Raw genomic sequence first — 40924 nt, 5'->3', positions numbered from 1 at the left:
AGGTTTTTCAAACGCCTATCAAGCCCTACAAGAAATGTTCGAAGAAAGATACTAAAATTTGTAAGTATGTAAGGATATATGAAAGGACGTGCGTTTCCCACTAGGAGACTGAATATTCAGTCTCCTAGTGGGAAACAGATAAATGAATTTATTATCAAATACAGCATAATCTGAGGATACTCTATAGAACCTTACACAAAATTCTTGACGTTACCTATAGTTTTGGCATTTTAATTTAGAATATATTATACTTAATGAGTAAACGTATGGATGTACAAGGATAAAAGGTGGCGAGAAATAATGAAAAAAATACAGTGGGTATTTTTGTTTTATGCAATTTTAGCCGTATTTTCTATGATTGGAATTGCCATTTCCATATCGTATGAAAATATACTACTTATCTTATTATTTACATTGGCTTTGATAGTGATTATGGGATTAGGTTTCCAGCGCAAGAAAAAATTGCAAGCGGAAGGAAAATTGGATTAACTTAAAAAAGGCTGAGTGCGTATGCATTCAGCCTTATTATTATTCTTTCCGTTCAACAAAATTGTTTAAATATTTTTGAATAATCGTCTCATGGATTCCTGGTTTCGCTACTAAAAGTGAACTTTTTTCAAGAATTGAAAGCGGCTTACCATCAAGTCTCGTTACTTTTCCACCTAATTCCTCAACAATGACCCAACCTCCAGCGAAATCCCATGGTGATAGACGTAATGCTATATAGGCGTCAAACCAACCAGCAGCGACACTTGCCATTTCTAAGGCAGCAGAGCCGATCGATCTTGTTCCCCGTGCATCTTTGACTATACGATGTAAGAGCTGATAATCAATTCGCATATTATTCGTTAACCAAAATGGATTGACACCGATAATGGCAGTTTCAATAGAAGTTTCCTGTAATCGATCTAATTTATCTCCATTTAAATAAGCACCTTCACCAATTTGTGCCGAAAATAACTCATCACGAATGACGTCATAAATATATCCAAGTTTACCTTTCCCATTTTCAAAAACTCCGATTGAAATAGCAAAATTACGATTCATATGGACAAAATTCATTGTACCATCTATAGGATCTATAACCCAAATAATTCCATTAGTATCTTCTATTTCATCACCTCCACCTTCTTCACCTAAAATACGATGTGAAGGAAACGTTTGGCGGATTTTTTCGATAAAAAACAACTCGGTTTCTCGATCTACATTTGTTACTAAATCATTAGCATTTGATTTAGAAGATACTTCTAAGGTATTCTTTAACGATTCACGTATCTGTTCACCAGCTTCTTTGATCCATGCTTTTGTCATTTCATCAATATGTTTCCAATCGGTCATTTTTGTTCCTCCATTTATAACGAAATAATATATCCATCTTAAAATAAAAAAATTAACTTCGTCAACATTAGCGTATCCATCGTGATAAAAAATAAAAATGCGTTTGTCAAAATGACATTACTTTGGATTTCAAAACTACTATGCTAAAATGATGAAAAACGAATAAAGAGAGGAAGGAAAAATGAAGTTTGAAGGTTTTACTGAAAAAGATTTTCAAGTGTTTACAATAGAAGGTCTCGATGCAAGAATGAGCGCAATACAGGAACGTATTCAACCAAAGTTTCGTGAAATTGGTGACATTCTGCAAATGGAATTATCAGCTCATGTTGGTAGTGAAATGTTTTTACATATCGCAAAACACGCAAGACGTACGGTAAATCCACCAAATGATACATGGTTAGCAATCGGACCAAATAAACGCGGCTATAAAAAATATCCGCATTTCCAAGTCGGATTATTTGATGATCATGTATTTCTTTGGCTGGCCTATATTTATGAACTCCCAAATAAAACACAAATAGCACAAAACTTCCTTAACCATCTAGATGAAATTGAAAAACTTGTACCGAAAGATTATGTCGTCTCCGTGGATCATACTCAAAAAAATGCAAAACCGATTTCAGAAATCTCTCTAGAGGAAGTACTAACACGTTTTAAAAAAGTTAAAAAAGCCGAATTTTTAATTGGTAGAAACATTGCTAAAGATGATCCACTTCTGACAGACGGCGAAAAATTTATTGATTTTACGGTGGACACGTTTAAAAGATTAGTACCGTTATATAAAATGTCATATACAGGTGAACTTGTATAATGAATGGGGCTGTCAAAACCAGCCCCCAATTAAATTTTTATCAAAATATCCTCTTTGTTTTCTTTCATCCTTTTTACTGCTTTATATGATGAAAATCCACTTACCTCTTCAAATTCTCGAAAAAGTTTCTTTTCTTCCCCAATACTTGGGACAACTTCCTTAAATTTCCGGTATTTTTCCATCAATTCATTCCGTTTCATTCCTATTTGATAAACTTTTTCGATCGCCTCAAAAAATTGGACCACTTTAACAATTTCTTCTGTTGACCAATCTAGTGATATGGGATATGAATAATTCAATGTTTTACACTCCTATCAATGCCATTTTTGGCGAATTTCTTCTGCTTCCTTAATCATACGTTTAAAAAGTTCATCTACTGTCGGTACATCTTTAATTAGCCCCATCACTTGTCCTGCCCAACCAAATCCTTCTTGTTCATTTCCTTCATGAATCCATCTCTTATTTGCTGTACCAGATATGTAATCTTTCAAATCTTCGTATGTTGCATTTTGTGCTTCTAAAGCTAATATTTTTTCAGTCCAATCATTTCGAATCGCTCTTGCCGGAGCACCCAATGTACGTTTGATGACAACCGTACTTCTTTCATCTCCATCAATAAGTGCTTTTTTATAACTTTCATGGGCATGCACACATTCTTTTGTGGCAATGAAACGAGTTCCCATTTCAACACCTTCTGCACCTAAGCTTAAGGCAGCCATGAGTCCCCTTCCATCCCCAATTCCACCGGATGCAATAACTGGAATTGAAACACTATCGACAACTTGCGGAACCAATACAAATGTTGAAACATCATCTCTTCCCAAATGTCCACCACCTTCTTGACCAACAACCATAACAGCATCTGCACCTAATTGTTCTGCTTTTACTGCTTGTCTTCTCGCTGCTACTAATACCAGTTTCTTCACATTTACTCCTTTTAATTCATCAAAAAACGGAGCAGGGTTTCCACCAGTAACAGAAACAACTGGAACTTCTTCTTCCACTGCAACTGTTAAAAATTCTTTAAAAGGGCGACCATGCTGACCAATCGCAAAGTTTACACCGAATGGTTTATTCGTTAACGTTTTTACTTTTCGAATTTCTTCACGTAAGCTTTCTGGATTTGGAAGACTCATGGCTGTAATTTGCCCAAGTCCACCTGCATTACTTACAGCTGCTGCCAGTTCACTATATGCTAAATGGGCTAAACCACCTTGTATGATGGGGTATGTAATATTCAATAATTTTGTCACTCTCGTTTCCCAATTTTTCATTTCCATCCTCCTATTCTACTAATATGTATTTAGTATATCAAACTATAAAAGTGTTGCCATTTTTTAAGCTTAATATTCTAAATGTTATGATAACAAAAAAAAACAGATAGCCTAAACTATCTGTCATATATATGAAACCCCTTTAATTTTTCCGTTCAAACTATTCTTTATTATTGTCTTGATCATGATGATCTTTACCGCAACGTTGACAAACACTGTAAAGAATTGTAACTTTTTCATCTTCAAAGTATTCAACTGTAGAATTGCAAGTAGAACAAACAATTTGACCCATTTATAAATCCCCCTAATCATTTTGTTAGGTCACATTGTTTTAATGTGACATACTATTTACTTTGTAGCTTAATAATATATCACATTTATTGTTTTGTCAACATATTTTTTATCACTTTTTCTATACCGACCAGCTAATATGATACACTATTAATAAATAATGCTATTACAATTGTTTATATTCATTCTTCTTCTCAATTAATTAAAAAACACCTGTAGTCTCTATTTAAGAGGCATACAGGTGTTTTATATTCCTTAGACTTCTATTATTCCATTATTCAAATCAATTACTCTTCATCATCCCCACGATAACGTTTATAAGGTAATGGATTCCATGTGCGGTATTCAAAATCTTCCTTACGTAATGCTTGTGGGATATCTTTTAAAATTTTCTTGGCGACATCCAGTTCGCGTTGCGCTTCTGACTTATCTTGATAGAGAAATTCGTCAGATGCTTTTTCTGGTGCATTTTCCACCTTCTTCATAAGATTTTCGACAACCATCTCTTGTTGTTTCTTAATTGTATCCCGGGCTTCAGCTACCCACTCAGGTTGTACTGTTCTTAATGTATCGGTTACATAACTGAATTCTTCAAAGATTTCTTTATACACTCGATCCGCATTTTCCCGGACATCTTTTATCGCAGATTCCAAATCTTCAATTGTTAACTCACTAACCTCAAGAGGCTTCTCTCGTTTCGATCCCCCGATACCTTTTGAATGTAAGTAGTATGGAAAAATTGACTTAATCGTTTTTCCAACCGGATTGATCGCTTGACCATTTTCATCAACACCTTTTGGTTGAATACCTTGCATAGCAATTCTAGCTGACTCTGGACGAACAATTTCTTTCGGTGGTAATACACCGTAACGTAACAACTCCCGGATACCTGTCCCAGAAATATTAATGCGATAGCGATCATCGTGTGGACAAGTTTGTTCTGTTGCCGGACTATCACAACGTGTACAATAAAACACTTCATGGAACAAACGAATATCAATGCCTAATTCCTCTGTGCTAAAGGAATCGAACACAGAATGGCTAGCATATTTATCATAAAAATCACCGACACCGGCGTGATCCCGGCCAATTAACGCATGGGTACAGCCGTAATTTTTCATAATAAGTGCATGTAGTACCGCTTCACGTGGCCCTGCGAAAATATATGTCACACGTAAAGGAGCAAGAACAGTTCTATCTTTTGGATAATAAGTATTTAAAACCGCACGATACGATAGCATACGGAATTCGTGTCTAGTATATTCCCGTTTTGCCATTTCTACTAACGGTTGAACAAACAAACCATCCATCTCTTCTAAAGCATTTCGATGAATATATTCATGTCCGCGATGTAATGGGTTTGCACCGGTAATAAACCCTGCCACCGTTTTAAATTTCTTTTCCTCATAGAACAACTTCCACGTTTCCTTTGGTTCTAATCGTAATTCTTCAAAAGGTCCCCAATGTACACGATTTAAGAGTTGAATTGGTCCTGCTAAGGCCGTATCTCCCATTCTTCGATAAATGGAATCTACACCTGGATGACTCCGATCTGTCGTACCGAAAAGATGTTGGGCACGAAAATCACGATCGTATTCAAAAATGTCCTCTAATTTTAGTAATGCGATTGGTTTCATCGTTTCATCGATTAAAGCTACTTCATCGCCAACGGATAACGTTCGAATCACTTCTTTATTTCGATCACCAATTGGGGCAAAACTTAATGGAACTGGCCATATAAGACCATTCGTTAATCTTCCTGTTTCTAATACCGATTTATAATCGGCTTCATTCATAAAACCTTCATTTGGTGAAAGAACACCTGTTGCAATCATTTCAAGTGTAATAACCGCTTCTAAATCGACCATAATTTTTGGTAAATGTTTAGCTCTCTCCAAAGCTTCTTCTCGTGCTTTACCTGTAAGAACTCGGTTAACAAGTTTTCCCCCATGTGGCTGTTGAGGATATTTTGTTATTTTTTCCTCAACTTTTAATACTTGATTCTCCATCAACTTCACCTCATCCCCTACACAAATCTTTTTCTATGATTTTTGTCTCAATGGAAAATATTATATTCCCAAAAAATATGACACACCCCTTTGTTATAACCACCCAATTATCACCTATTTAAAGACAAATTATAAGTGTATATTTTTTGGGAATATTATTTTAATTGAATTATATCAGATTAATTTAAATATTTAAAATTATTTGCTTTCCTTATAACCAGTATGCGCTCGTACTGACACTTGAGCATAACGTTTTGTATCATATTCTTTTGATAATATCGTTCCTAAATAACCGGCTAGAAAACCAACGGGCACACTGACAAGTGCTGGATTATCTAATGGAAAAATAGGTTCCCCCACAAAAAGGGCGGCTCCCTCTACCGGTGAAAACACACTAGGGCTAATCGATACTAAAATTAATGCGGAAAATAATCCGGCTAACAATGCACTAACAGCACCTGTTGTGTTAAAGCGCTTCCAATAAACCGTATATAAAATGACCGGCAAATTCGCACTAGCTGCAATACAAAAGGCTAACGAAACTAAAAAGGCAACATTTAAATATTGAGCACCTAATGATAATAAAATCGAAACTACCGAAACACCTAATGCAGCATAACGGGCAGCTAGCATTTGTTGCCTTTCAGAAATTCTCCCTTTTTTAATAATTTGCCCGTATAGATCATGAGCAAAAGCAGAAGCTCCAGATAAAACGAGACCCGCAACAACCGCTAATATTGTTGCAAAGGCAACTGCACAAATGATCGCAAACAAAATATTTCCGCCAATAGCTTCTGCAAGTAACGGTGCGGCCATATTGCCTCCAGGGTTTGCTGCTAAAATTTTACTTTCTCCTACATATATGGCTGCTCCAAACCCTAAGAATAATGTTAAAATATAGAAGATTCCGATTGTCCAGGTTGCTGTAATAACCGATTTTCTTGCCGTTTGCGCATCTTTTACTGTGAAAAAGCGCATTAAAATGTGCGGCAATCCCGATGTCCCTAAAACTAAGGCTAACATGAGGGATAATGTACCTAATGGATCAGTATATTTAATTCCAGGATTTAAGTAATTGGCACCGTGACTTGTAGCTGTTTTGACTTCTGTAAACATTGCCCCGATATTAAAATTAAATTGCCACAAAACCATGAATGTCATGATAATCATTCCAGCCATCAAGAGTACAGCTTTTATAATTTGTACCCAACTCGTTGCAAACATACCACCAAACAAAACGTATATGGTCATCATCACTCCGACAATTAATACCGCTACCCAATAAGGAATATCAAATAATAATTGAATGAGTGCTCCTGCACCAACAAGTTGGGCAATCATATAAAACAAAACGATCGTAATCGTACTCAAGGCGGCTGCACCACGTACTTTTCTAGCATCAAAACGCGCATTGATCATATCTGCTAACGTATATTTACCGAGATTTCGTAAAGGTTCTGCAACAAGGTACAGTACAACAAGATAAGCGATTAAAAAGCCGATGCTGTAGAAAAAGCCATCAAATCCTTGCAAAGCAATCATCCCTGCAATACCAAGGAATGAAGCAGCAGATAAATAATCACCCGCAATTGCTAAACCATTTTGAAAACCCGTTAAACTCCCACCTGCTGTATAAAAATCCCCTGTTGATTTTGTTCTTTTTGCGGCAACATAGGTGACATATAACGTAAGTAAAACAATCGCAAGAAAAAGCGTAACAACAATTGGATCCACATTTTTACCTCCCTTATTTCAACTGGTCGCGTATAATTCTTTCCGCTTCTTTATCAAATGAAGATGCTTTTCTCACATAAATGCTGCTTAATACCCAAACCATAATAAATTGAGAAAAAGCAAAAATCCATGTCCACGAAATATCACCAATTGCTGGTGTATTTAAAAATGTCGTATACGATGTAAAAATTGGTAATAAAAAGTAGAAAATCATGAAAAATATTGTCATTGGAATGATAAATCTCCTTTTTTTCGCTAAAAACGCTTTAAACTGCGGACTACTTTGAACTTTCTCATAATCAATCTCTACTTTCTCTTTTTGTAATTGCTCCTGAGCCAAACGAACCAACCTCCTTTTATTTTTATTTTTACTGATAATTATATTTATTCTGAATATTCATTGGTAAAATTATGTTTAAATTGTTAACATTTCAGGTTGAATGGTGCATATCTTTACATGAATGGCAAAAAAAGAAGATGAAGATGCCTTCATCTAAATTTTCATATGTTTAATTAAATAGTCCTATTTAAATAATTGCAAAATCGTTTTACTAGCGGAACGGCTTACTGGTATTTTGGTCCTGTTTTTATCTTTTAATGTAAGATTACTAGTTCCATTAAACCACGGTGTTATTTCTAACACATGATTGAGATTTACTAAATAACTCCGATGGGGACGATAAAAGGGATAACCTTCTAACTGCTTTTCCAATTCCTGTAAAGTCATGCGACTAAATATAACTTTGTCTTCAGTATGAATTTCTAATAAACGTTTATTTGGCACTGCATAATAAATCGATTCTGGGGCGACAAGTACCATTCTTTCTCCATCATCAATTAACAATTTTGATATCTTCGCCTTCTTAAACTTTTCCTCCTCCTTATCATTGTTCTTTACATTCATCAACATTTTCCGAACACGATCCATCGTTCGTCTAAATCGTTTTTCTTCAAACGGTTTCAGCAAATAATCCACGGCTTCGACATCAAAAGCATCCATCGCATATTCGTCATAGGCTGTAGTAAAAACAAATAATGGAAAATGATTACGCGCATGTTTTTTAATATATCGCGCCGCTTCTAATCCCGTTAATTTGGGCATCTCCACATCAAGAAAAATAACATCAGGTTTATTCTCAAAATATAATTCAATTAATTGTTCTCCAGTTTCAGCATGGGGGGTGAGGATGATATTTTCTTCTTCCTCTAACAAATAGAACAATTCTTTTCGTGCCATCGGTTCATCCTCTGCAATTAAGACACGAATTTTCATCCCATCACCTCTTTTCTTTCATTTGATATCGGAATCGCAAACCGTACTTCACTTCCGCCACCTTCCAAGTTACGTATATGAAGTTTGGAAGATTCCCCTAATAAGCGGATTAATCGTTGATTCACATTATAAAGACCTGTTCCTCCATGATGATCATGAGTAAACGGTTGTTTACCTACAATAGGTAAAATATGTGTTGGAAACCCACTTCCGTTATCTCGGACAGTAACGATAAGTCTACTATTCTCTTTTATTAATATTATTTGAATTATGCAATCTTCTTGCTTCTTTTTTAAACCGTGATTTACTGCATTTTCAACTAAAGGTTGTATCGTTGATGGTGGAATATAAATATTTGTTAAATCGACCGGCTTTTGAAAAATAATCTTCAATCTACCTTTGAACCGTTCTTGAATTATGTCTGTATAGGCCTCAACATGTTCGCATTCTTTTTCAAGTTCCACTAACGATTTCGAAACTAAACGTATATTAAAACGCATAAAACTAGCCAACTGTAACGTAATATGCCTAGCGTTTGCTGGATTTTCTCTGAATAGACCTGCGATCAATTGCAATGTATTAAATAAAAAGTGCGGGTTTATTTGAGCTTGTAAATTCCGTAATTCTGCATCTCGAATTGAATCCTTTAATTTTTCAGCCCTCAACATATTTAACTGGTGCGAGATAAATTGACCGATTCCATCAGCCATCATCAACTCAACTTGTGAAATATGTTCAGCTTTTCGAAAATAAAATGTAATAAGATAGGTTACTTGTTCATCTTCAATAATGGGTATAAAGATGGCTGCTTCGAGTTGACAATGCTTCTCACTACATTTCAACTCTGATTTCAAAGTACAAATTTGTAGTTGTTTCGTATTTATTGCTTTTAATGCTCCTATCGAAACAGTCGTATCCCCTTGTTTGTGATGATCCTCCCCTATCCCTTTATGTGCTAAGATCGTTTGCTCGTTTGAAATCGACACTGCTGCAATTCTTAAACGATGATAAAGTAGCTCTGCTAATCCTTTTGCAACTTCAATTTCGGAATCTTTCTTCAAAAAGGGCAAAGCCTCTTTCGCAATGGCAAAAGCTTGTTTTGAAGCAAGGGCGGCTTCATTTTCTTGTTCTTGCAGCACAATCCCAATCATTGCTGTAAAAATAGCAATGGCTGAACTGTTTGTTAAAACGAGCGGTAATCCAATCGTATTTACGATCTCAATGATATTAAAATAATCAATATATAATAAAAGTAATAATTGCATATGCAAAATAGGAGGGAAAACACCAATAAATAACGCTTTAAAAGGTGAGATGACCCGTTCATTTGAGAAAAAACGTGCGGTCAAACCTGCAAGCAACCCTGTTAATGGATTAATAAACGCGTTGGCCACTGTTCCAACGCCACCAAGTAAAAATAAATGAATCCCAGTTATAACTCCAGCACCAAAACCGAGTAAAGGTCCGCCTAATAAACCTGCAATGACGATCGCAACTAGACTCATACTAACAATTAAATGATGGTCTTCAACAGGAAATATAATCAATGTCTGACTAACAGCCCCATCTTCTTTAATGACAATGCCAATCATCGTGCTGGCTATGCCAAACAAACCGAAAACGAAGGTGTGAACAAGAGACATTTTTACACTATACTTTCGGTAAAGCAGTGATTTAAATCCAGGTGTTCTTGTCATAACAAATGCAATGATAAGTAACAAACCAAGACGTTCAAATAGCGTAATTGTTAAACTTACCATTCCTGATCTCCCCTTGATGAGATACCAGTTTGCGCCTTTATATAAAAGTCATGAAAGTTCGTTTCCTTATGAAGTGAATTCTTGGAGAATAAGCTACCTAATAGAGCGCCGGCAAAACCGATCGGTATGGTGATGATACCTGGATTATATAATGAAAAAATCGGATCAGCATTTATCCATCCATCAACTGGATTCATAATATAAGGACCGAGTGCAACAAAAATGATAGAAGCTGCCACTCCAGAGATAATAGCCGAAATTGCACCCACATGGGTAAAGCGTTTCCAGTAGATTGTTAAAATCAAAACAGGAAAGATGCTAGATGCTGCAACAATAAAAGTCATAGAAACAAGGAATGTAACATTGATCGATTCTAACCGAAGAGCAAATAAAGTAGATAGAAATCCAATAACAAATGCTGTCAAACGAGCTGCCCACAATTGCTCTTTTTCATTCGTTTTTTCTTTTTTCCAAATGTGGTAAAAAATATCATGTGAAAAAGCTGTCGTCGCTGAAATGGCAAGACCAGATACAACGGCTACAATCGTCGTAAAAGCAACAGCTGATACAAAGGCTAATAAAAAGTCGCCGCCAACGACGCTTGCAAGTAATGGTGCTGCTAAATTCCCTGTTGGATCTTTTGCAATCAATTGTTCATAACCTAAGAGTGCTACTGTTCCAAATCCTAGGACAAGCGTCATAAAATAAAACAAACCAATGATCCAAGTAGCACTAAGGAGTGACTTACGAACTTCAGCCGTATTTCTTACAGTAAATAAACGCATTAAAATATGTGGGAGGCCAGCCGTACCTAATACTAAAGATAACTGTAGAGATAAGAACTCCAATGAGTTATGATATAAATGTCCTGGTAAAAAAAATTGTTCTCCAAGCGGTGTTCCTTCTTTCACTTTACTTAAAAGTTTCGACAGATCCCAATTGAAATGGGAAAAAACAATGAGGGTAAGCAAAAAAGTACCTGACATAAGCAGTACAGTTTTAATGATTTGTACCCATGATGTGGCAACCATGCCACCAAATACGACATAGATTGTCATAATCGTCCCGATAACAAAAACTGATAGAGAATAATCTATATCTAAAAGTAATCGTAACAAAAAACCCGATGCCACTAGCTGCGGGATCATATAAAGAATAGAGATAATAAATGTACAAAAAGCCATCATAAAACGCATCGTTTGACTCGGAAATCTTGTACATACAACATCTCCAAGGGAATATTTTCCTAAACGATGAACAGGTTCGCTAACGAGAAATAATACAACAATATAAGAAACTAAAAAGCCGATCGAATACAAAAAGCCATCATATCCACGAATAGCAATCATCCCAACAACACCAAGGAATGATGCAGCGCTAATAAAATCACCGGAAATCGCCATTCCATTTTGATAACCTGTCAAGGTACCACTTGCTATATAATACTGCTTTGTCGTTCCACTGCGTTTTGCTGCCCAATATGTAATAATTAACGTACATACAATGATATAAATTAACAATAGAAAATAGGTTGGGTTCACTCCAAATTCTCCCCTTTAATTTCCTCAAGCTTTTGATCATATTTTTTTGCTTTCCAGTCATAAATGCCACAAAACAACCATGTCATTGGAACTTGTATTAACGCAAAGACCCAAGCCCAAGGGAGATTAAAAAAAAGCTTGGTTTATTCATGACATCAGGTATAAAAATGAGTGATAAAGGAAGGCAAAAATAAATCAATAATCCTATAAAAAAAGTTGGAAAAAGCCATTTCTTTCTTGAATAGACGAGTTGACGAAGCGATTCCTCCATCCTTTATCCCACCCTTTAATAATTGAATATTCCTAATTTTATATAAATGATACAAAAACAAATATACAATGTAAAGTTGATTGATTAAGAGAATACAAAAAAATAAATGGTCGTTCTAACATCTTACTTGTCTGTCGACATTTCTTTTTCTCTAACAAAACATATACCTATTAATCCTAATAGAGAAAAGATGACTGGAGAAATAAAAGCTACAAAATACCCATGGGTTAAATGGTCTGTCGTCTGTTGGAAATATCCTAAAATGGTGCCAAATATAGTTGGTAATAAAACGGCACTTAAAAATCCCCCCGTATTCGCAACACCTGATACGACACCAGAATCGTAGATTGAAAAATGTTTTCTGACAATGGCAAACGTTAGGACACTTGAGCCAAACCCAAAACCGATAAGAATAAATAAAAAGTATAAGAGAATAATAGGCGGTTGACCTCTAAATATTAAAAAAACAAACCAGCTACTTACAACTAAAATATGTATAAATACGTATAGCTGCTTAATTGTACCTAATCGACTTGAGAGCCAACTTGCCAAAGGCGCACCGAAGATGGCTCCGAATAAGCCAGTCATTATCATTTGACTAGCTTCAGAACGACTCATCCCGTATATCTCTATACCAAAAGGAACTGCCCAAGAAGAAATAAAACCAATAAACCCACCAACAATACCAAAATGGCAAAAAAATAAAGCAAGCGTTTGACGATTTGTGAAAACTCTCTTTAATTGCTGTAAAAGCCCTTCTCGTATGGTTCTTTCATTATCAATTGTATTTTTTAACAAAAGTTGAGCTGGTAGTTTAAACAATACGAAGTATAGTGTGATAAAACAAAGGACTAACAATATCCCAATCGTAAAAAAAGGAATACGCCATCCATTTTGATCAATCCAAGCAGACAAGGGTACCGTTGCCATTAAGAATCCGATACTTCCTGTCATACCAGCGAAACCGATTATTCTAGTAAATTCATTTTTCTGAAACCATTCACTTAATATTAAAACAATAGATATCCAAACTGTTGCATCACCAGTCCCTGTTAGCACTCTTGCAAAAAGCAAAATATACTCATTCGGACTGCAACTATATATCGATATACCGATTCCTGTTAATAATGAACCAATAAATAATATTCGATCTGGTCCATAACGGTCGACAAGGATGCCCATTGGGATTTGTAAACTGGTAAAAATAAAAAAATGGATACTTGCTAGAATGCCTACTGTAGATGCAGTTAATTGATATTCTACCATTAGTTGATCCGTAATTAATCCAGGTGCAGTACGTTGAACAGACATAATCAGATAAGTGAATAAAACGGATATAAATACAATCCATCGAAACTTACTTTTTTGTTTTTCCAGTTTCATCACCTACAATTCTATTCTTTTTTCATTATATTTGATGATGGATTCAGTTAGTACCTTTCCTCTTTGTCCAATAAAAAAAGCTATCTCTATTTCCATAGAGATAGCCTTCGTATGAATCATTATTTGATAATATGAATTGGTGAACCTAGCGCAACCTCTGCTGCTTCCATTGCATTTTCACCGAATGTAGGGTGAGCGTGAATTGTTAATGCAATATCTTCTGCAGTCATACCAGCCTCAACAGCAAGTCCAATTTCAGCGATTAAGTCAGAAGCGTTAGGACCTGCAATTTGGCCACCGATCACAACACCGTCTTCTTTACGGACAACGATTTGATAGAAACCATCGGTGTTGTTTAGAGCTAATGAACGACCAGATGCTGCGAATGGGAATTTACCAACTGTAACTTCGATCCCTTCTTCTTTCGCTTGTTCTGGAGTGTAACCAACAGAAGCAAGTTCTGGATCCGAGAATACAACTGCTGGAATACCTAGGTAATCAATTTCAGCTGGTAATCCTGCAATTGCTTCAGCAGCAATTTTACCTTCATAAGAAGCTTTGTGTGCAAGTTGAGGACCTGCAACAATATCGCCGATTGCATAAATATTTGGTACATTCGTACGGCATTGTTTGTCGATTTCAACTAATCCACGATCGGTTAATTTTACGCCTGCTTGCTCTAGACCTAGTTCATCTGTATTTGGACGACGTCCTACCATGACAAATACATAGTCGGCAGAAATTTTCTCTTCTTTTCCACCAACTTCGTATGTTACTTCAACGCCTGTGTCGCTTTCTTCAACGCCTTTAGCCATGGCGTTCGTAATAATTTCAGCACCTTTGCTTTTGAAGTTTTTCTTCACAAGTTGTGTCATTTGTTTTGGATAGTTTCCACCTAGAATATCAGATGTACCTTCTAAAATCGTAACTTTTGTACCAAAGTTAGCATAAACGCCACCTAGTTCTAGACCTATTACTCCTCCACCAATGATTACAATTTCATTAGGGATCTCTTCTAGATTTAATGCGCCTGTTGAATCAAGTACACGTTTAGAAAATTTGAAAGTAGGTAGTTCAATTGGGCGAGAACCAGTTGCTACAATCGCATTTTTAAATTGATAAGTTTGGGCAGAATTTTCGCCAATGACACGTAGTGAATTACTATCTACAAAGAAAGCTTCACCTTTTACTATTTCAACTTTGTTTCCTTTTAATAAGCCAGAAACACCGCCAGTTAATTTTTTTACTACACTAGATTTGAATGCTTGTACTTTTGACCAGTCAACTTTTACTTGTTCTGCGGATATACCGATATCAGCAGATTCTTTAGCATCTAAATATTTGTGTCCTACGTTAATTAAAGCTTTAGATGGAATACAACCTACGTTTAGGCATACGCCACCTACTTCATTTTTCTCTACAATCGTTACTTTTTGACCTAATTGTGCTGCGCGAATCGCTGCAACATATCCCCCTGGGCCAGCCCCAATGACAATTGTATCAGTTTCGATTGGGAAATCTCCTACTACCATATTTGTAACGCCTCCATAATGTTTAGTTCTGGGTCGCACTTTCTCTACTTACATAATTATTTATGTAAGTGAAGTTGTAACCTGTCTAAGTATTCACATTGATTATTAGACAGAAGTTGCAAAAATTTCTCCGTCGTATATTCTTTCGAACTCATACGCCCCATCAATAGTATAGCAATATATGACAATTTTCGCACGAGTTAATTATTGAATACATGGACAAATTAAAGGAACGAAATGATGCAACTTCTGCCTAAGCAAAATTTTACAATTAAACTTCTAGTAATAATAATTCTGGGTCATTTAATAGACGTTTAATATGATTTAATGCACTTTGTCCTGTAGCACCATCAATTAAACGATGGTCGAAGCTTAGTGATAATGCAAGCATTGGTGCAGCAACAATTTCACCATCTTTTACAATTGGTTTTTCTTGAATACGACCTACACCTAAGATGGCAACTTCAGGGTAGTTTAATACTGGAGTGAACCATTGACCACCAACAGATCCAATATTGGTAATTGTTGCAGAACCGCCTCGCATTTCTTCAGCTGAAAGTTTTCCTTCACGAGCTTTACCAGCTAACTCGTTGATTTCACCAGCAATTGTAAACATTGATTTTTTGTCAGCATTTTTAATGACTGGAACCATTAAACCTTTATCTGTATCAGCTGCAATACCGATATTGTAGTAATGTTTTTGGATGATTTCTTGTGTTTCTTCATCTAGTGATTGATTTAAAGCTGGGTACTCGCGTAGAGCACTTACTAAAGCTTTTACAACATATGGTAAGAACGAAAGTTTAACACCTTTATCAAGTGCAACTTGTTTATATTTCTTACGATGTTCCCAAAGTTTTGTTACGTCAACTTCATCCATTAATGTAACGTGAGGTGCAGTTGTTTTCGATTCAACCATTTTCTTAGCAATCGCACGACGAATACCAGACATTTTTTCTCGAGTTTCTGGATATTCACCTGCTGGTACAGCAGCAGCTTTAGGTGCAGTTGCTTCAGCTTTAGTTTCTTGTTTTGTTTCTTGAGCTTTAGGTGCTTCAGTTGCCGCTTTCGCTTGTCCACCTGAAACAAATGCATCAATGTCAGATTTTAAAATTCGACCGTTTTTACCAGAACCTGCTACTAAACGAATATCGACACCTTTTTCACGAGCATATTTACGTACACTTGGCATTGCGATCACTTTACGATTTGGATCGACATCAGCTGTTTGTGTAGCAGGTGCTGCTTGTGGAGCTGCTGGTGTTGCATCTGCTTCTTCTGCAGGTGCTGCTGGAGCTTCAGTTTTGTCAGCATATCCAGGTGCATCAAAAGTAATTAATGTATCACCAACAACCGCTACTTGACCTTCCTCTACTTTGATTTCTAACACTTTACCGGATACTGGAGATGGAAGTTCTACAACAGATTTGTCGTTTTGAATTTCAACTAGAACATCATCTTCTTTAACTTCGTCACCTGGTTTTACAAACCATTTTACGATTTCGCCTTCTGTAATCCCTTCACCGATATCATGAAGTTTGAATTCAAATAAAGACACACCGCCAGATGCAGGTGCTTCTGCTGCTGGTGCTGTTGCTTCCTTCGGAGCTTCTTCTGTTGCGCCTTCATATCCAGGTGCATCAAATGTGATTAAAACGTCACCTACAACAGCAACTTCTCCTTCTTGTACTTTGATTTCTAATACTTTACCGGATACTGGAGATGGAAGTTCTACAACAGATTTGTCGTTTTGAATTTCAACTAAAACATCATCTTCTTTAACTTCGTCACCTGGTTTTACGAACCATTTTACGATTTCGCCTTCAGTGATCCCTTCACCGATATCGTGTAATTTAAATTCGAATGCCACGAATATCCCTCCTAGTGGTAGTTTTCATGTTGAACGTATTTTTATGCAAAAAAAGATGGGACGAAATAGATTCGATCAATTTCGTCCAACATTATATTTTAAATTAGAAAGTTAAAACTTTTTTCGCAGTATCAATAATGTCTTTGTAATTTGGAAGCCATACTGATTCTGCTTGTGCAAATGGATAAACTGTATCAGGTGCTGTTACACGTAAAACAGGAGCTTCCAAACTTAGAATTGCGCGTTCGTTAATTTCTGCTATAACGTTCGCTGCAATACCTGCTTGACGTTGTGCTTCTTGAACAACAATTGCACGGTTTGTTTTCTCAACAGATTTAACAATTGTTTCAATATCTAATGGATGCACAGTTCTTAAGTCGATAACTTCTGCAGAGTAACCTTCTTTTTCTAATTCTTCTGCAGCTTTTAATGATTCATGTACCATAGCACCATAAGTAATGATCGATATATCTTTACCTTCACGTTTCACGTCAGCTTTTCCAAGTTCAATTGTGTATTCACCCTCTGGCACTTCTTGACGGAATGAACGGTAAAGTTTCATGTGCTCTAAGAAAATGACTGGATCATTATCACGGATCGCGGAAATTAATAATCCTTTTGCATCATATGGTGTAGATGGAATAACAACTTTAAGTCCTGGTGTTTGAGCCATCAATCCTTCTAAACTGTCCGCGTGCATTTCTGGTGTAGCAACACCACCACCGAATGGTGAGCGGACAACAATTGGCATATCAAATTTTCCGCCAGTACGGAAATGATAACGAGCCATTTGACCAGCAATGGAATCCATTACTTCATATACGAAACCAAAGAATTGAATTTCTGGAATTGGACGGAATCCTTGAGTCGCTAAACCTATTGCAAGACCACCGATACCAGATTCTGCTAAAGGAGTGTCAAATACGCGATCTTCGCCAAATTCAGCTTGAAGACCTTCTGTCGCACGGAATACACCGCCATTTTTACCAACGTCTTCCCCGAAGATTAATACTTTTTCATCGCGTTTAAGTTCAACGCGCATTGCATCAGTAATTGCTTGAATCATGGTCATTTGAGCCATAGCTTACTTCGACTCCTTTTCTTTATAAATTTCTAGCTGTTCTTGTAAATTCGTATCTAGATTTTTACTCATAATGGAGATGAGATCAGATACTTTTTGTTTTGGAGCAGCGTCTGCTTGTTTGATTGCTTCTTTAATTTCTTCTTTTGCTTGCTCAATAACTTGTTCTTCCATTTCTTGGTTCCATAGGCCTTTGCCTTCTAGATATTTACGGAAGCGAATTAATGGGTCTTTTCTTTCCCATTCAGTGTCTTCTTCTTTTGTGCGGTAACGAGTTGGATCATCACCACTTAATGTATGTGGACCATAACGATAAGTTAATGTTTCAATTAATGTTGGACCTTCTCCAGCTACTGCACGTTCACGAGCTTGTTTAACTGCAGCATAAACAGCAAGTGGGTCCATACCGTCTACTTGAATTCCAGGAATTCCAGCAGCAACTGCTTTTTGAGCTAATGTACGTGCTGCAGATTGAACTGAAACTGGCGTAGAAATCGCAAAACGGTTGTTTTGTACAATAAAGATCGCTGGTACTTTGTAAGCTCCTGCAAAGTTAATACCTTCGTAGAAGTCACCTTGAGAAGTACCACCATCACCTGTGTATGTAATAGCAACCGTGTTACCACCATTTTTCTTAATTCCTAAAGCCACACCAGCAGTTTGGATATATTGAGCACCAATAATAATTTGTGGTGGATAAATGTTTAGTCCGTCTGGTATATTCATTCCTTGATAGTGCCCACGAGACCATAGGAATGCTTGATGTAATGGTAAACCATGCCAAATAAGCTGTGGAATATCACGGTAACCAGGTAAAATATAGTCATCTTTTTCCAAAGCAAATTGTGAAGCGATTTGGGAAGCTTCTTGACCAGCTGTTGGAGCATAGAAACCTAAGCGTCCTTGACGGTTCAATGCTGTGCTTCGTTGGTCTAGTATACGAGTGTATACCATGCGACGCATTAATTCTTGTAGTTGTTCATCAGTTAAATCAGGCATTGCATCAGCGTTAACTACTTCGCCCTCTTCATTTAATATTTGAAGCGTCTGAAACTGTTTATCAACGGTTTCTAATTGTTTCTTAACATCAAGCTGTGCATTTTTTGCTTTTGATGCCATTTGTCTCTTCCTTTCTATAACAATTTTTATAATACCGGGTAACATATAGAAGTGTGTTCCTCTATAAAATGTTTCCCATTTATTCACTAAAATATCGACAAAATAAATGGAAGTTATCGTTATTGTATAAAAACCCTGTATTAATAAAAAATTAAGATTGGATTAATACAACCTTCAACATCCAAAATACAGTGTACACCATATATACCCAATACGTCAAACACTTTATATTATAACTTTGAAAAGCTTTTTAAATATTATATTTGATGATGCAATGTTCGCGATCGCGAAACTGTTTCAACGTATCACTAGTATCTGTATCAATCATTATTTACCATTCATAAACGGATTGATATTATTATATTAAGAAAACGTTTTCTAAAGTAATAGTATGTATATTTTAAGTTTAATTTCAATGTTTTTTTGGGGTTTGTAACAAATGTATCGCTTATTTTAACTTTTCTACAAAAAGTAAATCGTAAGTTTTATCTTTCACACAAAAAAGAAAAGACTCCCTTAAAAAATAGGCAGCCTCTTAAATATCAATTTAATCCCGATTCTTTATAAAACTTAATTTTTAAATCATTATATTGTTGAGTCAGGTCATTAAACCTTTCATTTAAACTATACACTTCTTCATACACTTTATTAATTTTATCGACCTTATCTTTCAGTTCTTCTAAAGATACATTTTCATCCTTTAACATATGGTACAATTCTTGATCCTGTTTTATCCCAAGACTGTATTGTTCATACAATTTTGCATGGGATTCATACCGATCTTTCATTACAACATATAATTCACTCGCTAATTTTTTCAACCCTTCTTCATCGATGTTATTCATTTTTTCTTTTATTTTTTCAAATTCTTTCTCTGCCTTAACAATACTTTCTCTTTCTAAATCAATCAGTTCTTGTCTTTGCTCGGATAAAGCGATCGCATCATCACTTAACTTTTGAATTTCTTCAATCTCTTTTAATCCAAGGTTTAATATTTTTTCATATATTGCTTTTTCTTCTTCTTCCAGTTGAACTAACGGTTCTTGTTGCTTTTCAAATCCCTTTTCCAATTGAACAACAGCTTCTAATGTTTCATAAATTTTCTCTTCTTCTGGCTGACTACAGCCTGACAAGAATAATATCGTCATTATACTTAATAGTCCGATTATAAATACTCTCTTTTTCTTCAACCAAATAACCTCTCTTCCTCTTTTGTTTAATATACTGTATTTTATAATTATTCCGCAATATTTCCGCCGTCCTCTATTAAAAAACTGGAATCTATCATTTGGTTTTATCGTATTCCTCTTTTATTTTTTCTATGACTTTTTTTCAAGATAGTTTTACAAAATCACTCTTTTTGGCGCTTTTATATATACTTATATTAAAAATGAGTCCTTTTTTGAGGGTGATCTTTGTGATCACAATGAACGACATTATTCGCGATGGGCATCCTTGTTTAAGGAAAGTTGCTGATTTATATATTTTATTGGAGTTTGTAAAAAAAGAAATAGCAAATAATATGGTCTAAGACCAGGGATTGGCCATACTGCCTCGTAAATCAACGTTACAAAAACGAATGATCGCTGTACATGTAAGAGATAAAAACGGAAAATGGTTTAGTTGTGCACTAGTCATTCTCTATAAAAAGCTTATTTACTAAAAGGAAAAGGTTGTTTATCCATCGATGAACCACACCCAGGATTTGTACCACGCTATGCCAAGGTGTCAATAAAAGGGGTCGATATTGATGGAAATGAAATGAAAGTTCGTGCTAAAGGTTTACCGCTATCTGTTTCCATCATGAAATTGATCTTTACGGCATTTTATTTTATGATCACATCGATAAAGAAAATCCGTTTAAACCAATCGAAAATGCAATTCCAAAATATTTTTTACAAGAAAAAGGAATGCTAAACTCGCATTCTCTTTTCCATCCTCATTGCATATCTTCAAATTTGCTTTCATGATTCCAATTTAACCCATGAAATATAATGGATTTTTCACATATAATATAGATAGATATAATAAAGTTTCGAATTTCTACAAACCTCTACAAACATTCGGAAGGAGTGGACCACGATGTTAAAAAAGCTTAGAAAAAAGCTTTTAAATCGGTGGAAAGAACTGCTTCGTAAAAAAATGATTGCTTAATTCGCTTTTTGTATCCAAATTGTGACTTGCCTTTTTTAAAAGGCAAGTTTATTATCTTTATAATCAAAGATTCACTTAAGTAGAAATACTAAAGTTAAGCGAAATTTACTCCGTATTTTCACAAAATGGAAATAAAAACTTTCTTCTGTTATCCATTTTATGATAATCTGTAATTAAGTATATGGGTCCGGTAAAGAAGAATCTTAAAAAATAAGGAATTTGGCAAAATGTGTTGTTAGAATAAAGAAACTAATGAACATCATTACTGTTGAATTAGTAAGGAGAGAGATTAGAGCATGATTTTTAAAGTGTATTACCAAGAAAACAAGGAACAAGTACCAGTACGAGAACGAACAAAATCGCTTTATATAGAAGCAGAATCTAAAACAGAAGTGTACGAAAAACTAGAAAAAACCCCATATCTTATCGAATATATTCAACCGTTAACAGAGGTTGATTTACAATTTGAAAAACAAAGCGAAAATTTTAAATTAGCGGAGATTTAGTATGAAACCTATAGTAAAAAATGACCAAACGGCCGTATTTGCCCTCGGGGGGTTAGGGGAAATCGGTAAAAATACGTATGCTGTACAATATCAAGATGAAATTATTATTATCGATGCTGGTGTCAAGTTCCCTGAAGATGAATTATTAGGTATAGATTATGTTATTCCTGATTATTCTTATTTAGTTAAGAATCAGGAAAAAATTAAGGGCTTATTCATTACCCATGGTCACGAAGATCATATTGGTGGTATTCCATATTTATTAAAAGAAATCAATGTACCTATTTACGCAGGCAAGTTAGCCATTGGCTTAATTAAAAATAAATTAGAAGAACACGGCTTACTTCGTACAACTAAATTTATTGAAATATGCGAAGATGACGTTATTAAATTCAGAAAAACTTCAGTAAGTTTCTTTAGGACAACACACAGTATTCCAGATTCCTATGGTATCGTTGTAAAAACACCGCCAGGAAATATTGTTCACACAGGTGATTTTAAATTTGATTTTACCCCTGTAGGTGAACCGGCCAACTTAGCAAAAATGGCGGAAATTGGTAAAGAAGGTGTGCTTTGTTTACTTTCTGATAGTACGAACAGTGAAATACCTGAATTTACAATGTCTGAGCGAAAAGTCGGCGAAACGATTAACGATATTTTTAGAAAAGCGGATGGGCGAATTATATTTGCAACGTTTGCTTCAAATATATATCGCCTACAACAAGTGTCACAAGCTGCTATTGAACACGGCAAAAAAATTGCCGTATTTGGGAGAAGTATGGAAGCAGCCATTGAAATTGGACAAGAGTTAGGCTATATTAACGCTCCAAAAGACTTGTTTGTCGATAGTCAACAAATTAACCGATTGCCGGCCAATCAAGTCGTCATCCTTTGTACAGGAACACAAGGTGAACCGATGGCGGCCCTTTCTCGTATCGCAAACGGAACACATCGACAAATATCGATTATTCCAGGTGATACAGTTGTCCTATCATCCTCACCAATTCCTGGCAATACAACAAGTGTTAACCGAACAATCAATCAATTATATCGTGCGGGAGCAAATGTCATCACAAGTCAATTAAATGATATTCACACATCAGGACACGGTGGTCAAGAAGAACAAAAGCTTATGATTCGTCTTATTAACCCGAAATTCTTTGTCCCAATTCACGGTGAATATCGTATGCAAATTACCCATGCACGAACTGCAATGGACTGTGGTGTACCTGAAGAAAATTGTTTTATTATGGATAATGGTGACGTATTAGCTCTAACTAGTGAAACAGCAGAAGTTACCGGAAAAGTTCCTTCTGGTTCGGTTTATATTGACGGAAGCGGTATTGGAGATATCGGAAATATCGTACTTCGTGATCGGAGAATTTTATCCGAAGAAGGTCTTGTCATCGTAGTTGTAAGCATTAATATGAAAGACTTTAAAATTGCAGCCGGACCCGACATTATCTCTAGAGGATTTGTTTATATGCGTGAATCTGGTGATTTAATTAGTGAAGCTCAAAATTTAATTCATAAGCATTTAGAAAAAATAATGGAGCGAAAAACGAGCCAATGGTCAGAAATTAAAAATGAAATTTCTGATACCTTAGGACCATTCTTATACGAAAGAACGAAACGTAGACCAATGATTTTACCAATCATTATGGAAGTATAATTCATTTCTTTACAGATCCATATTCAAAAAGGGGTACTAAACACTGAACATCAGCTGTTTATCGTACCCCTTTTTTCATTCAATCTTCCTCTTGTAACATTTTCCTTTCAAATCGTGTAATATCTTGATTCGATCCGATAACAACTAAAATATCCCCTTCTAAAATCACTTCTGAAGCTTGAGGAGATACAATCATATCATGGTTCCGCCGAATGGCAACAATGTTTAATCCATACCGTGCTCGTACATCTAATTCAATTATTGTTTTTCCTGCAAAGGATTGATTAACAGCAATCTCAACTAAGCTGTGCTTATCGGATAACTCTAAATAATCAAGTACATTAGATGAGACTAGATTATGGGCAAGTCTCCTCCCCATGTCACGTTCAGGATGCACAATTTGATCAGCGCCGATTTTCTTTAATACTTTTTCATGATGTTCATTTAGTGCCTTCGCTGTTACTTTTTTTACACCGATTTCTTTTAAAATTAACGTCGTTAAAATACTAGATTGGATATCATCACCAATGGCAACAATGACATGGTCAAAATTGCGAATACCTAAATTTTTTAATACTGATTCATCCGTTGTATCGGCAACAACGGCCTCTGTTACTATTTCAGAGTAATCATTTACAACCTCTTCCTTTTTATCAATCGCTAAAACGCTCATCCCGAGATTGGTAAGTTCTCGACAAATACTACCACCAAATCTCCCCAAACCAATGACGACAAATTCCTTTCTTTTCACAACAATTCCTCCATCAACGATGAAATAATCAATAGTTTGTTTTATCCATGTTTACCATCATGAATTCATTTTATAAAAAATAGTCCATTCCATAACGAATGGACTTGTTAACCAATATCTAACATTTTAAATTGGGCCGTTGTCAGCTTAAAATACTCGCCTTTTTTAGCCATTAATTCATCATGGGTTCCTTGTTCTATGATTTTACCATGATCCAATACGTAGATGCAATCCGAATCACGAATCGTTGATAATCGGTGGGCAATCACAATCGATGTTCTTCCTTTCAATAATTTTCTTAATGCTCTTTGAATGTTAACTTCGGACTCTGTATCAATACTAGCAGTAGCTTCATCTAATATTAAAATTTTTGGATCTGCAAGCAGGGCTCTCGCAAAAGAGATTAATTGTCTTTCACCTACGGATAATATATTCCCCCTCTCCTCTACTTCCGTTTCATAACCGTTTGGCAATTTTTGAATGAAACTATGTGCGCCTATCGCTTCAGCAGCTGCTCGTACCTCCGCATCGGTGGCATCGGGCTTACCAAAACGAATATTTTCCATTATCGTACCTGAAAAAATAAACGTCTCTTGTAAAACGATTGAAATGGAACTGCGTAAACTCTTTAATGAAACATCACGAACATCGTGACCATCAATTAAAACTGCACCACTAGTCACATCATAAAACCGACTAATTAAATTTGCGATTGTTGTTTTACCTGATCCGGTATGACCAACTAATGCGATTGTTTGTCCCGGTTGGATATTCAGATTAATCCCATTCAAAGCAGTACGTTTATCATCATAGGAAAAGTAAACATCTTTAAACTGGATATGGCCGTTAATATGTTTTAACACAATCGGATTTTTCTTTTCAGCAACAAGCGGTGTTTCATCTAGATATTCGAAAATCCGTTCTGAAGAAGCCATTGCCATTAAGAGTTGATTGTATAATTGTCCGAGTCGGGAAATAGGCTCCCAAAACATCCCTAAATAAAAAGCAAAGGAAGCGAAAATACCGATGCCAATTTCACCGGATTGAATTAAAATCGCCCCAAACCCAATTAATACGATCGTGCCTACAGCATTCGTCAGTTCAACAAAGGGACGAAACATCGAATTTTTCTTTATTGCATATCGGAATTTTTCTAACGTATCCGTATTAATACCATCGAAAAACGCCATATTCTCCTGCTCTTGTGTAAAGGACTGCGTAACACGGATCCCTTGCAGTGATTCATTTAAATGGGAATTTAGTTTTGATTGAATGATTCTCACATCTTGCCAAGATCTGCGAATATTTCTCCTCAATTTCGTTGTGATAAAAAACATTAACGGTAAAATAATCATCACGGCCAGCGTTAATATAGGGCTTAATGAGAATAAAATCACGATGATCCCAAAAAGCATAATCAAATCCATTAATATATTGATAACCCCGTTCGTAAATAAATCTTGCAATGAACCCGTATCATTCATAATACGGACAAGTATGGAACCTGCAGATCGTTGGTCGAAAAAATTGTTGGATAAACTTTGTACATGGGTAAATAAATGTTTCCGAATATCATAGATGACATTTTGCCCGAGTTGATTTGTCCAACGAATCCGATAATAATTAGCTAAATAGGAAATTAAATAAAGTACACCGACTATGATAATCAATTGAACTAGTAAATCGGCATCTTTATAATAGATAGCTTTTTCTAAAATCAAGTATCCAATAATCAGAGGGATTGCTAAACGAATCGCTGTATTAATTAAAACAACAATGATGGATTTCGGTAATAAATTTTTTGAATACGGTTTTAAATATTGTAAAAGCCTCAACAATTGTTGCCAATTAAAAGGTTTTTCAATGGCTGTCTCTTGTGAATAACGGAAGCGATTCATCACATTGGGATTGATATGTTTACGGTGGGACATACTTTTCATTATTTATTCACCGCCTGTTGTAAGATCTTAACTTGATCTTGATATTGTATATTGTAAATCCGTTCATAAGGTCCTCCATTTTTTATTAATTCATCATGGACCCCTCTTTCAACAATCTTTCCTTCTTCAAACACTAAAATTTGGTCCGCGTGTTTTATGGAAGAAATACGGTGGGCAATAATAAAAGTTGTTCTGTCTTTCATCACTGCTTGCATCGCCTGTTGTATGGCAAACTCTGTTTCCATATCTACCGCACTTGTTGCATCATCAAGAATCAGAATTTTAGGATTCATACATATCGCACGAGCAATCGATATCCGTTGTCTTTGACCACCAGAAAGGCCCATCCCTCGTTCACCAAGAAGAGTATCATATCCTTCAGGTAGCTCCATAATAAAATTATGGGCATCAGCTCGTTTAGCGGCATCCATTATTTCTTCCATTGTTGCATCCGGCTTTCCATAAGCAATATTCGCTTTGATTGTGGAAGAAAATAAGAACGGTTCTTGTAAGACAAAACCAATTTGGGATCGTAACGTATAGAAATCAAAATCTTTTACATTTATTCCATCAATTAGTACTTCACCTTCTGTTACATCATAAAACCGTGGGATTAATTGTGTAACACTTGTCTTACCTGATCCTGTTGCACCAATCAATCCAACAACACTCCCACTTGGAATTGAAAATGTAATGTTGTTTAATGCTGCTTTTTCATCACCAGCGTATTTTAATGAAACATTGTTAAATGTTACTTCACCTTTTATCTCTATATGTTTTATTGGGTTTTCTTTTTCTTTGATTTCATTCGGTTCTTCTAAAATTTCAAGCAACCGTTCTCCTGATGCTTTTGCTTGAGAAAACATATTGATAATAAACCCGAGATTCATTATGGGCATAATAATATAACCAGTTAAACTGTAAAAAGCGACAAGTTCCCCAGGGTTTAGTTCATTATTAATGACTAATAAGCCGCCATAGGAAAGCAAGACAATGATACAAATATTGCCAATAAACTCCATAAGCGGAAAATATTTTGCCCATATATTGGAGTTGAAAATATTTCGATCGCGAAAATCTAGATTAAAATCGTGAAACCGTTCAATTTCAAAATCTTCTTTAGATAAGGATTTCACCGTTTTAATGCCACTTACATTTTCTTGGACCTTTGTATTTAACTGACCAAAGGATTGCCGTACTTTTCGGAAAGCTGGATGTACCTTTTTGTCAAACTTATGCACAACTACCATTAAAAATGGTAAAGCGAACAGGGTAACGATCGTTAAGCGAATAGAATAGGTAAACATCACAATCATGCTAATTCCTACAAATAAAATAAAGCGAATGACTTCTGTAAAACCATAGGATAAAAAGTGACGAAACCCTTGGACATCGGCCGTAAGCCTTGACATGATATCGCCGGTTTTTGCATTGTCATAAAAACGAAATGGCAAAAATTGTAACTTTTCATAAAGTCGTTTTCTTAATTTATACATTGCTATAATTCCAAACATGTCGCCAGTATATTGTTGAATATATGTAGCAACACCCTTAATCACCATTAATGTGAGATAAGCTAAAATCAAAAATGGAATAAAATCGTATTTACCAGCAATAATGACATCATCAATTGTTTTCTGTAAAACGATTGGATAAACGAGTGTAATGGCAGTTGTTACAATGAGAAATATGATAGAAATGAAAAAATACCGCTTATGGGACCAATAAAATTGTTTTAACTTTTTAAAAGTGTTCAAAAGAAAATTCCTCCCCCATCACGTATATATTCTATAAATATAACGGTTTTCGAAATAATTTTCTACAGTTTTGTTTGGAATTTTATTTTTTTTCTTAAAATTTAAAGAACAATAATTATAGAGACTGGATTTTGGAAATAATGAACACATTTTCTACCTATTTTCCAAAGTGTTTTCTCTCGACTACCGATGGAAATATTTTATCCACCTTATGAAAACAGTTTTTCCTCGGATCTTCCCAAATTTCTGCGTTCATCCGCTTTATGAAAACCGTTTTTTTGCGCATCTCCTTGTATTTTTGCTTTCATGCCCCTTATGAAAACAGTTTTTCTTCAGATTTTCCCAGATTTCTGCGTTCATCCGCTTTATGAAAACAGTTTTTTGTCTCTTCTCCTTGTATTTTTGCTTTCATGCCCCTTATGAAACAGTTTTTTTCAGATTTTCCCAGATTTCTGCGTTCATCCGCTTTATGAAAACCGTTTTTTAGCGCATCTCCTTGCATTTCTGCTTTCATCCCCCTTATGAAAACAGTTTTTCTCCTGATCTTCCCGAATTTCTGCGTTCATCCGCTTCATGAAAACAGTTTTTTGTCGCATCTCCTTGCATTTCTGCTTTCATCTCCCCTATGAAAACAGTTTTTCTCCGGATCTTCCCGAATTTCTGCGTTCATCTAGTTGAATATGCTCTATCCAACTCAAATATAAAAGGACTGCCTATCTAGACAGTCCTATTTTTAGGCGTAATTCATGATACACCTTTTAAATATTGATGTATTACATTAATAAACGCATCAACATGTCTTAATTGGAAAGCAGTATTATAACCCAATAACCAAGTATCACGGCCGATCGGTTCATTATTTTCATTTTTCAGTGGAATTTTATGCATACCAGCACCAATTCCATGTAATGTAATTTCAGGCAAAATGGCATATCCAATGCCGTTTAATGCCATTTGCTTACATGTTTCAATTTGATCAACAACAATCACACGTTTCGGATTCGTTTGAAAACGACGATGCCACCAATCTTGGATTTCTTGATAATAATTGGAATCACTTTTAAATTGAATAAAAGGCCGGTCTGTTTTGACGACATCATCAATATGATCAATTTCTTTATCCACTAGATATAAATGATCCCGAAATAAAAACTTCTTTTCACCTTTCCAATCCGTTGTGCCACGGATAATTCCGATATGAACTTGGTCTTCATATACTGCTTTTAAAATTTCACTACTCCATCCTGTGATTAAAGAAATTTTTGCATGTGGATATTTTTCTACAAAACGTTTTAATACCTTCGGAAGCCAATTTTGACCAACAATCGAAGCACAAGCAATTTTCAATGTACCGTGTACTTCCGATTCCAATGATTGAATCTCTTCGCGGACAAGTTCCTCCTTTGCTAACACTTCATTAGCAAAATCAATAATCTTTTCCCCAGCAGGCGTGAGTGTCAAACCTTTATGGGAGCGAATAAATATTTTTGTGCCCCAATCTTTTTCGATCGACTGTAATCGTTGCGATAATGCTGGTTGCGTAACAAACAATCGCTCCGCTGCTTTTCTCATATTCATTTCTTTGGCTAAAACACTTAACAATTCTAATTCATTTACGTTCATGTTCCACACCTATTAAATTTTTTAATATTGTAAAAAACGATAAAAGACAATTCTATTTTACCATCTATCTTTTTCTATTGAAAAGATCAATCATCCTTATAAAAAAATGGCCTCTTGTAAAGAGACCACGCCGGCAAGTTCAAACCTTTTTATAAATAATATGATTCAGTTGTTTTAACACAGCACTTCTCGTTAGTAAACCTTCAAAATAGCCTTGATCATTTACCGCACAAATGAAAGGAAGATTAATTAACAATTTTAAACCTTTCCTGACAGAATCATGTACGTTTAAAATCGGAATATCTTTGTTCATCACATCTTCAACAGCAATTTTGTCTAATTTTTCAAACTCAATTCTTTCAATCCCCATAATCGCATCTAAAATTAATGGTGTCGTAATTAATCCATGAAGTTTATATTGGGCGTCCAATACTGGAATGCCTGTATACCCTGTTTTCGTTAACACGAGCAATGTATGTTCTAAATTATTTCCAATTTGTACATGGGCAACCCGTTCTGAAGGGATCAATAGTTTGTCAATGCTGCGATCTAGGAAATCCCCAGTTTGCAAATCAATCATAGGCAAGTCTCCCATCATGATTTTTCCGTACCAATTATAATTTTAACATAGATTGGTATATAATTCCTTTATGAAGGGAGCCTAAACTACCTACAAATTTTTACAAATTTCATCATTTACATCACGGCTTCTGTCTGCAACAATTCAAAAATCTCAATTGCAACCATATCGATATCATCAAATTGAAATGCATCGGTTTTACCATCGGAATTAAACACTTTTAATTCAAAGGAATCTGTTTTCACAAAATAATTTACCTTACATTTCCGAACTCCATTTTGTTCAAAATAACGCTCCGAATCTTCTCCAGCTTCCTGCATATTTTTTAATCGAGATAAAATTCCTTCTAATAAAGACATAAAATTTCCTCCTAATCTCATTCAACAAATGTGCATTCTTTTCAAAACGATTCATTTTTAGTACAATCATTCATATAAAAATAGGGGAGTGATAAAATGGAACCAATTATTCTTTATAGTCAACCGGATTGTGTGCCTTGCGAGATTACGAAAAAGTATTTCCAAGATCAAGGAATCAAATATATTGAAAAAAATGTGAAACAAGATAAACAAGCATATAATGAATTAATTAAAAAATACAAGTCTTACTCTACACCAACGGTAGTTATCGGTGATCAGGTATTCTCAGGATTTAAACTGAACGAAATCGAGCAGGCGCTATTCGGTGAAAAATCGAAATAAACCTTTTGCAATCATAATTTCCCACAGGATAAAAAAGTCTATACAAATAAATGTCTTTTCATTTTTTGTATAAGACTTGTTTCATTCTGAACATATAAATGGAGGATCTATTCCCATTTATTTGCTTTTTATTAACTGGTTAAGATCCTCCACTGCTTTCCGGATTGTTCGGTTACGATGATAACCTGTACTTGAAACCGTTACGCCATTTAAGGTAGCATAAACTTTTCCTCTAGCGCCTGTATGAAAAAATCCGTAAACATAAATTTTGCATAATCCGATAGATGTTGGAAGTATGATGACTTCAAATTTTTTCATATTGAACTCCTATACTGTATGATTTCATATCGATTGCCCATTTTATTATAAATTCTTCTTTATGCAATCGTAAAGTATTTTATTTCATAAATTTCATCTTTCATACCAAATCATGTAAAAGGATTAGTATTTTGATAATATAATGTTAAGAGTTGATACAATGACTAAAAAAATTTCAAGAAGGACTTTTTTAAAAAGGATCGGTAAAGGAACTGTTGCGACATTCATCACGGGGATGGTAGGACATTTTTACCTTAAATACTTGGAGCCAAAATGGATCGAGATAACACATCAAAAGATATCCCACTCACTTATCCCAAGTTCTTTTAATAATTTTAAAATTGTTCAGTTTAGTGATACACATTTAGGTTTTCATATGGATTTTGAACAGTTTGAAGCGATTATCGAAAGGATTACTCGGGAGCATGCAGATTGTATCATTTTTTCTGGAGACTTAATTGATAATTTACTTACCTTTTTCGAATACGAGCGAGTTATTATTTTATTAAGTAAACTCCAAGCACCATACGGGAAATTTGCTGTATATGGCAATCATGATCACGGTGGCTGGGGTACAGAGAAATATGCAGAGATAATGACCGCGTCTGGTTTTCAATTATTACATAACGATTCAGTTTTCATAGAAAAGGAAGAAAACGAAAGAATTATTTTGGCAGGAATTGATGAACCTATTTTAGGTACGCCGGATATTCTTCAAACAATCAAAAATAAGCCTTCAGATCATTTTACGATCTTAATTTCCCATGCTCCAGATTTGGCGGATGAAGTAAAACATTTTCCAATTCATTTTCAAATGAGTGGACATACCCATGGTGGACAAGTTCAAATGCCTTTTGTCGGACCTTTGATAACACCACCCATGGGGAAAAAGTATACAGAAGGATTATATGAAATTTCACCGAACTTTTCATTATATGTGAATCGCGGATTAGGTACAACAAGACTTCCTTATCGTTTTCTTTCTCGACCGGAAATCACGATATATACACTTCACAATACAAATTAAAGGAGGTATATGAATGGAATCGGCCCGAAAAGCTTCACAAGATTTCTCTGTTAACACATTAGCAAAAGCATTATTTATCGTTAACCGTCATGCAAAAACAGCGACAGATTCAAAATTTTTATATTCGTTAAAGCATGCTGCTATTCAGAAAATGTTAGAAGAAGGTAAAGCAAAGAAAATTGGCCTCCATTTTTCAAGAAATCCGCGTTATAGCCAGCAACAATTGGATGTCCTTATCTCTTGTGGCAACTACTATTTCCACATCCCCCCTACAAAAGATGATATCCAAAATTTAGAAAACCTAGGTCATTTAGATGATCACGTTCGAAATCCAAAGACGGTATTTCCTTTAAAGGAAGCAAAGCGTGTTTTACAATTGTATACCGGTTTGAAACAACCAAAGCAAACAAATCGCTCCCATCGAAAACCACGCTATCAAAAACCTGTTTTTAAACGACTGGGAGAATAAAGTTTTAAAATGACGGAATCATTTTTATGATAGTTTACAATTATTGGGCTGTATTTAATGGCCCATTTTTCATTTTTCTGATATGCTTCTTCCTTCTGAAATCCTTTCAAACGTAAAAATAAAAGTAATCGATAAAAATCCATTCAACCATTATAAAGATATCTACTTAAAATCTCTTAATCATACCAAAACTAGTCCAAAAGTAAGATAGATCAAATTCTTTTCATGAGTATACTATAAACAATATTAACCATTATAAACGAACACAGTAAAATCATTAAAGGAACGATCACTCATAGTCTTTAACTATCAGAACATCCTTCTTTTCTAAAATTGTATAATTTTCAACATGGATTTCCAATGAACTTTATTTAAACAATTTCAATAAAACCTGGTTTCTCCGCAATAATGAATGAAAAAATTACGACTATTAAAAACAGCCAACCACATGTTGCGGTTAGCTTTCCGTACGTACATTTATACCTCCCAATATTTATACAAAGCTTGTGTACCACTATTTTCTTCACCTTGAGCGGCCAGTTTTTCATACATCTGTTTTGCAAGTGATAAACCTGGTAATGGAATCCCCATCTTTTCCGCCTCATTTAATGCAATCGTCATATCTTTAATAAAATGTTTAATGAAAAATCCTGGAGAATAATCTTCCCGTAAAATTCGTGGCGCATAACTAGATAAAGAGAAACTTGCTGCAGCACCTGTTGAAATCGTATCGACTACTTTTTGTACATCGAGACCCGCTTTTTTGGCATAAACTAATGCCTCGCAAACACCGATCATTCCTGAAGCAATGGCGACTTGGTTGGCCATTTTTGTATGTTGTCCTGCTCCAGCACCACCTAAATATGTAATATTTTTTCCCATTATTTCAAACAAAGGACATACATAATCAAAGGCTTCTTTATCGCCGCCGACCATAATTGCAAGCCGTGCTTCCCTTGCACCAATATCACCACCAGAAACCGGAGCATCTAAAACGGAAATTCCCTTTTTCTTTCCTTCTTCATACAATTTTCTTGCCAGTGTCGGTGAAGAAGTTGTCATATCGACAAGATACGAATGTTTACGGCCGTTTGTAATTAAACCGTTTTCCCCTAAGTAAACTTCTTCCACATCTTGAGGAAAACCAACAATAGTGAAAATAACCGACGCTTTCTCCGCTAATTCTTTTGACGAATCTGCCCACTTCGCTCCTTTTTGTAGTAACGGTTCAGCTTTTGATTTTGTACGAGTATAGACAAATAAAGGATAGCCTGCAGCTAGAATATGTCCTGCCATACTTTTCCCCATTACACCGAGGCCGACAAATCCAACCGTTGGTTTTTCTACTAATGTCATGTCATCTTCCCCTCCCATATCAATGACTATAAATCTAGTTTATCATAATTTTCAAAATCATTAAAAAAAGGTGCCCTTCCATTTAGGACACCTTTTAAAATATTAAAATTTTTACCATAGAAGAAAAGCTATTCTTTACCATTATGCTTTGTTAAAAACGATTCCATGATGAAAATAGATTCTTCTATACCAAAAAAGCGTTACTCAGCCAAACCTTCTTCTTTTAACATATTTTCTAAAGTTTCCTTTGCAGCCTCTTCATCGGCACCATCATATGAAATGCTGATTTCAGCACCGTTCGGAATCCCTAAGGACATAACACCCATAATTGATTTTAAATTAACACTTTTTCCATTATAGGTTAACAATATTTCAGACTCGAATTTGCTTGCACTTTGTACCAGCATGGTTGCTGGACGTGCGTGAATACCCGTTTCAGCTGTTACTTTATATGTTTTTTCAATCATAATCTCACCTCTAAATAGTTAATCGTTGTTCGCATCATGATAAGATTTAAACAACCGTTGTCAATTATATCATATTTCGTCAAATTTCACCTTTAAACGACATTTTTTAACCCTATGAATTTGTAATGAGTCGGTAACTTTGTCGATCATGTATAAATCGTTTTATCATAACCATAAACTTTCCTCATATAAATAAAATCCTAAGATCTATGTATGAAATATAGACATTTCGTTAATTAAGAAACAGCTTCTTATTTCTAAACCACAAAAAAAAGAGGCTATCGTAGTCGATAGCCCCTAGCTGTTATTTTGCAAATACGTGATTTCCGATTTTTACTGTTACTTCTCTTGTTGCAACATATCCGCTTGTCGCTGTTTTTGGATTGTAAAAGAATAACGAACCGTTTCCTTGTCCACGGAATGCCAATGCTTCTTTAACAGCTTTTTTAGATTCTTCATCTGCTGGTAAATCAATTTGACCGTTGGCTACCGGAGTAAACGCATAGTAGCCCGAGTCTTTAGCATAAATAACATCTTTGATTGTATTTGGAAAATCTGGATGGTCTACACGGTTTAATACTACAGTTGCTACAGCGACTTTACCTGCATACGGTTCACCTTTTGCCTCAGCATGTACTAAACGCGCTAATAAATCAAATTCTTCGTCCGTAATTTTTTCTGGTAGTTTTAATTCTTGTCCTGGATAAATCGTTGAAGATTTTAATTGATTTATAGATTTTAAGCTTAATACAGACACACCATATGTTTGTCCGATTTTATATAAAGAATCTCCTTCTTTAACAGTATGAACGGATGCAGCATCTGCATCATTCAACGGCAAGAATGTCATTATTGTTCCAAATGCGATGGTCGTAATAAGACCCTTCTTTATTTTTTTAAACATAAAGACACCTCCAAGTTTATAAGCACATAATCAGCCTAACAACTAATCTAGTTGAATTCATTAGTTGAAACTTGGAAGTACTGTAAATATTTGTCAAAATCAAATTAACTTCTCGGGTCATCTAAATATGTATATAAGACCCTTCCTCCTCTTTTCGCCACTCCACGAAAATGTTTAAAATCACTTCGATGGACTAAAACAGAGCGAAAAACTTCAAAGTCCTCTTTTTCAACGATATATTCAGAGATTTCTTTATTCGCTAATTGATCTAGAATTTTATTTGCTTCTTGATCCGTCATCGAAACTACCTCCGGTTACTAATTTTTTGTTAAAATTCCTATTTTCTGAAAAAAATCTTTACATTTCTTCAATATTATTGCAAACTAGTAATTAATTATAATGAAAGATTGGAGAGAAGTAAATTGAAAAAAGCCAGTGTCGGAAATGTAATCGAATTCAAAAACGGCTTACAGGGAATCGTTGAAAAAGTGAATGAAAACTCAGTCATCGTTAATTTAACATATATGGAAAACTTTCGCGAACTAGATTTACATGAAAGAACAGTTGTGAATCATAAAAATTATAAAATTGTAGCTGATTAAAGATATCGATCATGTATAAAAAGTAAATGATTAATTTTAAGGAATGTAAGCGTTTTACGCTACATTCCTTTCCTATTTTATTATGTATTATTTTTTAAATCGAACAATTTTAAAGAGATTTCAATTTCCAATCTTTTTCAAATGGATGGTTTATGATACAATGTTATCTGAGTTTGAAAGGAGAAAAGCCAGTATATGAAAAAAGTTTTCACTGATTGGAAATTTCTATTAGGACTACTATTAGCCAACGCACTCATATACTTTGCTTACGATCAAAGTAAAGTATTTTGGTATATCCTTACTGGTTCTATGTTATTTCTAATCTCATACTCCATTTTAAATGAAGATGTTGATGACCGCATTACCCTTGGCCAATATTTAATATATGGTCTTTTATCTGGAGTCGCTCTTTACGTCATCTTTTGGATTGGAAATTTTCTAATCAATGGACTTAACATTACCGTCCTTGCTGATCAAGTAACAAAAATTTACAAAAAATTTGCCCCGGAAGTGATTTGGCATTATATCGCTTTAGTGCTCGTTATTATTCCTGGTGAAGAATTTTTTTGGCGAGGATTTGTTCAAAAACGATTACTTGCCAATAGTGGAATTTGGCCAAGCATAATTATATCAACACTCTTTTATAGTATTGTTAGTTTATATTCGGGATATATCGTATTAGCAATCACTGCTCTAATTTGTGGTTTCGTATGGGGATTCCTTTATGCTTGGAAACGAAGTTTACCACTTGTTATCATTTCTCACATCACATTTAATTTATTATTACTTGTATTTTTCCCACTCGTATAAAAAGCTACCTAAAAGGTTTTATTCAAGATTTGTTCTTGATTAAACCGCCTTAGGTAGCTTCCTTTATTTAAAAACAAGAATAAGTAAAAATGCTAAACTTACATAGCCAAACATGGGATACAAAGTAGCCAGTAAAGTACTATAATCTATTAAACTAATCGAGTAACTAACAGCTAGTATACAAGTTGAAACGATGAGCGTACTCCCTTGTGTACCCTTTCGGATAAACCGTTCCAAGCCATACACATTCCCAATCACTGAGGTAAAAATCTCACCATAAATGATAAGAATATAAATGAAATAAAATGTCGGAGCCAAAGTCTCCATCATAACCGCCATCGGTATATGAAAACTCGTGAATCCTGGTAGTTGAACAAGAGTAACATGGCTCGCAATTAAAATAATCGTTAAAGCTGCACCCCCAAGGATTCCTCCCCATTTTACAACCTTTTCATCGCCAATTTCACTGGCTGCCGGTACAAGTACTGCTGTCGCTAAACTGATATTAAAGGAGGCATAAGCAAAACCACTCGTAATCACTTCAAAACTAAAGGGCTCTTTGTGGATAATGTTTGTCCAAAAATCATCCAGTTGAAAAGATAAACTGGCTAACATAAAACTAAAAAAGATGAGTAAAGGAACAACGAAAGAATTTACGAGAACAAGACCATTCGTACCAATCGTTAAGACAAGTAACGTAAGAAAAACAGTAAATAAAACACCAAGTTGTTTTGGCAAATGTAATTGTTCCTCAAACACACTCCCTGCACCTGAAAGCATAACAGCAGAAACCCCAATTAACATGACAAACATCATTACATTTATAATCGGTGTGATATATGGACCAAACATATACATATTTAATTGATGAAAACTTCTCGCCTTTAAGCGAATCGCTAGAAGCATGATTTTTATGCCAAACCAAATAAACAAAAGACCAGCAATCCAAATTCCCAATAAACCAAATGCACCGTATTGCGAAAAAAACTCAACAATTTCCTTCCCTGTTGCAAAACCCGCTCCGACAACTGTTCCGACATAAACCGAGGCTAATTGGAATGATCGTTTCCACTTCAAAACATTCGCCTCCTTTGCCCGCTCTATAAACAACGGAACTCGCATACCTTGTCCAAAATAAGCTTCTGCTTACATCATATGCTAGGTAAAAAAAGTAAGAACTAATAAATCTTAAATAAAGTCTAAATACATTTTTCATCATTTTTTGATGTAAATCACTTGAAAGTCAAAGAAGGTCAAAGTATAATATTAAGTGAACATGGTCAAAGATAGTCAAAGTCAAAATCCAAACGGATTTAAAGGAGGTAGTTTTTATGCTTTGTCAAAAATGTCATAAAAACGAAGCAAATATTCACTTGCAACTTCACTTAAATGGTCAAGAAGTTGAATATACATTATGTAATAATTGTTATAAAGAAACACAACAAAAATTTCAATCGAATTTCGATTCAACAATAAAAAACTTATTCAACCAACCGTTCCAAAATATGATGGGCGGCTTTTCTATCCCGTTTGGTAACCAGAACGCCATGAATGGTCAAAACGGTATACAAACACAAACGGTAAAAACTTCCCGCGGAAAAAATGGTTTTCTCGACCAATTCGGAAAAAATTTAACGGATGAGGCCAGGGAAGGAAAATTAGATCCGGTCATCGGCCGTGATAAAGAAGTCGATCAAGTCATTGAAATTTTAAACCGGAGAAATAAAAACAATCCTGTCCTTATTGGTGAACCAGGGGTTGGTAAGACTGCTGTCGTAGAAGGACTTGCCCAAAGAATTGTCAAAGGTGAAGTCCCATTTAAATTACGTAATAAAGAAGTATATTTATTAGATGTGTCTTCCCTAGTTGCGAATACAGGTATTCGTGGTCAATTTGAAGCGCGAATGCAACAACTGATTTCTGAACTACAAGAAAGAGACGATATCATATTATTTATTGACGAAATTCATCTTATCGTCGGAGCTGGTTCGGCAGAAGGATCAATGGATGCCGGAAATATATTAAAACCAGCCCTTGCTCGCGGTGAATTACAATTGATCGGTGCTACGACATTGAAGGAATATCGGCAAATCGAAAAAGATGCAGCTTTAGAACGCCGATTCCAACCTGTCCAAGTACAAGAACCAACAATTGAAGATACAATAAAAATCTTAAAAGGTTTGCAAGACAAATATGAGGCATATCATAAAGTTAAATATACTGATGAGGCACTACAAGCTTGTGTGCAATTATCGAATCGTTATATTCAAGACCGCTTTCTACCTGATAAAGCGATCGATTTAATGGATATTGCTGGATCAAAAGTAAACTTAACAACATCAATATTAACGCCTGACCAAATCGAAACACGCTTAAATCAAATTAAAGTAGAAAAAGAACAGGCTTTAAAACAAGAAAACTACGAATTAGCGGCAAAATTACGAGATGAAGAAAAGAATTTAGAACAAGAACGTAAAAACGCAAAAAATGTTGGAGAACCAATCGTCGATATCGCTATGATTCAACAAATAATTGCGGAAAAAACCGGTATTCCGTTAGGAAAACTACAAGAGGATGAACAAGCAAAATTAAAAGATCTTGAACAACAACTAGCTTCGAAGGTTATTGGTCAAGATGAAGCAGTCCAAAAAGTAGCAAAAGCGATTCGTAGAAGCCGTGCAGGTTTAAAAGCAAAAAATCGACCAATTGGCTCCTTCCTCTTTGTCGGGCCAACAGGTGTTGGTAAAACAGAATTAGCGAAAACATTAGCTGAACAATTATTTGGTACAAAAGATGCGATGATTCGACTCGATATGAGTGAATACATGGAAAAACATAGTGTTTCTAAATTAATCGGTTCACCTCCAGGTTATGTTGGTCATGAGGAAGCTGGTCAACTTACCGAAAAAGTCCGTCGTAATCCTTACAGTTTAATTTTATTAGACGAGGTAGAAAAAGCTCACCCAGACGTCATGCATATGTTTTTACAAATATTAGAAGACGGACGATTGACCGACAGCCAAGGACGTACAGTAAGTTTCAAAGACACGGTAATCATTATGACTAGCAATGCCGGTCAATCAATAAAAAGTGTTCAAGTAGGCTTCGGTAATTCTGATGAAAATAGCAATTTAAATGTGATGGACAATTTACGTGATTACTTTAAACCAGAGTTTCTCAATCGTTTCGACAGTATTATTCAATTCAAACCGTTAGAAAAAGATCATTTATTAAAAATTGTTGATTTAATGTTGAATGAAGTCCGGGAACAATTACAAGAAGATCATAAGCAGCTCACCGTTTCAGATGAAGTAAAAGAAAAAATTGTTGACCTAGGATATCAGCCACAATTTGGTGCACGCCCATTACGTCGTACGATTCAAGAGCATTTAGAAGATAAGATAGCCGATTTTGTAATCGACAAACCAGATGTAAATAAATTACATGCACATCTTGTTGACAATGATATTGTTGTCTCTGCAAATGACAATGAATAAAAAAAGTTGGGACTGATAAAAGGACGAGCATGGGTACCGACCCCCGAAGTTAGAGTAGAAACTCTAACCTTCGGGGGTCTTTTGTATGGTTTAATACGATGAAAAATTTAAATCTAAGCTTGTTATTGAATACAGACAAGGGAATCTAAGTTATGGAGAATTGGCAAAGAAGTACAATGTCTCCAGAAAAAATCGAATATATGAATGGTTGAAAATATAAGAGTCTAAAGGGGCAGATGGATTAAGAAGGGAAAAGACTAAGAGGAAATATTCTGTTCAATTTAGGGTAACTAACTTTTTTGATTTAAATTGACCTTCGGCTCTCACTTTTTTGGGGTATCTACCCGCTTGTTCTTCCCAACAGTCCCTCTTTAATTCAAAGGCTTTGTTAAAGTTAGTTGTTGATAATTTGATAAACGGGAACTTATGTTCTATAATGGGCTTATCATTATAAAAGTTGGTGATGACGGTGAGAGCAACTGATATTCTTAAAGCTATTCAAA

At 35.2% G+C, this 40924-nt stretch carries 39 protein-coding genes and 2 pseudogenes; 11 read left to right on the top strand and 30 right to left on the bottom strand.

Features of this window, described 5'->3' with window-relative positions; translation table 11 throughout:
• The first annotated feature begins 300 nt into the window (after positions 1-300).
• Positions 301-489, top strand: coding sequence for a YlaF family protein (locus tag OEV82_RS09690; protein ID WP_173661554.1), 189 nt, complete (start codon positions 301-303; stop codon positions 487-489).
• Positions 490-528: 39 nt separating this feature from the next.
• On the opposite strand, the gene OEV82_RS09685 is transcribed toward OEV82_RS09690, so the two are convergent.
• Complete coding sequence (locus tag OEV82_RS09685) at positions 529-1338, bottom strand: inositol monophosphatase family protein (protein WP_173661552.1); 810 nt, start codon at positions 1336-1338, stop codon at positions 529-531.
• Between the two features lie 181 nt (positions 1339-1519).
• Here OEV82_RS09685 and OEV82_RS09680 point away from each other — a divergent pair, with 181 nt between their 5' ends.
• Entirely contained in the window at positions 1520-2149 is a 630-nt protein-coding gene (locus OEV82_RS09680; protein ID WP_263061760.1) for a YktB family protein, read from the top strand.
• A gap of 29 nt (positions 2150-2178) precedes the next feature.
• Here the strand turns inward: OEV82_RS09680 and OEV82_RS09675 are convergent, their stop codons facing one another.
• The 16 genes and pseudogenes from OEV82_RS09675 to OEV82_RS09605 all read right to left on the bottom strand — a co-directional run bounded on the left by OEV82_RS09675 (position 2179) and on the right by OEV82_RS09605 (position 20477).
• Positions 2179-2448: a UPF0223 family protein gene (locus tag OEV82_RS09675; RefSeq protein WP_173661548.1), complete on the bottom strand. Its 270-nt coding sequence runs from the start codon at positions 2446-2448 to the stop codon at positions 2179-2181.
• Between the two features lie 15 nt (positions 2449-2463).
• On the bottom strand, positions 2464-3423 hold the full coding sequence (locus tag OEV82_RS09670) for an NAD(P)H-dependent flavin oxidoreductase (RefSeq protein WP_263061759.1): 960 nt from the start codon (positions 3421-3423) through the stop codon (positions 2464-2466).
• Positions 3424-3583: 160 nt separating this feature from the next.
• Positions 3584-3715 carry a GapA-binding peptide SR1P gene (locus OEV82_RS09665; protein ID WP_173661544.1) on the bottom strand — a complete coding sequence of 44 codons (132 nt, stop codon included), beginning with the start codon at positions 3713-3715 and terminating at the stop codon, positions 3584-3586.
• Positions 3716-4001: 286 nt separating this feature from the next.
• Complete coding sequence (locus OEV82_RS09660) at positions 4002-5723, bottom strand: sulfate adenylyltransferase (protein WP_263061758.1); 1722 nt, start codon at positions 5721-5723, stop codon at positions 4002-4004.
• A 198-nt stretch (positions 5724-5921) separates the two neighbouring features.
• Positions 5922-7457, bottom strand: a complete 1536-nt coding sequence (locus tag OEV82_RS09655; protein ID WP_263061757.1) for a solute symporter family protein — start codon at positions 7455-7457, stop codon at positions 5922-5924.
• A gap of 13 nt (positions 7458-7470) precedes the next feature.
• The gene (locus OEV82_RS09650) at positions 7471-7797 is read right to left on the bottom strand and encodes a DUF485 domain-containing protein (protein ID WP_263061756.1); all 327 of its coding nucleotides are present in this window, start codon (positions 7795-7797) and stop codon (positions 7471-7473) included.
• 183 nt (positions 7798-7980) lie between these two features.
• Entirely contained in the window at positions 7981-8730 is a 750-nt protein-coding gene (locus OEV82_RS09645; protein WP_173660641.1) for a LytR/AlgR family response regulator transcription factor, read from the bottom strand.
• Positions 8727-10490, bottom strand: coding sequence for a LytS/YhcK type 5TM receptor domain-containing protein (locus OEV82_RS09640; protein WP_263061755.1), 1764 nt, complete (start codon positions 10488-10490; stop codon positions 8727-8729). The genes OEV82_RS09645 and OEV82_RS09640 overlap by 4 nt, the downstream gene beginning before the upstream one ends.
• Positions 10484-12031 carry a solute symporter family protein gene (locus OEV82_RS09635; RefSeq protein WP_263061754.1) on the bottom strand — a complete coding sequence of 516 codons (1548 nt, stop codon included), beginning with the start codon at positions 12029-12031 and terminating at the stop codon, positions 10484-10486. The genes OEV82_RS09640 and OEV82_RS09635 overlap by 7 nt, the downstream gene beginning before the upstream one ends.
• Positions 12028-12162, bottom strand: a pseudogene (locus OEV82_RS16170) (DUF485 domain-containing protein); the annotation flags it as partial. The gene OEV82_RS09635 and the pseudogene OEV82_RS16170, both read right to left, overlap by 4 nt.
• A gap of 263 nt (positions 12163-12425) precedes the next feature.
• Entirely contained in the window at positions 12426-13679 is a 1254-nt protein-coding gene (locus OEV82_RS09630) for an MFS transporter (protein WP_263061762.1), read from the bottom strand.
• A 125-nt stretch (positions 13680-13804) separates the two neighbouring features.
• The gene (gene lpdA, locus OEV82_RS09625; protein ID WP_263061753.1) at positions 13805-15217 is read right to left on the bottom strand and encodes a dihydrolipoyl dehydrogenase; all 1413 of its coding nucleotides are present in this window, start codon (positions 15215-15217) and stop codon (positions 13805-13807) included.
• 271 nt (positions 15218-15488) lie between these two features.
• The gene (locus tag OEV82_RS09620; RefSeq protein ID WP_263061752.1) at positions 15489-17087 is read right to left on the bottom strand and encodes a dihydrolipoyllysine-residue acetyltransferase; all 1599 of its coding nucleotides are present in this window, start codon (positions 17085-17087) and stop codon (positions 15489-15491) included.
• Between the two features lie 103 nt (positions 17088-17190).
• The gene (locus tag OEV82_RS09615) at positions 17191-18168 is read right to left on the bottom strand and encodes an alpha-ketoacid dehydrogenase subunit beta (protein ID WP_263061751.1); all 978 of its coding nucleotides are present in this window, start codon (positions 18166-18168) and stop codon (positions 17191-17193) included.
• A 3-nt stretch (positions 18169-18171) separates the two neighbouring features.
• Entirely contained in the window at positions 18172-19287 is a 1116-nt protein-coding gene (pdhA, locus tag OEV82_RS09610) for a pyruvate dehydrogenase (acetyl-transferring) E1 component subunit alpha (protein WP_173660025.1), read from the bottom strand.
• A 542-nt stretch (positions 19288-19829) separates the two neighbouring features.
• Positions 19830-20477 (bottom strand): YkyA family protein, encoded by a 648-nt coding sequence (locus OEV82_RS09605; protein ID WP_263061750.1) that lies wholly within the window; start codon positions 20475-20477, stop codon positions 19830-19832.
• Positions 20478-20704: 227 nt separating this feature from the next.
• Between OEV82_RS09605 and OEV82_RS09600 the strand changes: the two are divergent.
• The 3 genes and pseudogenes from OEV82_RS09600 to rnjA all read left to right on the top strand — a co-directional run.
• Positions 20705-21170, top strand: a pseudogene (locus tag OEV82_RS09600) (peptide deformylase); the annotation flags it as partial.
• Positions 21171-21737: 567 nt separating this feature from the next.
• The gene (locus tag OEV82_RS09595) at positions 21738-21947 is read left to right on the top strand and encodes a DNA-dependent RNA polymerase subunit epsilon (RefSeq protein WP_173660022.1); all 210 of its coding nucleotides are present in this window, start codon (positions 21738-21740) and stop codon (positions 21945-21947) included.
• Position 21948: 1 nt separating this feature from the next.
• Entirely contained in the window at positions 21949-23619 is a 1671-nt protein-coding gene (gene rnjA, locus OEV82_RS09590) for a ribonuclease J1 (RefSeq protein WP_173660020.1), read from the top strand.
• 79 nt (positions 23620-23698) lie between these two features.
• Here the strand turns inward: rnjA and OEV82_RS09585 are convergent, their stop codons facing one another.
• From OEV82_RS09585 to OEV82_RS09555, 7 genes are all read right to left on the bottom strand, one after another.
• A complete protein-coding gene (locus OEV82_RS09585; protein ID WP_173660018.1) occupies positions 23699-24370 on the bottom strand; it encodes a potassium channel family protein in 672 nt (223 codons plus the stop codon).
• Between the two features lie 107 nt (positions 24371-24477).
• On the bottom strand, positions 24478-26310 hold the full coding sequence (locus OEV82_RS09580; protein WP_407672760.1) for an ABC transporter ATP-binding protein: 1833 nt from the start codon (positions 26308-26310) through the stop codon (positions 24478-24480).
• A complete protein-coding gene (locus OEV82_RS09575; protein WP_263061749.1) occupies positions 26310-28067 on the bottom strand; it encodes an ABC transporter ATP-binding protein in 1758 nt (585 codons plus the stop codon). The genes OEV82_RS09580 and OEV82_RS09575 overlap by 1 nt, the downstream gene beginning before the upstream one ends.
• 313 nt (positions 28068-28380) lie before the next feature.
• Positions 28381-28581, bottom strand: a complete 201-nt coding sequence (locus tag OEV82_RS09570; protein ID WP_263061748.1) for a hypothetical protein — start codon at positions 28579-28581, stop codon at positions 28381-28383.
• A 230-nt stretch (positions 28582-28811) separates the two neighbouring features.
• Positions 28812-29690, bottom strand: coding sequence for a LysR family transcriptional regulator (locus OEV82_RS09565; protein WP_263061747.1), 879 nt, complete (start codon positions 29688-29690; stop codon positions 28812-28814).
• A gap of 139 nt (positions 29691-29829) precedes the next feature.
• Positions 29830-30270 carry a cyclic-di-AMP-binding protein CbpB gene (gene cbpB / locus OEV82_RS09560; RefSeq protein WP_173659478.1) on the bottom strand — a complete coding sequence of 147 codons (441 nt, stop codon included), beginning with the start codon at positions 30268-30270 and terminating at the stop codon, positions 29830-29832.
• 116 nt (positions 30271-30386) lie between these two features.
• A complete protein-coding gene (locus OEV82_RS09555) occupies positions 30387-30629 on the bottom strand; it encodes a DUF1797 family protein (protein ID WP_173659476.1) in 243 nt (80 codons plus the stop codon).
• A gap of 96 nt (positions 30630-30725) precedes the next feature.
• On the opposite strand from OEV82_RS09555, the gene OEV82_RS09550 reads away from it, so the two are divergent.
• Positions 30726-30971, top strand: coding sequence for a glutaredoxin family protein (locus tag OEV82_RS09550; protein ID WP_173659474.1), 246 nt, complete (start codon positions 30726-30728; stop codon positions 30969-30971).
• Positions 30972-31088: 117 nt separating this feature from the next.
• Here the strand turns inward: OEV82_RS09550 and OEV82_RS09545 are convergent, their stop codons facing one another.
• Complete coding sequence (locus OEV82_RS09545) at positions 31089-31289, bottom strand: hypothetical protein (RefSeq protein ID WP_173659472.1); 201 nt, start codon at positions 31287-31289, stop codon at positions 31089-31091.
• A gap of 160 nt (positions 31290-31449) precedes the next feature.
• Here OEV82_RS09545 and OEV82_RS09540 point away from each other — a divergent pair, with 160 nt between their 5' ends.
• Positions 31450-32316 (top strand): metallophosphoesterase, encoded by an 867-nt coding sequence (locus tag OEV82_RS09540; RefSeq protein ID WP_173659470.1) that lies wholly within the window; start codon positions 31450-31452, stop codon positions 32314-32316.
• A gap of 13 nt (positions 32317-32329) precedes the next feature.
• Positions 32330-32785 carry a YkyB family protein gene (locus OEV82_RS09535; RefSeq protein ID WP_263061745.1) on the top strand — a complete coding sequence of 152 codons (456 nt, stop codon included), beginning with the start codon at positions 32330-32332 and terminating at the stop codon, positions 32783-32785.
• 477 nt (positions 32786-33262) lie between these two features.
• Here the strand turns inward: OEV82_RS09535 and OEV82_RS09530 are convergent, their stop codons facing one another.
• The 4 genes from OEV82_RS09530 to OEV82_RS09515 form a co-directional block, all read right to left on the bottom strand.
• Entirely contained in the window at positions 33263-34141 is an 879-nt protein-coding gene (locus tag OEV82_RS09530; protein ID WP_263061744.1) for an NAD(P)-dependent oxidoreductase, read from the bottom strand.
• Positions 34142-34341: 200 nt separating this feature from the next.
• Positions 34342-34608 (bottom strand): phosphocarrier protein HPr, encoded by a 267-nt coding sequence (locus OEV82_RS09525; protein ID WP_317630464.1) that lies wholly within the window; start codon positions 34606-34608, stop codon positions 34342-34344.
• Positions 34609-34912: 304 nt separating this feature from the next.
• A complete protein-coding gene (locus OEV82_RS09520; protein WP_407672759.1) occupies positions 34913-35512 on the bottom strand; it encodes a cell wall hydrolase in 600 nt (199 codons plus the stop codon).
• A gap of 104 nt (positions 35513-35616) precedes the next feature.
• Entirely contained in the window at positions 35617-35811 is a 195-nt protein-coding gene (locus OEV82_RS09515) for a hypothetical protein (protein ID WP_173659464.1), read from the bottom strand.
• Between the two features lie 123 nt (positions 35812-35934).
• Between OEV82_RS09515 and OEV82_RS09510 the strand changes: the two genes are divergently transcribed.
• Complete coding sequence (locus OEV82_RS09510) at positions 35935-36114, top strand: YkvS family protein (RefSeq protein WP_173659462.1); 180 nt, start codon at positions 35935-35937, stop codon at positions 36112-36114.
• Positions 36115-36309: 195 nt separating this feature from the next.
• On the top strand, positions 36310-36924 hold the full coding sequence (locus tag OEV82_RS09505) for a CPBP family intramembrane glutamic endopeptidase (RefSeq protein ID WP_173659460.1): 615 nt from the start codon (positions 36310-36312) through the stop codon (positions 36922-36924).
• Positions 36925-36987: 63 nt separating this feature from the next.
• On the opposite strand, the gene OEV82_RS09500 is transcribed toward OEV82_RS09505, so the two are convergent.
• Positions 36988-38001, bottom strand: a complete 1014-nt coding sequence (locus OEV82_RS09500) for a YkvI family membrane protein (protein WP_263061743.1) — start codon at positions 37999-38001, stop codon at positions 36988-36990.
• A 254-nt stretch (positions 38002-38255) separates the two neighbouring features.
• Here OEV82_RS09500 and OEV82_RS09495 point away from each other — a divergent pair, with 254 nt between their 5' ends.
• Positions 38256-40421 carry an ATP-dependent Clp protease ATP-binding subunit gene (locus OEV82_RS09495; protein ID WP_263061742.1) on the top strand — a complete coding sequence of 722 codons (2166 nt, stop codon included), beginning with the start codon at positions 38256-38258 and terminating at the stop codon, positions 40419-40421.
• Positions 40422-40924: the final 503 nt, after the last annotated feature.

This window comes from Pallidibacillus thermolactis (genome assembly GCF_025660415.1).
Classification (GTDB): domain Bacteria; phylum Bacillota; class Bacilli; order Bacillales; family Caldibacillaceae; genus Pallidibacillus; species Pallidibacillus thermolactis.
Note: the sequence above shows the minus strand (reverse complement) of the source record. Positions and strands in the feature narration are given on the sequence as shown.

What these genes read in the sequence shown, in the direction of transcription:
- OEV82_RS09545 (WP_173659472.1), bottom strand. Translation starts at nt 31,289, where the DNA reads ATGAAAAAATTTGAAGTCATCATACTTCCAACATCTATCGGATTATGC.
- rnjA (WP_173660020.1), top strand. Translation starts at nt 21,949, where the DNA reads ATGAAACCTATAGTAAAAAATGACCAAACGGCCGTATTTGCCCTCGGG.
- OEV82_RS09495 (WP_263061742.1), top strand. Translation starts at nt 38,256, where the DNA reads ATGCTTTGTCAAAAATGTCATAAAAACGAAGCAAATATTCACTTGCAA.
- OEV82_RS09515 (WP_173659464.1), bottom strand. Translation starts at nt 35,811, where the DNA reads ATGACGGATCAAGAAGCAAATAAAATTCTAGATCAATTAGCGAATAAA.
- OEV82_RS09525 (WP_317630464.1), bottom strand. Translation starts at nt 34,608, where the DNA reads ATGATTGAAAAAACATATAAAGTAACAGCTGAAACGGGTATTCACGCA.
- OEV82_RS09690 (WP_173661554.1), top strand. Translation starts at nt 301, where the DNA reads ATGAAAAAAATACAGTGGGTATTTTTGTTTTATGCAATTTTAGCCGTA.
- cbpB (WP_173659478.1), bottom strand. Translation starts at nt 30,270, where the DNA reads ATGATTGATTTGCAAACTGGGGATTTCCTAGATCGCAGCATTGACAAA.
- OEV82_RS09680 (WP_263061760.1), top strand. Translation starts at nt 1,520, where the DNA reads ATGAAGTTTGAAGGTTTTACTGAAAAAGATTTTCAAGTGTTTACAATA.
- OEV82_RS09595 (WP_173660022.1), top strand. Translation starts at nt 21,738, where the DNA reads ATGATTTTTAAAGTGTATTACCAAGAAAACAAGGAACAAGTACCAGTA.
- OEV82_RS09540 (WP_173659470.1), top strand. Translation starts at nt 31,450, where the DNA reads ATGACTAAAAAAATTTCAAGAAGGACTTTTTTAAAAAGGATCGGTAAA.
- OEV82_RS09570 (WP_263061748.1), bottom strand. Translation starts at nt 28,581, where the DNA reads ATGAAAGCAGAAATGCAAGGAGATGCGCTAAAAAACGGTTTTCATAAA.
- OEV82_RS09550 (WP_173659474.1), top strand. Translation starts at nt 30,726, where the DNA reads ATGGAACCAATTATTCTTTATAGTCAACCGGATTGTGTGCCTTGCGAG.
- OEV82_RS09565 (WP_263061747.1), bottom strand. Translation starts at nt 29,690, where the DNA reads ATGAACGTAAATGAATTAGAATTGTTAAGTGTTTTAGCCAAAGAAATG.
- OEV82_RS09615 (WP_263061751.1), bottom strand. Translation starts at nt 18,168, where the DNA reads ATGGCTCAAATGACCATGATTCAAGCAATTACTGATGCAATGCGCGTT.
- OEV82_RS09645 (WP_173660641.1), bottom strand. Translation starts at nt 8,730, where the DNA reads ATGAAAATTCGTGTCTTAATTGCAGAGGATGAACCGATGGCACGAAAA.
- OEV82_RS09665 (WP_173661544.1), bottom strand. Translation starts at nt 3,715, where the DNA reads ATGGGTCAAATTGTTTGTTCTACTTGCAATTCTACAGTTGAATACTTT.
- OEV82_RS09535 (WP_263061745.1), top strand. Translation starts at nt 32,330, where the DNA reads ATGGAATCGGCCCGAAAAGCTTCACAAGATTTCTCTGTTAACACATTA.
- OEV82_RS09505 (WP_173659460.1), top strand. Translation starts at nt 36,310, where the DNA reads ATGAAAAAAGTTTTCACTGATTGGAAATTTCTATTAGGACTACTATTA.
- OEV82_RS09685 (WP_173661552.1), bottom strand. Translation starts at nt 1,338, where the DNA reads ATGACCGATTGGAAACATATTGATGAAATGACAAAAGCATGGATCAAA.
- OEV82_RS09580 (WP_407672760.1), bottom strand. Translation starts at nt 26,310, where the DNA reads ATGAAAAGTATGTCCCACCGTAAACATATCAATCCCAATGTGATGAAT.
- OEV82_RS09660 (WP_263061758.1), bottom strand. Translation starts at nt 5,723, where the DNA reads ATGGAGAATCAAGTATTAAAAGTTGAGGAAAAAATAACAAAATATCCT.
- OEV82_RS09640 (WP_263061755.1), bottom strand. Translation starts at nt 10,490, where the DNA reads ATGGTAAGTTTAACAATTACGCTATTTGAACGTCTTGGTTTGTTACTT.
- OEV82_RS09530 (WP_263061744.1), bottom strand. Translation starts at nt 34,141, where the DNA reads ATGACATTAGTAGAAAAACCAACGGTTGGATTTGTCGGCCTCGGTGTA.
- pdhA (WP_173660025.1), bottom strand. Translation starts at nt 19,287, where the DNA reads ATGGCATCAAAAGCAAAAAATGCACAGCTTGATGTTAAGAAACAATTA.
- OEV82_RS09520 (WP_407672759.1), bottom strand. Translation starts at nt 35,512, where the DNA reads ATGTTTAAAAAAATAAAGAAGGGTCTTATTACGACCATCGCATTTGGA.
- lpdA (WP_263061753.1), bottom strand. Translation starts at nt 15,217, where the DNA reads ATGGTAGTAGGAGATTTCCCAATCGAAACTGATACAATTGTCATTGGG.
- OEV82_RS09555 (WP_173659476.1), bottom strand. Translation starts at nt 30,629, where the DNA reads ATGTCTTTATTAGAAGGAATTTTATCTCGATTAAAAAATATGCAGGAA.
- OEV82_RS09670 (WP_263061759.1), bottom strand. Translation starts at nt 3,423, where the DNA reads ATGAAAAATTGGGAAACGAGAGTGACAAAATTATTGAATATTACATAC.